This is a genomic window from Vibrio sp. PBL-C16, assembly GCF_034321865.1.
Taxonomy (GTDB): domain Bacteria; phylum Pseudomonadota; class Gammaproteobacteria; order Enterobacterales; family Vibrionaceae; genus Vibrio; species Vibrio alginolyticus.
The window spans coordinates 2,306,513-2,364,183 of the sequence record NZ_JAXLNY010000002.1 but is presented as its reverse complement, the minus strand read 5'-3'; the positions used below and the strand labels follow the sequence as shown (position 1 = coordinate 2,364,183).

Below are 57,671 nucleotides of genomic sequence, written 5' to 3'. Positions count from 1 at the left end.
TACCGAAATCAGCCAATATCGTGATGTTGAAAGTACTAACATGTACGACATCATGGTCAACCGTGATGGTGTATCTCATGACTATATGATGGCGATCTTGGCACAGAAGTCGCGTGATAACTCACGTACACCAATGCAATGGAACAGTGCAAAACACGCGGGCTTTACTGAGGGCACGCCTTGGCTTGAAGTGGCGAAGAATTACACTGAAATCAATGCTGAAGCTGCGGTTGCCGATTTAAACTCGGTGTTCTACTTTTACAAGCGTCTGATTGAACTGCGTAAACAGGTTCCAGTGATCACCGATGGTCGTTACGAGGACCTGCTGCCAGAGCACAAACGTATTTTCGCTTACGCTCGTCAGAACGATAAGCAAACGCTGCTGTGTATCAATAACTACTATGCTGAAGAGGTGGAATGCGTTCTGCCAGAACGTTTTGATATGAGTAAAGCGAAAAACTTGCTATCTAACTATCAAAACTCAGCGAGCGCAGTCGCGTCAAACCATCAAGTGTTACGACCTTACGAAACTCGTATTTTATTGATAGAAGAATAAACTCGGGTGTCATCACCCCTAAGATTGATGTTCGAGATGAAGGCTTTGGTGTGCTCCCCAAAGCCTTCTTTTATTGAGGTATCTATAAAAAATGCAAGCTTATTTTGTTTCAATCGCTGTTAGCTGCACTTTCTCTTCGTTGATTTGTACTTGTTGTACTTTCAGCAGTTCAATTTGTTCTATCAGACCTAAGCTCGGATTAAACCAACGTTCTGCCGAAGTGGCGAACTCCATTGAGTCCATATCATCACAGTTTAGGTTGTAGATGTTCTCTTCCATCAGGTATGCCGCTTCAATTTTCTTGCCTGAGATCGAGAACGCTTTACGCACGCCAGTTTCTCGGATTTGCTGTTGCCAAACCACTTGGCAAGATGCTGTCATAGGAAGGTTTTGTACCCACTCATGCTCTTCAAAACGGTCTAGTAGGTTGTGAACTGAGTAGCCTGTAAGAGTGGTTTGCAGAGACATAGTTTCTTCACCGATGTCAATATTCGGGCTTTTCTCTTTTACGTCGTCACCGTTTAGGCGGAAAATCGGACCGCTGTGCATAAGCATGGCAATAAACTGATGACCAATGAAATAAGCGTCAGTGATTTCATGGAGTGCACCATCTGATCCTGCAAAGTAAAGCGTATTGCTCTCTTCGTCGTCGTTGTACTGCTCGTCTGAATAGTAGAACTGTTCGGCGCCGTAGTTCATCAAGTCATTAACCAACTGGACCATTGCCTCGCTGTTTGGGATTTGTGCCAATGCTGCCAATATTTGCTCGCGATCCATCGCTTGAAAGCTCAGCTTCATGTCACCTTCAGATTGGCCATCCAAGCTAAACGAGTAGCTAAGTTGTGTGTTTGTCTCGGGAGCGAAAATGGAGTTTTGAATCGCGATGTCGAAACTTTCTTGAGGCACTTTGTTTGGATTAGCACTGCCAGAAGACGAACCTCCGCCACAGCCGTAAAGAGCCAGAGTTGCTGCTGCGATAAGCGTCATTTTGTTTAGCATGGTTTACATTCCTGATTGATAAGGCCGCTTCATGTTGGGCCGTTGCTTGAATGCGAGCATGCTAAGTTCAGTGAGATAAAAAGGGCAAAAAACAAAAGCTAATCGCGCTTAACGAAAGCTTAATTTTATATTTAGGTCTTTGTTTTATTAGGGCTTATTTCGTTAGCTACGTTGGTGCAATACTCGTTGATGAGCGCTTTCCATCGGCTGATAATTTCTTGATCGGTCAAACTGACATGCAACGTTTTCCACGGTTGGAGGCAAGTCTCTTTTGATTCAGATTGAGAAAGACGCTCAAACAAGGTTTCGGAAGGTAAAACGCGCAGCAGCGCCACCAGTGATTCCATGTAGTTGAGACGGAACTGTTCAAGTTTGTTCTGCTTATAAGCAATGTGAGACACAAAGGTATAAATCAGTGCGTTTTGGATACGTGAGTCGCCATCTGGTGTCGTTAACAGAGCTTTTGCCCTGTCTAAGTTACCTAATTTGAAATGCAATAGACCTAACCAGAGGCTCAGCTCATCTGGCAAAACATCAAACGACGATTGTACTTGAGTTAAATACGCTTCCAGCTTTTGATGTTCGTGCTCGTATAAGGCGAGATGTCTTGCCGTTGTTATAGCCGCAAACTCATCAGATTGTCGGAGAGGTTGGCTAGAAAAGGCATTCTCGAATAACATTTTTTTGTGAATATCCGAAAGCTGCCACGTACTTGCCGAAGGTGCAGGCAGATTGAAGTATTGCGCGACATCCGAGTGCATTTGGAAAATATCCGATTGTAAGTCAGATAAACGCAGTGTGTACTCATTGCGAAACGCTAGCTTGCCCGTCGCAGGATAAATAAGGTTCATCTGCGCTTTCAAGATGCCCTGTTTTGTGCCGTCTTTTAACTCGATATTGAGCTCGTAGTCGCTGGTCTGCATGTTTCGTGCGCCAGGGAAATATGGCGCATGACCGATAGGATCAAGAAAGTAACTGGGAGCATCTTGGTTGGCGATGTCGGTGTATGGATATTCGACCTGTTGTTGCAGCAAGATGGCTTTGACCAGTATGCGGTATTTTCGCGCCTGAGAGCCGATTGAATCGACACGGTTGAGTAGTAGCTCGACTTTGGGAATCAGTAGTTGATGACGTGTTTGTTGTGTTGAGATTTCTTGGCGTTGCCATAACAAGCTTGCGAGCGTCACGCTACAAACTGCAAGTATGGCACACAAGCTATAAGCAAAAATCAGCTTGAAGTTCTTATTCCTCGCAACCTGAGTTGGGATAACGCGTCGATGGCTTTTCGCTGGTGGCACCAAACGAATATTGGCAGGGTTAAGAAAGTAGCCTTTGCGGGGGTAAGTGACTAAAAGCTTAGCGGCATCGTATTCGGGTAAGTACTGCTGTAGCAGGGCACGTAAGGTGCTAATGCGGTTCGTGAGCACATTCTTAGAGATGAACTTGCTCTGCCAAATGGTTTCAATAATGGTGTCAGCAGAGAGTGGGTGGCCAACGCTTGTTAACAGCAGTTCTAATAATTCAATGGTGCGAGGTTCAAGATCAATCGCGATAACATCTTGATGAAGGGTCTGTGTCTTCGGGTTATAGATCAGCTCTCCAATCGCAATATAACTGTGAGTCTGTTTAGCTTGTTGCAGAAAGTCGCGCATACCGTACCGATCTATTTGGAAATCGCGAAGTATTATATAGCGATTGGAGCGCGAAATCTTATAAATCGCGCTTCAATCATTATCAAAAATTTATGAACCGTAGGTCACGGAATAGCGGTGCGGTTTGTGGTTCATCGCTAACACGAGATTGAGTGCAAACGCCCCCAAAATTGAAAGGCCAATCACTTCTGGTGTGACAAAGAAGAATGAAGCAAACAGGATACATGCATCGATTGCCATTTGGCTTTTGCCAACTGAAATGCCAAATTTGTCTTGGATAAACAAACACAGCACGTTAAAGCCACCCAAGCTGGAGCGATGTCGGAATAGGATCAGCATACCGAGCCCCATTAAAAGCCCGCCTGCGACGGCGCAATAAACTTCATTTACCGATTCGAGCGAGATTAGCAAATAAAGATGATCGGCAAAGATAGAAACCAACGCGCCAGAAATGGCACTATTAATGGCGAAATGACGGCCGAAGCGTTTCCATGCTAGTAAGTAAAAAGGACTGTTTGCTAAAAAGTACAGCACACCAAAGGTAAAAGGTGTAAATTGGCTAATAAGCAGAGCCAATCCAGTCGTGCCTCCCGTTAGAAGGCTCGCGGATTGGAGAAAGAAAACGCCTTGAGCTACTAAAAAGGTACCCGTGAGAATCGCTATCCAGTCTTCTTTTAATGAGTGTTTTTCCATCAATATTGCAGTCATTAGTGATAAATAAGGCGTGCATAGTAGTAAAAAGATGATCTTTTCGGTAGCTAGAGGGTAAAATTTACGGTAAACCTATGTAATTGCTGTTTTACAGGGTGTAAAGCACAAATTTGACAGGCAATAGATTGTCGTTATGCGATTGCAATGCTGGCATGATAAACATTGCTTGTCATCATGAAAAAACTGCATGAGAAAAATTGTAAATTTCTCTTTATGACCTAAATCAAATTATGTAGAATGCGCGCCATTAGGGTGACGAAAACGTTTGCGTCGGGTCATTCAACAGTTTTTTTGCAACTTTCAGTACTAATCTGAGTCAGGAGATACAGATGCTTAAGCGTGATATGAACATCGCAGATTACGATGCGGAACTGTTCGCAGCTATCCAGGAAGAAACTCTTCGCCAGGAAGAACACATTGAACTTATCGCTTCTGAAAACTACACAAGCCCACGTGTAATGGAAGCGCAAGGTTCTCAGCTAACGAACAAATACGCTGAAGGCTACCCAGGTAAGCGTTACTACGGCGGTTGTGAGTACGTAGATAAAGCTGAAGCACTAGCAATTGAGCGTGCATGCCAACTATTTGGTTGTGAGTACGCTAACGTACAGCCTCACTCAGGTTCTCAAGCAAACAGCGCAGTTTACATGGCGCTTCTTAACCCTGGCGATACAGTTTTAGGCATGAGCCTAGCACACGGTGGTCACCTAACTCACGGTTCACCAGTAAACTTCTCGGGTAAGCACTACAACGTTATCCCTTACGGTATCGATGAAGCTGGTCAAATCAACTACGACGAGATGGAACAGCTAGCACTTGAACACAAACCTAAGATGATCATCGGTGGTTTCTCTGCTTACTCGCAAATCGTTGATTGGAAACGCATGCGTGAAATCGCTGACAAAGCAGGTGCTTACTTATTTGTTGATATGGCGCACGTAGCTGGTCTTATCGCCGCCGGTGAATACCCAACACCAGTACCGCATGCTCACGTGGTAACAACAACGACGCACAAAACACTAGCAGGTCCTCGCGGTGGTCTTATCTTGTCAAATGCTGGCGAAGATATGTACAAGAAATTGAACTCAGCAGTGTTCCCTGGTGGTCAAGGTGGCCCTCTAATGCACGTTATCGCTGGTAAAGCAGTAGCGTTCAAAGAAGCGATGGAGCCAGAGTTCAAAGCTTATCAAGCTCGCGTAGTGAAAAACGCAAAAGCAATGGTTGGTCAGTTCCAAGAGCGTGGCTACAAAATCGTATCTAACGGTACAGAAAACCACTTGTTCCTTGTTGACCTAATCGACAAAGATATCACTGGTAAAGACGCAGACGCGGCACTAGGTGTAGCAAACATCACTGTAAACAAGAACTCAGTACCAAATGACCCACGCAGCCCATTCGTAACGTCTGGTATTCGTGTAGGTACGCCAGCGATCACTCGCCGTGGCTTCACTGAAGAAGATGCAAAAGAGCTAGCAAACTGGATGTGTGACGTTCTAGATAACATCGGCAACGAAGAAGTTATCGAAGCGACTAAACAGAAAGTGCTAGAAATTTGTAAGCGTCTACCAGTTTACGCCTAACTGCTTTTCATCGAGTGAGTCGATTTCGGTGTCGAACATACTCATTTGCTCGCGCAAACTCCGTGTGTTCTTCTAGAACTCGACTCATCTATTTTGAACATTGATATACTAAAGGCCCTCATTTGAGGGCCTTTTTGTTTGTCTGGCGTTTGGAATGAGATATAGCGAGAGTGTGTGATAAGGGGATGGCTACCAACACTGTCCCTTTTCAATATATCCAAACCACGTCATTCCGACGAGCCTAGGCGAGATCAGGAATCTTGTTGAGGCACACTCTTTTACTCAGAGTTTCCCTAAAAATCATCAGTATTCTGAAAACAGATTCTGAATCACGCTCGTTCCTCGCTGTTCAGAATGACGGTGGTAGAATGGCTTTTTATCATCATTTGCCAGATACAAAAAAGGTTGGCACTGAGCCAACCTCTTCTCTTCAAAACAAGCTTTTCAAAACAAGCGAGAGCTTATTTAATCTCGATACCTTGAGCTTGCATATCGGCATGGTAAGAAGAGCGCACAAATGGACCACACGCTGCATGCGTGAAGCCAAGTTCTAGTGCAACTTCTTTTAGCTCGTCAAACTCTGATGGCGGAACGTAACGTTCTACTGGCAAGTGGTGACGGCTTGGCGCTAGGTACTGGCCTAGAGTCAGCATCGTTACGCCGTGTGCGCGTAGATCTTTCAGTACTTCGATGATTTCTTCTTTGGTTTCACCAAGGCCCATCATCAAACCAGACTTGGTCGGTACATCGGGATGCTGCTCTTTGAACTTCTTAAGAAGCTCAAGTGACCATTTATAGTTCGCACCTGGGCGAGCTTTACGGTAAAGACGTGGCGCTGTTTCTAAGTTGTGGTTGAAGACATCTGGCGGATTGTCTTTCATTAGATCAAGCGCTACATCCATGCGACCACGGAAGTCAGGAACCAGTGTTTCAATCTTAATATGCGGGTTTAACGCACGGATCTCGCGGTTACAATCGGCAAAGTGTTGTGCACCGCCGTCACGCAGATCGTCACGGTCAACAGAAGTGATTACTACGTATTTCAGCTTCATATCGGCAATGGTTTTCGCCAGTTTTTGAGGCTCTTCTGCTTCCGGTGGTAATGGGCGGCCATGAGCAACGTCACAGAAAGGACAACGACGAGTACAAATAGCACCTAAGATCATGAAGGTTGCTGTACCGTGGTTAAAACATTCCGCTAGGTTCGGGCAAGATGCTTCTTCACATACGGAGTGAAGTTTATTCTTACGCATCGCCGCTTTGATGTCTTGAATTCGTTGGCTGTCGGCTGGTAGCTTGATCTTCATCCAATCAGGCTTACGTAGCACTTCTTTCTGCTCTGTAGGCATGTTCTTTACGGGAATCAATGCCATTTTATCGGCGTCACGATATTTAACGCCTTTTTCCATCTGGATTGGTTTGCTCATGCTTTATTACCTTGAGAAGGTGCTTCTGTGCTGAATTCTACTTGCTCATAGTCGAGCAAAGTAACGAGTTCTTCTATTAATTGTTTTTCTACGGCTTCTACATTGTCTGGGCCGCCAAATTGGCTGACCTGAACCATTTCCATACCTTCATAACCACAAGGGTTAATACGCAGAAACGGTGTTAAATCCATATTTACGTTCAAGGCTAAGCCATGAAACGAGCATCCTTTACGAATGCGTAAACCGAGAGAGCATATTTTTTTACCGTCAACGTAAACGCCTGGTGCGTCAGGTCGCGCGGCCGAATCGATATTGTATGCTTTTAGCGTGTTGATCACGAGGTTCTCGATAGTGGTAACGAGATCTCGTACACCTAATTTTTTGCGGCGTAGGTTGATCAAGAAATAGGTGACCAACTGACCTGGGCCATGATACGTAACCTGGCCTCCGCGATCACTTTGTACAACAGGAATGTCACCAGTGTTAATAAGGTGCTCAGCTTTACCTGCCTGACCTTGCGTAAATACTGGGTTATGTTCTACCAACCAGACTTCATCACGGGTTTCTTCTGTGCGTTGGTCGGTGAACTCATGCATCGCCTTCCATACAGGCTCATAGTCTTGGCGGCCAAGTCGTTTTACAACAAGTTGGTGTTGCATGGGAATTCCTGTTGCTAATATATAAAGTTTTTGGATTATAAACCGGATAACCCTGATGCTCTACCGCTGAGTAACAGATTTTTAACTGAAAGCGATGTAAAGTTTTGTTATCTGGTTGATAAATAAAAAGAAAGCAGCCGAAGCTGCTTTCAAAAAAAATTTAATATATCAAAAAATTATAGAACCATGCGTACGATGTCAATTTCACCTAACTCTTTGTATAGCGTCTCAACTTGCTCGATAGAGGTTGCAGTGATGTTGATTGATACCGAGTGGTAGTTGCCCTTAGCACTTGGTTTAACGGTCGGGCTGTAGTCACCTGGAGCATGGCGCTGAATAACTTCAAGAACAAGCTCTGGAAGTTCAGGTTTTGCATGACCCATTACCTTGTAAGTAAATGAACAAGGGAACTCAAGCAGGTCTTTTAATTTTGCATCAGAGTTGATGGTTAGCATATCGATAACTCCAGTAGATATTCGTTGCGGTGCGAAATAGTACAGTCAAATTAGGGGGAACTCAAGACGAGGATCTCAAACTTAAAAAGCCGCCCTTTCAGGCGGCTTTGCGAATAAGTTTGCTACTCTAACTTCCTTCTTAGAAGAAGCTCTTGAATAACAATACGATGTAATCCCACATGCGGCTAAATAGACTACCTTGCTCTACGGTTTCTAGTGCCATTAGTGGGTATTCGGCAATATCTTCACCATCGATCTGATAGTATAGCTTACCAACTACATCACCTTTATTAATTGGGGCTTCTAGCTCTTTTTCAAGGACGAAGCTGGCTTTTAGGTTTTTCGCTTCACCACGCGGTAGTGTTACGTAAGTATCTTGGTCAAGACCCAGTGCTACGGTGTCTTTGTTACCCATCCACACTTTTTCTTCTACGAACGTTTCACCTGCTTTGTGCGGTGCCACTGTTTCGAAGAAACGGAAGCCGTAGCTTAGCAGCTTTTTGCTTTCTGACTTACGAGCATTGGCATCTTTAGTACCCATAACGACCGCAACCAAGCGCATTTGACCTTCAGTTGCTGAACTTACTAGGCTGTAACCCGCATTACTTGTGTGACCCGTTTTGATGCCGTCAACGTTCATGCTCTTATCCCAAAGTAGACCGTTACGGTTGTATTGGGTGATGCCGTTGTAAGTAAATTTCTTCTCTGAGTACACTCGGTACTCATTTGGTACGTCACGGATAAGTGCTTTACCTAGCAGTGCCATGTCGTATGGTGTTGAGTACAATTCTGCGTTATCTAAGCCATGAACGTTGGCAAAGTGCGAGTTAGTCATACCCAATGTGTTGGCCCAAGCGTTCATTAGGTCAACAAATGCATCTTCTGAACCTGCAATATGTTCTGCCATCGCAACACAGGCATCGTTACCTGACTGGACGATGATACCTCGGTTCAGGTCACGTACTTTAACTGTTGTGCCTACTTCAATGAACATCTTTGATGAATCAGGGAAGTTTTTCGCCCACGCATTTTTACTGATGGTGACATCATCATCTTCTGAGATATTACCACGCGCTAGCTCTTGGCCGATTACATAGCTGGTCATCATCTTAGTCAGACTAGCTGGAGACAATTTTGTGTTCATCTCTTTCTCTGCCAGTACTTTACCTGAATGGTAATCCATCAGCACGTAGCCCTTCGCCGCGATTTGAGGGGCATCTGGAACAACGATAGGTGATGCAAGAGCAGATTGAGCGAAAGTTGCAGAAAGGGCAACCGAAGAAACGAGAATAGATTTCACAAACTTATTTTTATTCATGGTAATTCAAATTTTTGGGTTAACTGCAGACATCTTATCAGAATCCCTAGTTATGTAAGAGGGGGATCAAAGAGAAATTCATGACACGAGGTCATTTGGCAGTGTTGTGTTTTTTAATAAATGCAGACGAATAGCCGAGCAACTTTACTTTATCTAATGTGGCTTGCGTCAGGGAATAGTCAGTAAATGGCCCTAACAACAAGCGATAAGACTCTTTCGCACTCTCTAGGAAAGTTTCTGTATCCAATTTTTGACCAAGCTCGGTACCTAAAGTTCGCGCGCGTTCTTCATTTTTTGATGATGCCACTTGAATAACGTACCTAGGGTGCGCTTCTAATGACTTTTTGTCCGTGGGCTGATTGATACTGATCACTTCAATTTCCACGTTCGCGGTGCCTGTTTTTATGACATCTAACTTGTGCGCGGCGGCATAGCTTAAATCAATGATACGGCCATCGTGAAAAGGACCTCGGTCATTAACTCGTACTATGGTGGTTTTGCCGTTGTCAGTATTGGTAACTTTTACGTAACTTGGTAACGGTAGCGTTTTATGCGCTGCCGTCATTGAGTACATGTCATAGATTTCGCCATTAGAAGTCAAATGACCTTGGAATTTTTTCCCATACCAAGATGCGCGGCCTTTTTCTTTAAAGCCTTTCGCATTGCGAACTATTTTGTAGTCTTTGCCTCGCAAGTGGTAATCTTTGTTCCCACCTAGGCTGTACGGTTCATATTTAGGATGCGCATCCTCGATGTGTTCGACTGAAAGCGGTGTATCCGGTGCAACATCGGATTCGAGTTCGTAACGGCCTTCTTGTTCTTTTTGGCTAGTTGATGAACAGCCTGCCAAAATAAGAGCAGAGAAAACCAAGGAATATAAAGCGCGTTTTTGCATGTCTAGGTCGCCTTAGAGAATGCTTTTCGGTGCGTATGAATCGACATCAGAATACCAAAACCAGCCATCAAGGTTACCATTGATGTGCCGCCATAACTGATGAGTGGCAACGGTACACCTACTACAGGTAGGATGCCACTTACCATGCCAATATTTACAAAAATATACACGAAGAAGCTGAGTACAATACTGCCTGCCATCATTCGTCCAAATGCGGTTTGCGCTTGGCTGGCGAGATATAAACCTCGTCCAATAATAAATAGATAGATGGCTAAAAGGCAAAGGAAGCCAATCATACCCCATTCTTCAGCAATTACTGCAAAGATAAAGTCAGTGTGTCGTTCTGGAAGAAATTCTAGTTGTGACTGCGTACCTTGCAACCAACCTTTGCCGGAAATACCACCGGAGCCAATCGCAATTTTACTCTGAATAATGTGGTAGCCCGCTCCTAGCGGATCAGATTCCGGGTTAAATAGAGTACGAACTCGCACTTTTTGATACTCTCGCATCAAGAAAAACCACAGAATTGGAATGAAACCACCTAATGCAATCGCAGCACCAGCGATGATTTTCCAGCTAATGCCGGCGAGGAAGATAACAAAAATACCGGAAGCGGCGATCAGGATCGAGGTACCTAAGTCAGGCTGCTTTGCAATGAGAATGGTTGGTAAGCAGACCATAATCAGTGCAACAATGAGTGTTTTTAGCGTTGGTGGAAGGGGCTGTCTACCGACATAGCGAGCCACCATTAATGGCACTGCGAGCTTCAATAGCTCTGACGGTTGAAAGCGCACAAAACCGAGGTTAAGCCAACGCTGCGCGCCTTTCGATGCTTCACCGAAAAACAGCACGCCGAAAAGCAGTATAACGCCACCAACGAACATCAAAGGTGCCAAGCTTTCGTAAGTTCGTGGAGAAAGCTGTGCAAGGACGAGCATCACAACGAGTGAAAGCACCATTCGCATGGCTTGGCGATCCATCATCAGTAAACTTTGGCCACTGGCGCTGTACATGATCACCAGGCCAAACCCCATCAGGGCCAATATGCCAAGTAGGAGTGGTAAGTCGATATGGAAGCGTTCAAACAGGGCGCGATTTTTACCTGTAGAGGGATCCATCTTCATTACTGTTTTACCTCTTTCTTCGCATTGTTTTCAGGCTCAATTTCTTCTGGACCAAGAACGACTCGGTCAAAAATTTTCCTTACTACTGGGGCACCGTTACTAGAACCACCACCGGCATTTTCTAGTACTACAGTGACGACCACTTTAGGATCATCAAATGGTGCAAAGCCAGTAAATAACGCATGGTCACGTAAGTGCTCGGCGATCTCATCGGCGTTGTATTCTTCGTTTTCACCCAGACCGAAGACCTGTGCTGTACCTGATTTACCCGCTGTTTCATAATTCATTTTGTAGAATGAGCGGCGAGCTGTTCCGCGCGTGCCATGGTTTACCCGACGCATGCCTTCTTTCGCCATATCCCAGTACTTTTTAGGCACATTCTTGATTGGTGGGTAAGTCACGTATTCTGTCGTTTGCTGCTCTTCGAAGTCGTTACCATTTTCTATCGTCGCTTTGAGCAAGTGAGGTGCGATCACTTCTCCCTCGTTTACTAATACCGAGGTTGCTTTGGCGATTTGCATTGGTGTTGCTGTCCAATATCCTTGGCCGATACCCACAGGGATCGTATCACCTTTATACCATGGGGTTTTATGGCGAGACATTTTCCAGTCACGAGTCGGCATGTTTGCCTTACTTTCTTCGTAGATATCAATGCCAGTGTAATCACCAAAACCGAACATCATCATCCAATTCGAAATACGGTCAATACCCATGTCATAAGCGATTTGATAGTAGAAGGTATCAACAGACTCTTCGATCGACTTAATGATATCGACGCGTCCGTGTCCCCAACGCAACCAGTCCCGAAACGGACGTGTGTTAGAGTTTGGTATGCGCCAATAACCAGGATCATTTCGCGTGGTGTTAGGTGTGACGACACCTTCTTGCAGCGCGGCTACCGCCATAAATGGTTTGATGGTAGACGCAGGTGGGTAAATGCCAAGTGTGGTACGGTTGACCAAAGGACGGTTTTTATCGTTCAAAAGGGCGCGATAGTCTTTACCCGAGATTCCGTGCACGAACGAGTTAGGGTCGTAGCTAGGGCTTGAAACCATAGCCAGTACGCCGTTGTCTCTAGGATCGATCACTACAGCACTGCCTCGGCGGCCGTCCAATAATTGGTGTACGTACAACTGCAAGTTGATATCAAGGTTTAAAACGATGTCTTTTCCGGGTACAGGTGGAACGTACTTTAAGGTACGAATTACTCGGCCGCGGCTGTTTACCTCGACTTCTTGATATCCGGCTGTACCGTGTAAGAGGTCTTCGTAGTATTTTTCAATACCCAGCTTACCAATGTCGCGAGTGGCTTGATAGTTTGCGTCTTTTTCTTCTCGGATCAGGCGCTGCATGTCGCGATCATTGATTCGAGAAACGTAACCAATCACGTGGGTTAAGACTTCGCTGAAAGGGTAGTAGCGCTTTAAGGTCGCACTTATTTCCACACCCGGAAAGCGGTACTGATTGACGGAGAATACCGCTACTTGTTTTTCGTTCAGTTGGGTCAGCAGTGGGACCGATTTAAATCGACGAGTCCGTTTACGCTCGTGGTGGAAACGTTCAATCTGGTCTGGTGTAATTTCCAGAATAGTTTGTAATTCTTGGATGGTTGCATCAATGTCTTTAATTTTTTCTGGGGTCAGTTCTAAGTTAAAGACGGGACGGTTCTCTGCCAGTAAAACGCCATTTCGGTCATAAATTAGACCTCGGTTAGGCGCGATAGGCACTACTTTGATGCGGTTATCGTTCGAGCGGGTTTGATAGTCTTGAAACTGGTTCACCTGAATGTTGTACATGTTGGCAACCAGAGCTCCCATCAAGACAACAATGCCGATAAAAGCAACAATAGCGCGGCTGGCAAACAGACGCGCTTCGGCTTGATAATCTCGGATTTGACTGCGGCGTTTACGAATCATTAACGCTTGGCTCTAAAGTTAAACAACGATTATTCGCGATGATAAGGGTGGTTAGCGGTGATGCTCCACGCTCGGTATAAGCTTTCTGCCATTACGATACGCACTAGAGGGTGGGGTAGCGTTAAGGCAGATAATGACCAGCTTTGGTCTGCTGCAGCTTTGCATGCAGGAGCGAGTCCTTCGGGACCGCCGATTAATATTGATACATCACGGCCATCTAATTTCCAAGCTTCTAACTGCTCAGCGAGTTGAGGAGTGTCCCATTTTTTACCTGGGATATCTAACGTGACGATACGGTTGCCTTTTGGTACCGCCGCGAGCATCGCTTCTCCTTCTTTTTGCAGGATGCGAGCGATATCGGCATTTTTTCCGCGTTTGCCAGCAGAGATTTCAATCAACTCCAACGGCATATCATGCGGGAAACGGCGACGATATTCTTGAAAGCCTTCCTCAACCCATTTTGGCATTTTTGTACCAACAGCAATTAGTTGAATTTTCAAAAGATTAACCCCAGAGTTTTTCTAGCTGGTAGAGTTCGCGGTGCTCTTCTTGCATCACGTGAAGCATGGCGTCGCCCATATCAAGGACTACCCATTCACCTTCGTTTTCACCTTCCATTCCTAGTGGCTCAAGACCGGCTTTTTTCACCTCTGTTGCAACATGGTCAGCGATGGATGAAACGTGGCGTTTGGATGTACCAGTACAGATGATCATGTAATCTGTCACGCTTGATTTATCTTCCACATTTAGGACGATAATGTCTTCCGCTTTCATGTCGTCGGCTTTATCAGCTAAAAAGTCTTTCAGTTCTTCGCGAAGCACTCGGTTTTCCTCGGTTTGTCTCTTATCTCTACAGTGTTTTACATTCTTGCTTGCAAAACAGGTCGCGCACTATATCACGCTTTGATTTTTAAATTGCCAGCTTAATATCAGGAGAGCAGGTTTCTAAGCTCAACTGATGAATAGTTGGCCATACAGACTCGTCATACTGAGTTTTGGCTTTTATCTCGGCTTGAGCCAACAAGGAGAGCAATGCACAAATACGACTCGCTGATAAGCGGGTCAGTGCTGCGTTATAGAGTGGACGCTTGTTTTGCCAAACTCGATATTTCTCAAATACCTGGTTCATTCCCATTTGAGTTAAGTCTTGATGCATATTTAAAAGTTGGCTCAACTCTTTTTGTACACTTCGAATCAAGATCACGGTCTCAACCCCTTCCGCCTCAAGTTGGCGAAGAATACGTTGTGCACGGTTTGCTTTACCTGCCAGTAAGGCGTCGATCCAGTTAAAGGTAGTGAAGTGATTATGGCGACTTAGGGCTTCCTCTAAACGTATGATGGTCAGCTCACCATCCGGATAGAGTAGGGCCAATTTCTCTAAGCTTTGTGTCAATGCAAATAGGTTACCTTCATGCCATTGAGCCAACATTTGCAGTGATTGTTGATCGGGTTTTAGTCCCAACGTGCGGCAACGTGTCTGAATGAACATAGGTAGGCGTTGAAGGTCTGGCGACAAGCAGCTTACCCAATCGCCTTTTGAGCTTAATGCTTTGAACCATTTCGCATTTTCTTGGGCTTTGGTCAGTTTGCTACCAACAATGACGAGCATGATGTCATCATGAAGCATATCACACAGTGTTTGCAGCTCTTTGCTGACGGCGGTTGTCACGCCACTTTCAGGAATTTCAAGCTCAATCAATTGACGGTTTGAAAACAGGCTCATCGCTTGGAAACAGTCGTAAACTTGGTTCCAGTCGATGCTAGCATCCACCGCAAAACGGTGTTTTTCCTCAAAACCTTGCTGAAACGCTGCCTTTTGGATGGCTTGGCGGCTTTCTTGAATCAGTAACGGCTCATTACCAAAGATTAAGTAAACCTGTTTAACTTGTTTAGTTAAATGATCCGTTAGCTTATCGGCATAAATTCGCATAGTGACTAAGAGTTTTTGTTCGCTGGCTCAGAGATTTGTCCTGCTTCATATTCGGCACGAATACGGCCCAACTGGCGCATCATCTGTTTTGCAGCTTGCAAGCGCATCTCGTCTTCAATTACGTCACGCTCAACAGATTTTGCAAGTGCGGTCAACGGGTTGTCTAGGTAGTTGCGGTTTACTGTTGTCGTAAAGTTTTTAGAACCATAGCCAGGAATTGTCACACGGTATTTTACTACGTATGTCAGCTCTTTTTCTGCTGCACGGCTATTTTGATAAAGCGATAGTGTACGCTCATCGATTGTCGCTTCCGTCAAATGAAGGTTGGGTACCGTCGATGATGGTTGAACAAGTTCAACTTTGTTCAGTTCGAGTTGAGAGCGAACATAGCGAGTTAATTCACTGTATTCATCGTAGCTGGAGAAAGACATAGTGTGCAGCTCTTCCGGTACGGAATACTCGCCGCGAAGGTGAAAACCACAGGCAGAAAGAAGCCCCGCTAATACCAATACCACTGGTAGTTTAATCAAAGAGAAAAAGCGCATTGATTGTATTCATCCTAAATTGAAGGGGTTATTTACCTTAAACCACTCATGTGAATGGTTTGAGGTAAATAAACAGGGTAGAAAACTACCCTGTTTAATGACTCTTGGTTAACAAATAAGTTCGCTAAACAGAGACAAATTGACAGCTGCGATTAGTTTGCAACAATGTTCAGCAGTTTACCTGGAACGTAAATAACTTTACGAATAGTCAGGCCATCAGTGAACTTAACCACGTTTTCGTCGTTTAGACCAAGCTGTTCGATATCGTCTTTAGAGATATCCGCTGGGACTGTTAGCTTCGCACGTAGCTTACCGTTAACTTGAACAACGATAGTTTTTTCGTCTTCAACTAGCGCTTTTTCGTCAAACGTCGGCCATGCCGCGTTATCAATGTCTGTTTCACCTAGTGCTGCCCATAGCTCGTATGAGATATGCGGAGTGATAGGGTAAAGCATGACAACAATAGCTTTCAGTGCCTCGTCAAGGATTGCACGATCTTGCGCAGATTCTTGAGGCGCTTTCGCTAGTTTGTTCATCAGCTCCATGATCGCTGCGATCGCGGTGTTGAATGTTTGACGACGAGCGATATCGTCCGTCACTTTCGCGATAGTCTTGTGAACGTCGCGGCGAAGTGCTTTTTGATCACCAGAAAGCGCTGAGGTATCTACTGCTTCTGCTGCACCTTTCGCTGTGTGCTCTTTCACTAGTTTCCAAACACGTTTTAGGAAGCGGTTCGCACCTTCTACGCCAGACTCTTGCCATTCAAGTGTCATGTCCGCTGGAGACGCGAACATCATGAATAGACGTACTGTGTCAGCGCCGTACTTGTCTACCATTTCTTGAGGGTCGATACCGTTGTTCTTAGACTTAGACATCTTGATCATGCCTGAGTGCGTTACATCACGACCTTCAGTGTCTTTAGCAGAAGTAATGCGGCCTTTACCATCACGTTCAACGGCTACGTCTGTTGGAGCTACCCACTCTTTGCCGCCTTTCTCGTTCTCGAAGTAGAACGCATCAGCCAGTACCATGCCTTGACACAGTAGTTGCTTGAACGGTTCGTCAGAAGTTACGTAACCCGCATCGCGCAGTAGTTTGTGGAAGAAGCGTGAGTACAGTAGGTGCATACAAGCATGCTCGATACCACCGATGTACTGGTCTACTGGTAGCCAATAGTTTGCTTTTTCTGGGTCTAGGATGTCGTCCGCTTGTGGTGAACAGTAACGCGCGTAGTACCAAGAAGATTCCATGAACGTATCGAACGTATCTGTCTCACGTAGAGCAGGTTCGCCGTTAAAGGTTGTCTTCGCCCACTCTTTGTCTGCTTTGATTGGGCTCGTTACGCCGTCCATTACTACGTCTTCTGGAAGAATCACTGGTAGTTGGTCAGCAGGTACTGGGTGAACTTCACCGTCTTCAGTCGTTACCATTGGGATTGGCGCACCCCAATAACGTTGACGAGATACACCCCAGTCGCGTAGACGGAAGTTTACAGTCTTAGTGCCTTTGCCCTCTGCTTCTAGCTTCGCTGCAATTGCATCGAACGCCGCTTGGAATTCTAGGCCGTCGAATTCACCTGAATCGAACAGTACACCTTTCTCTGTATATGCCGCTTCAGAGATGTCTAGCTCGCTGCCATCAGCAGGCTTGATAACTGGCACGATGTCTAGACCGTACTTCGTTGCGAACTCGTAGTCACGTTGGTCGTGCGCAGGTACAGCCATTACCGCGCCTGTACCGTAGTCCATCAGAACGAAGTTTGCTACGTATACTGGTACTTCGCGGCCGTTCAATGGATGAATAGCAGTAAGGCCAGTTGCCATACCTTTCTTCTCCATTGTCGCTAGCTCAGCTTCTGCAACCTTGTTGTTCTTACATTCGTCGATAAACGCTGCAAGCTCTGGATTGTTCTCTGCTGCAAGAGCTGCAAGAGGGTGGCCGGCTGCGATACCCACGTAAGTCACACCCATTAGCGTATCTGGACGTGTTGTGTAAACTTCTAGGTCTTGTTGACCCTTAACTTCAAACTTCAGTTCAACACCTTCAGAACGACCAATCCAGTTGCGCTGCATGGTTTTCACCATTTCAGGCCAACCTTCAAGCTTGTCTAAGTCGTCTAGTAGCTCTTGAGCGTACTCAGTGATTTTGATGAACCATTGAGGGATTTCTTTTTGCTCTACAGGCGTATCACAACGCCAGCAACAACCGTCTTCAACCTGCTCGTTTGCAAGAACAGTTTGGTCGTTAGGACACCAGTTAACAGAAGAAGTCTTTTTGTAAACTAAACCTTTCTCGTAAAGTTTAGTGAAGAACTCTTGTTCCCAGCGGTAGTACTCCGGTGTACATGTTGCGAATTCACGGTTCCAATCGTAACCAAAGCCTAGAAGCTTAAGTTGGTTCTTCATGTATTCGATGTTTTCGTAAGTCCAAGGTGCTGGCGCAGTTTTGTTTTTTACTGCTGCGTTTTCTGCAGGTAGACCGAATGCGTCCCAACCGATTGGTTGCATCACGTTTTTGCCTTGTAGGCGTTGGAAACGAGATACTACATCACCGATAGTGTAGTTGCGCACGTGACCCATGTGCAGTCGACCACTTGGGTATGGGAACATGGACAGACAGTAGAATTTTTCTTTATTTGGGTCTTCACTTACAACAAAGGTTTTGTTGTCATCCCAGTGCTTTTGAACTTTTTGTTCAATATCTTGTGGGTTGTATTGTTCTTGCATCGATGGTATCCGTTATCTTGGAATTTGTGAGTTCGGTTAGAACAGACTTAAATAGATCGTCATAGAATACCTAAAGCTAGGGATCACAACAATAGCCAATCTGTACCCATGCGCCCTTAAGTGACGCAGGTAGGAGAAAGATGGAGGTCAGTTATGCCTAAACGTAAAACAGGTTATGAGGAAATGCTCGAGGATGTGATTGAAACCTTGAAGCACAGTCCGGAAGAAGTTAACAAAGCGATTGAGACGTCGGGCAAAGTGGTGGATGCTGCTAATGACTTGACCAAAGATGAGTTGGCTTTAATCAAAGCGTACCTTAAAGCAGACTTAAAAGAGTTTTCAGAGAGTTACGAGGATAGCAAAAGCGGCCCGTTTTACTTAACGATTGCGGATTCGATATGGCAAGGGCTGTTAGAGATTACAGACCGAACTAAAGTTGAGTGGGTTGAGTTGTTCGATGACTTAGAGCATCAAGGGCTATATGAAGCAGGAGAGGTGATAGGCTTAGGCACCTTGGTCTGTGATGAGTGTGGTCACAAGACAACGTATAACCACCCAACTGTAATCATTCCGTGTATTAAATGTGGTCACAAAGGCTTTACTCGCCAGTCATTAAAACCATAAATGGCGAGTAACGACTGTATAATGCAATGAATAAAAAAGAGGCTTAGTCGCCTCTTTTTTGTCTTTTCTACTTTCAAGCTGTTATCAGCTCTGTTTTCTTCTTAAACCGAAAGCCAGAGCTAAACTTAACCCTATCCAAATATACAATGGCCAAGTACCAACGATTCGATATGGCGTTTTCCCATCGGTTGGGGTGAGCTCTGCGCGCAGTACTGCAGTTTCAAACTGCGGTACTTGCTCAACGATTTTACCTTTGTGATCGGTTACCGCTGTTAATCCGTTGTTAGTCGAGCGGATGAGCGGTTTACCTAACTCTAAGGCACGCATACGGGCGATCTCCATATGCTGAAGAGGACCGATAGAGTGACCAAACCATGCATCGTTCGAAAGCGTTAGAATGAAGTCTGTTTCGTCAGTCACATTTTGACGCACTTGCTCATTAAAGATGATCTCATAGCAAAGCGCTGGTGCCATGTGCATGCCATTCGCAACGATGTTTGGTTGCACAAAAGTCCCACGGCTAAACGACGACATCGGTAGGTTAAAGAATGGCGCTAATGGGCGCAAAATATCTTCAAATGGTACAAACTCACCAAACGGTAGTAGGTGATGCTTATGGTAACGTTCGCTTAAATCGAAGCTGTAGTCACCGTATGGTGTGATGCCGAGGGACAGAATACTGTTGTAGAACTGTCGGTCTTCAGCTTGGTTGACGACACCGGTGATGATTGCGCTGTTATTCATTTTTGCAGCGCTGTCGATATTGCTCAAAAATGAAGGCACTTCAATTTCAAAAGCGGGAATTGCTGCTTCTGGCCAAACGATAATGTCAGCGTCCCAGTTTTCACGAGTTAAGTCAGCGTACTTCATGATGGTTGGCCAGCGTTGACTTGGTAGCCACTTTAGGTTTTGGTCTACGTTACCTTGAATTAGTGCGAGCTTAGTCGTGTCTTCTGGTCGGGGTGTTACCCAATCGTAGTTGCGAATCCCAAAGCCAGTACTGAGTAGCACCGCAGGGATAATCGCCACCAGCCACTGCTTATGAATCCATGCATAGGCTAACGCCCCTGCGCTGATAAGGATAAATAGAGTAAGCAGTTCTACGCCGCCAATTGGTGCAAAGCTTGCGAGTGGAGCATCTATCTGGCTATAGCCTAGCCATAACCAAGGGAAGCCGGTCATCACCCAACCACGCAACCAATCACTGATCAGCCATAAAGCAGGTGCAGCGAGAAGTGCTTTTGTGAGCGTAAATTGAGGAAACAGCTTGTTGTTGAGCCAAGCAAATAAGCCTGAATAAACAGCCAAGTAGGCAACAAGTAAGCCCATTAAAAATAAATTGGCAATGAGCGGCATACCGCCAAAACCGGAGATACTGACGTAAACCCAGCTAACGCCAGTTGCAAATTGACCTAACCCCCAAGCATAACCAATCCATAGTGCGCGTTTCGGAGTTTGGTTAGCAAGAAGAATCAGTAGAATTGCTGGGCTAAGAATGGCAATAGGCCACAGCTGGTAAGGAGCGAAAGCGAGTGTAGTAGAGGCGCCAACAAAAGCGGCCACTGAGGGCCGCTTAAGGCGATGAAAGAGTTCATTCATCATTGTAATTTTCTGAGATTCCCAATGGGTATCGCGTTACTCTTGAGTGGCTTCAACCAGGGTTTCTTCGTCTGGGATCGTCACTTGGAGTTGAATGACACGACGGTTATCGGCAGCGGTGACTTTGAAGTTGTAGCCTTCAATTTCAACCAGTTCACCACGAGAAGGTAAGTGACCAAAGGCAGTCATGACCATACCACCAACGGTATCAACTTCCTCATCGCTGAAGTTGGTTCCGAATGTCTCATTAAACTCTTCGATGGTTGTCAGCGCTCTGACAGCAAACGTATGCTTGCTTAGTTTACGAATGTCCGTCTCTTCACTTTCATCGAATTCATCTTCAATATCCCCGACGATTTCCTCAAGGATATCTTCAATGGTCACAAGACCAGAAACACCACCGAATTCATCGACAACAATGGCCATATGATAACGTTCTTCACGGAATTCTTTCAGCAGTCGATCAACGCGTTTACTTTCCGGTACTACAACCGCTGGTCGAATGACTTCTTCGATATCAAATGGATTACTGCCTGAGCCTAAGTATTTAAGTAAGTCCTTCGCTAGAAGTATGCCTTCCACATGGTCTTTATCTTCGCTGATCACAGGGTAGCGAGAGTGTTGAGCATCGGTAATCAAAGCAACCAAGGTATCAAGGTCGTGAGTACGCTCAACGGTAACCATTTGCGAACGCGGGATCATAATGTCACGCACACGCATTTCGGAGATTTCCATAACACCTTCAAGCATATCGCGAGTGTCATGGTCAATCAGGTCGTTAACTTCAGAGTCGCGGATAACATCCACAAGCTCTTGGCGATCTTTTGGTTCGCCCTGAAATAGTTGACCTAGACGTTCAAAGAAGGACTTTCTACTCGGACCTTCTGCCTTTTCTTTCTTATCTTCGTTAGAAGAGGGAGAATTATCTTCGTTCATTGTTTCTCAATTAAGTAACGCTATCAGAAGTGTGATAGCACACATAGAGAGGCGAACACGAGAGTCATTTAGGTGGTTCGCCTTTCCCTGTCGAGTGGCCAATAGCTACTCTTTTTCAGCAATGTAAGGATCTTCATAACCCATACCTTGCATGATCTCGGTTTCGAGGGACTCCATCTCTTCGGCTTCGTCATCCTCTATATGATCATAACCTAGCAGATGCAAGCTGCCATGTACAACCATATGCGCCCAATGTGCTAGCAGAGGCTTGCTCTGTTCAACCGCCTCTTTTTCAACAACTTGGCGACAAATAATCAAATCACCAAGTAAATCTATTTCCATACCAGGAGGTGCTTCAAATGGAAACGACAACACATTAGTTGGTTTATCTTTGCCGCGATACTCATGGTTGAGCGTATGACTTTCTTGTTCATCAACAATACGAATGGTGACTTCGGCTTGTGGCTGGAAGAGAGGGATTGTCTTATCTAGCCACAATTGGAAATCTTGCTGCGAAGGCAGACCTTCTTCATTTTCGACTGCCAGTTGCAGATCAAGTTCAATCGCCATGATTATTCCTTAGTTGAAGCAACTTGTGCATTCAGTTCGGCTTTTGCTGCTTCTAGTAACTTCGCATCGCGTTCTTCACGACGGCGTTTCTCGAACTCTTTACGCTCTTTCTGGTCTTGTGCTTCCCACTTCTCGTACGCGTTAACGATACGAGCAACCACAGGGTGACGTACAACGTCGTCGGCCAAGAAGAAGTTAAAGCTGATGTCGTCAACTTCGCTTAGTACTTCAATAGCATGACGAAGACCCGATTTCGCACCACGAGGTAAGTCAATCTGCGTGACATCACCAGTGATAACCGCGCGAGAGTTAAAACCAATACGCGTTAGGAACATCTTCATCTGCTCAACAGTGGTGTTCTGACTCTCATCAAGAATGATAAAGGCGTCGTTTAGAGTACGACCACGCATGTAAGCAAGAGGGGCGACCTCAATCACGTTACGTTCAATCAGCTTCTCTACGCGCTCAAAGCCCAGCATTTCAAATAGGGCGTCGTATAGCGGACGTAGGTATGGGTCGACTTTTTGGCTTAAATCACCAGGTAGGAAGCCCAATTTCTCACCAGCTTCAACCGCTGGACGAGTAAGAAGAATACGACGGATCTCTTGGCGCTCTAGTGCGTCAACAGCTGCTGCTACAGCAAGGTAGGTTTTACCTGTACCAGCCGGGCCAATACCAAAAGAAATATCATGCGTGACCATGTTAACCAAGTACTGCGCTTGGTTTGGCGTACGTGGTTTGATCACACCTTTCTTGGTTTTGACGAAGACTTCTTTACCATGCTCGATATTAGACTCAGTATTCTGCTCAAGAACACCAGACTCTTTGATCGCTAGGTGGATTTGCTCAGGCTCAATATCTGGGATCTCACCTCGTACAGGTGCGGTATCAACATATAGAGTTTTCAGGATATCCAGCGCGGCTGATGCGGTATGAGGTTTACCGACAATCGTAAAGTGGTCACTACGGTGGTTAATTTCAACGCCTAGACGACGTTCTAAATGCTTGATGTTGTCATCGAATGGACCGCACAGGCTAGCTAGTCGGCGGTTGTCTGAAGGTTCTAGGTTAATTTCTAGAGTTACGATTTTATTGCTCAATGTTGCCTCTCATTTTTTGCCACTTAGTGAGAGCCTGATAACGACCAGGCTCTCCATGGCTATTTATACGAGCTTACGGCGTAAAAGTAGCTACACCCAGCTCATCTTCGCGACGTGTTTTCGCCATCATCTGCGTTGGGGAAATCACACTACGAAGATCCATGTCTTTTTCAGTACGTACTAGCTCACCACGCAGTGAGTTTGCAAATACGTCTACGATCTTCACATCAACGAACTGACCAATTAGGTCTGCACTACCTTCAAAGTTTACTACACGGTTGTTTTCTGTACGAGCGCGTAGTTCCATTAGGTTTTTCTTCGAAGGACCTTCAACTAGAACACGTTGTTCTGTGCCAAGCATTAAGCGAGAGTAACGCATCGCTTGAGCATTGATAGTTTGCTGTAGTTCGTAAAGGCGCTCTTTCTTCACTTGTTCTGACACATCACAAGGGTAATCCGCTGCTGGCGTACCTGGACGTGGAGAGAAAATAAAGCTGAAGCTCATGTCAAAGTCTACATCTTTGATTAGCTTCATGGTGTCTTGGAAGTCTTTGTCTGTCTCACCAGGGAAACCAACAATAAAGTCTGAACTGATTTGAATATCAGGACGAGCTTTACGCAGTTTACGGATGATCGATTTGTATTCGATAGCGGTGTGAGGGCGTTTCATCATCGTTAGGATACGGTCACTACCACTTTGCACAGGTAAGTGCAGGAAGCTCACAAGTTCTGGCGTATCTTCGTATACTGCGATGATGTCGTCTGTGAATTCTAACGGGTGGCTCGTCGTGAAACGAATACGGTCGATACCATCGATAGACGCAACCAAACGAAGCAGTTCTGCAAATGAACAGATCTCACCATCGTGCATAGGACCACGGTACGCGTTTACGTTTTGCCCCAGAAGGTTTACTTCACGTACGCCTTGTTCAGCAAGTTGGGCGATTTCGAACAGTACGTCATCCATTGGACGGCTTACTTCTTCACCACGAGTGTACGGTACGACACAGTAAGTACAGTACTTAGAGCAGCCTTCCATAATAGAAACGAATGCTGTCGCACCTTCAGCGCGAGGTTCAGGTAGGCGGTCGAATTTTTCGATCTCTGGGAACGAAATGTCCATAACTGGTGCATCATCGGACTGAGATTGTTTGATCATCTCAGGTAGGCGGTGCAAAGTTTGTGGGCCAAAAATAACGTCAACGTATGGTGCACGTTCACGAATATGGTCACCTTCTTGCGTTGCTACACAACCACCTACACCGATAACTACGCCAGGTTTTTTATCTTTTAGTGTTTTCCAGCGGCCTAGCTGGTGGAAAACTTTCTCTTGCGCTTTTTCACGGATCGAACAGGTGTTAAGTAGAAGTACGTCTGCTTCCTCTGGCTCTTCCGTCAGCTCGTAGCCGTTTGCAGCATTAAGCAGGTCGGCCATTTTTGATGAATCGTATTCGTTCATCTGGCAGCCCCAGGTTTTAATTAGCAGTTTCTTACTCATCTCACTTTCGCTCGTTCAGTTGTACTTAAATCGGAGAGCTATTGCTCAAATTATAGCCGCCATCACGGCGGTAAGCGGCGTATTGTACTGCTTTAAAAAGCACCTGACTAGTGATCTAGCTAATTCTCTGCAAAGCCTGATGAAATCTAGTTTTTCGCCCTATGCTGAACAAGGTTTTTTGTTAAACAATTTTGTAAAAGTAGCCATGGAAAGTACAATAAAAAACGCCAATTAATCAGCACGATGAAGAGTGAAAAATGAACAAGTATGACATCGCCGTGATCGGTGGCGGTATGGTCGGGGCAGCCGTCGCTGTTGGATTTGCCAAGCAGGGCAGAAGCGTTGTCTTGGTTGAAGGTACAAAACCTAAAGTTTTTGATGCCGCTCAGGCGATGGATATTCGTGTATCTGCAATCTCGCACCAGTCGGTGGCGTTACTTGATTCACTCGGAGCATGGTCAGAGATCAAGAGCATGCGAGTTTGTCCTTATCGGCGGTTAGAAACTTGGGAGCACCCAGAGTGCCGTACTCGTTTTCACTCTGATGAATTGTCATTGGATCAGCTAGGTTACATCGTTGAAAATCGCCTAATCCAATTAGGTCTTTGGCAAGTCTTCTCTAAGTATGAAAATCTAACCGTGATGTGTCCTGAGCGATTAAAAGCCATTGAGTTTGCAGATGTAAATCTTGTGACACTAGAAAGTGGGGCGCAGTTTGAAGCTAACTGGGTGATTGGTGCTGATGGTGCAAACTCTAAAGTTCGTCAATTGGCTGGAATTGGTGTAACTGCGTGGGATTACCGACAACACTGCATGTTGATTAACGTGAAAACAGAATTGCCTCAGCAAGATATTACTTGGCAACAATTTACACCTTCAGGCCCACGTTCATTTTTACCTCTGTGCTCTTTGAGTAACGACGATGGTCAAATAGTAGGCCAAGGTTCTTTGGTTTGGTATGACTCGCCTAAACGTATTAAACAACTGTGTGCGATGGGTAAACCTCAACTAAGGGAAGAAATCTTACGTCATTTCCCTGCAGAATTAGGCGATATTGAAGTTTTACAGTTTGGCTCATTCCCACTCACTCGTCGTCATGCGCAAAGCTACTCAAGCAAAAATTGCGTATTAGTGGGTGACTCTGCCCATACGATCAACCCGCTTGCAGGGCAAGGGGTAAACTTAGGCTTCAAAGATGTAGACGTTCTCCTTTCGGTAACAGAACAACAAGAAAAGCTGGAAGATACCTTACTCGCGAAATACGAACGCGCACGTCGACCTGACAACTTACTCATGCAGACGGGCATGGACTTTTTCTATAAAGGTTTTAGCAACGATCTAGGGCCATTGAAGTTCGTACGTAATTCTGCATTGAAGCTTGCTGAAAACTCAGGGCCAATTAAGGCTCAAGTACTGAAATACGCGTTAGGTATGTAGTAAGCTACTCAAATCACAGATAGAAAAAAAGCGAGCCATGAGCTCGCTTTTTTAATTCGGCAAATCTAATGATTTCCCGAGTCCAGAACCAAAAAAAGAAAAAACCCAGCAAAGTCATGCTGGGTTTTCCGATAATGGTGCGGAAGGAGAGACTTGAACTCTCACACCTTGCGGCGCCAGAACCTAAATCTGGTGCGTCTACCAATTCCGCCACTTCCGCAACTTAATCTATAGATATCAAGATAATTGGTAAAATCTCAATATCGTTGTATATGGCAGGGCTACCTGGATTCGAACCAGGGAATGGCGGCATCAAAAGCCGCTGCCTTACCGCTTGGCGATAGCCCTACAGCGTAAATAGTCAAAGACTACTTAACATCTCTTATCGAGAGAAAGAATGGTGCGGAAGGAGAGACTTGAACTCTCACACCTTACGGCGCCAGAACCTAAATCTGGTGCGTCTACCAATTCCGCCACTTCCGCGTATTCTGATAGTGTAGATTAATTTAAGATGGTGCGGAAGGAGAGACTTGAACTCTCACACCTTGCGGCGCCAGAACCTAAATCTGGTGCGTCTACCAATTCCGCCACTTCCGCATCTTAAATCTACGTGACTGATAGCTTATGCTAGCAATCCAATCAATGGTGGCTACGACGGGATTCGAACCTGTGACCCCATCATTATGAGTGATGTGCTCTAACCAGCTGAGCTACGTAGCCATTTTAAACTTTTGATCAAGAATGGTGCGGAAGGAGAGACTTGAACTCTCACACCTTGCGGCGCCAGAACCTAAATCTGGTGCGTCTACCAATTCCGCCACTTCCGCAACTTGATCTGTAGACATCAAGATAATTGGTAAAATCTTAATATCATTGTATGTGGCAGGGCTACCTGGATTCGAACCAGGGAATGGCGGCATCAAAAGCCGCTGCCTTACCGCTTGGCGATAGCCCTACATTGCTCTAATAAAAGAGACTTTAATAATGGTGCGGAAGGAGAGACTTGAACTCTCACACCTTGCGGCGCCAGAACCTAAATCTGGTGCGTCTACCAATTCCGCCACTTCCGCAACTTATTCTGTAGTTATCAAGGTAATTGGTAAAAGCCTAAATAACGTTGTTTATGGTGGCTACGACGGGATTCGAACCTGTGACCCCATCATTATGAGTGATGTGCTCTAACCAGCTGAGCTACGTAGCCATTTTAAAACTTTGATCAAGAATGGTGCGGAAGGAGAGACTTGAACTCTCACACCTTGCGGCGCCAGAACCTAAATCTGGTGCGTCTACCAATTCCGCCACTTCCGCAACTTAATCTATAGATATCAAGATAATTGGTAAAATCTCAATATCGTTGTATATGGCAGGGCTACCTGGATTCGAACCAGGGAATGGCGGCATCAAAAGCCGCTGCCTTACCGCTTGGCGATAGCCCTACATTGCTCCAATAAAAGAGACTTTAATAATGGTGCGGAAGGAGAGACTTGAACTCTCACACCTTGCGGCGCCAGAACCTAAATCTGGTGCGTCTACCAATTCCGCCACTTCCGCAACTTAATCTATAGATATCAAGATAATTGGTAAAATCTCAATATCGTTGTATATGGCAGGGCTACCTGGATTCGAACCAGGGAATGGCGGCATCAAAAGCCGCTGCCTTACCGCTTGGCGATAGCCCTACATTGCTCTAATAAAAGAGGCTTTAATAATGGTGCGGAAGGAGAGACTTGAACTCTCACACCTTGCGGCGCCAGAACCTAAATCTGGTGCGTCTACCAATTCCGCCACTTCCGCAACTTATTCTGTAGACATCAAGATAATTGGTAAAATCTCAACATCATTGTATGTGGCAGGGCTACCTGGATTCGAACCAGGGAATGGCGGCATCAAAAGCCGCTGCCTTACCGCTTGGCGATAGCCCTACATTGCTCTAATAAAAGAGACTTAAATAATGGTGCGGAAGGAGAGACTTGAACTCTCACACCTTGCGGCGCCAGAACCTAAATCTGGTGCGTCTACCAATTCCGCCACTTCCGCAACTTATTCTGTAGTTATCAAGGTAATTGGTAAAAACCTAAATAACGTTGTTTATGGTGGCTACGACGGGATTCGAACCTGTGACCCCATCATTATGAGTGATGTGCTCTAACCAGCTGAGCTACGTAGCCATCTTTTGGAGCGAGACAATATAAACCTTCACGCTCTCAGTGACAACCCCTTTTATAAAGGAATCTCACTTGAATAATGGCAGGTCTACCTGGATTCGAACCAGGGAATGGCGGCATCAAAAGCCGCTGCCTTACCGCTTGGCGATAGACCTGCAGGCAATAGTCACAATGACTATTTAAAATATGGTGCGGAAGGAGAGACTTGAACTCTCACACCTTGCGGCGCCAGAACCTAAATCTGGTGCGTCTACCAATTCCGCCACTTCCGCATCTATTCCTAACTGCTCTGATAAAAAGAACATTTAGGAATGGTGGCTACGACGGGATTCGAACCTGTGACCCCATCATTATGAGTGATGTGCTCTAACCAGCTGAGCTACGTAGCCAAAACCATATTTTTTGTTCTCAACGCTTTGTTGCCTTGTCGTTGGGAACGGCGCGCATTATGCGAAGTTGAGTGAGATCCGTCAACAGTTTTTTTTAATAAATTTCGGAAAAAACCTCGTTCGCTTCCTTTTTAAACAAAGAGGCGTGTTTATGATCTAAAACTGGAAATAAATTAGCTTGCAGTTGCGTAATTTATTTTTGTTCATTTACTTAAGGTATTAAAAAAGCCAGCTTAACAGCTGGCTTTTAGTGTAAATGAAGTGTTTAGAATTCATTCATTTAATTAAACATTGAAGCGGAAGTGTACAACATCACCATCTTTTACGATGTAGTCTTTACCTTCTAGACGCCATTTACCTGCGTCTTTTGCGCCATTTTCACCATTGAATTGGATGAAATCGTCGTAACCGACTACTTCTGCACGAATAAAGCCTTTCTCGAAGTCAGTGTGGATCTTACCTGCCGCCTGAGGCGCAGTTGCACCAACAGGGATTGTCCAAGCACGTACTTCTTTAACACCTGCTGTGAAGTAGGTGTGTAGAGTCAGTAGTTCGTAACCAGAGCGAATTACACGGTTCAGACCCGGCTCTTCGATCCCCATATCTGCTAGGAATTCTTCGCGATCTTCATCTTCTAGTTCAGATAGTTCAGATTCGATAGCTGCACATACAGGTACAACGACATTGTTTTCTTTTTCTGCGAACTCACGAACCGCATCTAGATATGGATTATTTTCGAAGCCATCTTCGTTTACGTTTGCAATGTACATAGTTGGCTTCAGTGTTAGGAAGTTTAGATAGCCGATTGCTGCTAACTCTTCTTTAGATAGCTCAACTGTGCGTGCCATGCCGCCTTCAGTTAGTACTGGTAACAGTTTTTCTAGTACGGTTAGTTCAAATTTTGCGTCTTTATCGCCGCCTTTTGCCTTCTTCGCGTTACGTTGAATCGCTCGCTCACAAGAATCAAGGTCAGCCATTGCAAGTTCAAGGTTGATCACTTCGATATCTTCGATAGGTGAAACTTTACCTGAAACGTGAACAATGTTTTCGTTTTCAAAACAGCGTACAACGTGGCCAATCGCGTCTGTTTCACGGATGTTAGCTAGGAATTTGTTACCTAAACCTTCACCACGTGATGCACCAGCAACAAGACCAGCGATGTCCACGAACTCCATCGTCGTTGGAAGAACTCTCTGTGGGTTAACGATCTTAGCTAGTGCGTCTAGACGTAGATCTGGCACAGGAACCACACCAGTGTTTGGTTCAATGGTACAGAACGGGAAGTTTGCTGCTTCGATACCCGCTTTAGTTAGTGCGTTGAACAGAGTTGATTTACCTACGTTAGGTAGACCAACGATGCCACATTTAAAACCCATGATAGTAACCTTATTCAGCTTTGAACGTGTGGAGGCGATTTTGTGCTTTAGATAGGCCATCCTTAATCAGGATATCTAGACAACGAACAGCCTCATCAGCTGCTGCATCTAAAAGCTCTTGCTCTTTAGCTGGCGCTTTACCTAATACAAAACCCGCCACTTTATCTTTGTGTCCCGGATGACCAATGCCAATACGAAGACGATAAAAATCTTTGTTATTGCCCAGTTTGCTAATGGTGTCACGCAGACCGTTGTGTCCACCGTGACCCCCACCTTTTTTAAACTTAGCGACACCTGGCGGTAAGTCTAGCTCGTCATGAGCAACCATGATCTCTTCAGGTTTAATTTGATAAAATTTCGCAAGCGCAGCGATCGATTTACCTGATAGATTCATGAAGGTGGTTGGGATAAGCAAACGGAGATCCTGGCCATTGACCATAATGCGTCCTGTTAGACCAAAAAACTTTGGTTCGTTCTTCAGTGTAACGTTGTGAACGCGTGCTAATTCTTCTACAACCCAAGCGCCCGCATTGTGACGAGTTCTGGCGTATTCTGGTCCCGGATTAGCAAGACCAACAAGAAGTTTGATTGGTTGAGTCAAGGTTAGGATCTCTCTGGAATCTCAAAAAGCGCAGTATGATAGCACAGAATTCTCGCAGTGGGCGACCAAGGGATTTTCTGCCTATCGATACAAATAAAAAAACACCCCAAAGAGGGGTGCTTTTGAAATCAGTTTAACTGAAATGTTCGTATTAGTTGAACATTGCAGAGATTGACTCTTCGTTGCTGATACGACGAATCGCTTCAGCTAGCATGCGAGATAGGCTTAGTGTTGTCACTTTACCTGTTGCAGCCATCTCTTTAGACAGAGAGATAGAGTCAGTCACGATAACTTGGTCAAGAACTGAGTTCTTGATGTTATCCGCAGCGTTGCCTGAGAATACTGCGTGAGTAGCGTAAGCGAATACACGCTTAGCACCGCGCTCTTTTAGTGCTTCAGCTGCTTTACATAGTGTGCCACCTGTGTCGATCATGTCATCAACGATCACACAGTCACGACCTTCAACATCACCGATTAGGTTCATTACTTCAGAAACGTTTGCACGTGGACGACGCTTATCTACGATTGCGATGTCGATGTCGCCTAGTGCTTTTGCTGTTGCACGAGCACGAACAACGCCACCTAGGTCAGGAGATACCACTACAGGGTTATCTAGACCGCGAGCCTGCATATCTTCAAGTAGCACTGGCGTGCCGAAGATGTTGTCTACAGGTACATCGAAGAAGCCTTGAATTTGCTCTGCGTGTAGGTCGATAGTTAGAACGCGGTCAACACCAACGTTAGATAGGAAATCAGCAACAACTTTTGCAGTAATTGGCACACGCGCAGAACGTACACGACGGTCTTGGCGAGCGTAGCCGAAGTAAGGGATAACTGCAGTGATACGGCCTGCTGAAGCACGGCGCATTGCATCAATCATAACAACCAATTCCATTAGGTTGTCGTTAGTCGGTGCACAAGTGGATTGAATGATGAAAACATCGCTACCACGAACATTCTCATTGATTTGAACTGCAACTTCGCCATCAGAAAAGCGAGAAACAGATGCATCACCAAGAGAGATGTAAAGACGATCAGCAATACGTTGGGCTAGTTCAGGTGTTGCGTTACCAGCAAATAGCTTCATATCAGGCACGGTGGAAACCTCGGGTTTGCGTCCAGTTTAAATAGGTCGGTGTGAGGCTGATTGGTATTCAGCCAAAGTCTCTTTTAGTGGCGAAATATTGCGCCCTTGAGCGACAAATGCCGAGACTTTATCAGAGAGTTGTGCAAGGATAGTTTCTGCTTCAGATTTGCTCGAAAATTCAGCAAAAACGCAAGATCCTGTCCCCGTCAATCTTGACGGCGCGTATTGTAGCAGCCAAGAAAGTTGCTTATCAACCTCTGGGTAGAGCATTCGTACAATTTTTTCGCAATCGTTTACGCTTGGCGTATTTAAAAGTGTTTCTAGATCTCGTTTTGGGGTGTTTCGCGTCAGATCTGGATGACAAAAAACGTCGACGGTTGCGATAGATACATTCGGTCTGACGACTAAATACCACTTTTCTTCGGGATAAGCAGGAGAGAGTTTTTCACCAACACCTTCAGCAAAAGCTCCAAATCCGCGCACAAATACGGGCACATCTGCGCCCAGTTTTAAACCAATTTCAGCCAGTTCGTCGTCAGTTAGATTCAGTTGCCATAAGTAATTCAGTGCCACTAATGCTGTAGCTGCGTTCGATGAGCCTCCGCCAATGCCTCCACCCATAGGCAGCACTTTCTGTAGCTCAATGTGCGCGCCAAAAGGGCAGTTTGAGTAAGCTTGAAGCGCGGTTGCTGCTTTCCAAATTAAATTGTCTTGAAGAGGCACACCTTCTATCTCTGGAGAAATCGTAATATCACCAGAATGGTTCGCTTGAATGGTGAGCTCATCGCCGTGATCGACGAATTGGAATAAGGTTTGTAACTCGTGGTAGCCATTCTCTGTACGGCCGTTGATATATAGAAAGAGATTCAATTTCGCTGGTGATGGCCAGCGTGTTGAAAGTTCAATCATTGGGTGATGTTCCATTTTGTGATCACTAGATTTATTTTGACATCAGCTGTGGTGAGTTTCAGCTTATTTGGCAGAGGGAGAGACTGTTCATGCCATTGAACGTCGCCATATCGTTGATAAGCGATACTCCAATCATTTAAACCAATTTGTTTGTTTAACGCTTGCAGTGTATTGGTTGGAGACAGTTGGAATTTGTCGGCATCGGTAGGTAGACCTAATAGCCAGTCAGGCATGTGATCGACGGGCATCATTAACCCTGTAAGACGGTAAATCAGCTGGTTAGCACTGCGAGAAGAAAGGACCTGATCGTCGTAAGTTTCTACTGTGGCGCCTTGTGGGGTGATGGTGAGCTTTAATGCCGTTTGTCCGAGAATCGTAGTTAAACGCAACTGGCTTAGTGCTGAAGAATGTTTCCAGTAGAAATTTAAATTTTGTCTTTGGTCTGGGCCGATATAACCAAGTTTTCCCGTTGCTTGAAAATCTTGGATGGTCTCGAGTCGTTGCTCATGAGCTTGCCATTCAACGCTGGTAACACTTTCAGGAACGGACGAACAACCAGCGAGCAGTAAGCTCGACAAGAAAAAAAGAATAAAGGAGCGTAACGTCATGTTTGATGGCTTATTAATCAGTTTCATCGGGAATCGCTCACAACTATAGCATTGAAAAGTCGCACTTAGGAAAACAAATCCGGCTTACCCTTTCAATAAATGCGTGCTTACAGTAAAATTCTGGACCTATTTTATAACCTATCCCAGAGATACCACGTTAGATGTCCTTGCTTGCTATTGGAATTAATCACAATACAGCGTCTGTCGACTTGCGAGAGAAGGTGGCGTTTGGTCCGGATAAACTCGGCCCTGCACTCGAGCAACTTAGAGAGCACGAAGCGGTTAACGGCAGTGTGATTGTTTCAACCTGTAACCGAACCGAGTTGTACTGCGATGTTAAGCAAGGAGCGCGAAACAAGTTGATCGATTGGCTTGCTCAATTTCATCAAGTGAGCCGCGAAGATTTAATGCCGAGTTTGTATGTTCATGAAGAACAAGCTGCAATAAAGCATTTGATGCGCGTATCGTGCGGTCTTGACTCTCTGGTGTTGGGTGAGCCTCAAATTTTGGGGCAGGTAAAGCAAGCATTTTCTGACTCGCGAGATCATCAAGCTGTCGATGCCTCGATTGATAAACTGTTTCAAAAGACGTTCTCAGTCGCCAAACGGGTAAGAACAGAGACAGATATTGGTGGTAATGCCGTGTCCGTGGCTTATGCGGCATGTACACTGGCAAAACATATTTTTGAGTCGTTATCAGATTCAACCGTGCTTTTAGTTGGTGCGGGTGAGACGATTGAATTGGTCGCGAAGCATTTAGCGTCCAACGGTTGCACAAAAATGATTGTCGCGAACCGCACTAAAGAGCGCGCGCAAGGCTTAGCGGAGCAATTTGGCGCAGAAGTGATCAGTTTGAACGAAATTCCTGAACATTTGGCGAAAGCGGACATTGTGATTAGCTCAACGGCGAGCCCATTGCCTATTATTGGCAAAGGTATGGTCGAAACGGCTCTAAAGCAGCGCCGACATCAACCTATCTTGTTAGTCGATATTGCGGTGCCGCGAGATGTAGAGTCGGAAGTCGGTGAACTGAACGACGCATATCTGTATTCTGTTGATGACTTGCAATCTATCATCGACAGCAACATTGAGCAGCGTAAAGTCGAAGCGATTCAAGCTGAAGCGATTGTTAGTGAAGAAAGCGCTGCATTTATGACATGGTTGCGTTCACTGCAAGCCGTCGATAGTATTCGCGACTATCGCAAATCAGCCAACGAAATTCGTGAAGAGTTACTGAGCAAAAGTTTGCAATCTTTAGCGGCAGGCGCAGATCCGGAGAAAGTGCTGCGCGAGCTGAGTAATAAACTCACCAACAAACTGATTCACGCTCCAACTCGCGCATTGCAAAGTGCAGCAGAGCAAGGCGAACCAGCAAAATTAACGATTATCCGCCAAACACTTGGCTTGGATGATCTATAACTCACGCTTTTTATTAAGAAAACGACACTATGAAAGCCTCTATTCTGACTAAGCTAGAAACGCTAGTAGAACGTTACGAAGAAGTTCAACATCTTCTTGGTGATCCTGATGTAATTGGAAATCAGGACAAATTCCGTGCTCTATCAAGAGAGTACTCTCAGCTAGAAGAAGTAACCAAGTGCTTCCAAGCTTATCAACAAGCACAAGAAGATCTTGTCGCCGCTGAAGAGATGGCAAACGAAGACGACGAAGAAATGCGTGAAATGGCGCAAGAAGAAATCAAAGAAGCGAAAGCGACGATTGAGCGTCTTACTGATGAGTTACAGATTCTTCTTCTGCCAAAAGATCCGAACGATGATCGTAACTGTTTCCTAGAAATTCGTGCAGGTGCGGGTGGCGACGAAGCGGGTATCTTCGCGGGTGATCTATTCCGTATGTACAGCAAGTACGCAGAAAAGCGTGGCTGGCGCATCGAAGTCATGTCTTCAAACGAGGCAGAGCACGGTGGTTACAAAGAGATGATCGCGAAAGTAAGCGGCGACGGTGCATACGGCGTGTTGAAATTTGAGTCAGGCGGTCACCGTGTACAGCGTGTTCCTGCAACTGAATCTCAAGGCCGTGTGCATACTTCTGCTTGTACAGTAGCAGTAATGGCGGAAATCCCTGAAGCGGATCTGCCTGAAATCAAAGCAGCAGACCTGAAAATCGATACGTTCCGTGCATCTGGCGCGGGTGGTCAGCACGTTAACACCACGGATTCTGCAATTCGTATTACCCACTTACCAACGGGTACGGTAGTAGAGTGTCAGGATGAGCGTTCACAGCACAAGAACAAAGCGAAAGCAATGGCGGTTCTTGCTGCTCGTATCGTTCAAGCGGAAGAAGAGCGTCGTGCCGCAGAAGTGTCTGATACACGTCGTAACCTTCTAGGTTCTGGTGACCGTAGTGACCGTATTCGTACATACAACTACCCACAAGGTCGTGTGTCTGATCACCGTATCAACCTGACCATCTATCGTTTGAACGAAGTGATGGAAGGTGACCTGCAGAGCTTGATTGATCCTGTGATTCAAGAGCACCAAGCAGACCAACTTGCGGCGCTCGCAGAGAACGGCTAATCGATGAGCCAAGTTCAATCGATTGAGCAAGCACTGAAAAGTGCGACGGCGAAACTGGCAGAAGGCGGCAAAGAGTCGCCTTCTCTCGATGCAGCTGTACTCCTTTGCCATGTCCTTGGCAAACCACGAACTTACCTGCTGACCTGGCCAGAAAAAGCATTAGAAGCAGAGCAAAAATCTCAGTTTGACGCTCTACTTGAACGACGTTTAACTGGTGAACCCGTCGCTTATATTATTGGTGAGCGAGAGTTTTGGTCTTTACCATTCAAAGTTTCTCCCTCTACCTTGATCCCAAGACCGGATACAGAACGTTTGGTCGAAGTTGCACTCGATAAGACCTACGAGCAGACTGGGCCTATTTTAGATCTTGGAACGGGGACGGGAGCTATCGCCATCGCGCTTGCATCTGAAATGCCAAAGCGTCAAGTGATGGGCGTAGACCTTAAGCAAGAAGCGAAAGCACTTGCAGAGTACAATGCTGAGCAGCTAAACATCAAAAATGTGACCTTTGCTCAAGGCAGTTGGTTTGAGCCTATTACAGAAGGTACGAAGTTTGCTTTAATTGTCTCCAACCCGCCATATATTGATGAAAAAGATCCACATTTATCCCAAGGCGATGTGCGCTTTGAGCCAAAATCTGCATTAGTTGCTAAAGAGAATGGCTTAGCTGATATTCGTCATATCTCGGATCTTGCTCGTCAGTATCTTGAAGTGGGCGGTTGGCTGGCATTTGAACATGGTTATGATCAAGGTGAGGCGGTGCGTGAGATAATGCGTGGCTTTGGTTACCAACAGGTCGCTACGGAAAAAGATTATGGCGGTAACGATCGAGTAACACTTGGTTGTCTGGCCAGTTAATCATGGAAGTCAGCAAACACTAACTAAAAAGAGAAGAAAAATGTACGTAGCTCTAAAACACATACACTTAGTGACGATCGCTCTCAGCGCGACGCTACTATCGATCCGATTCGTGTTAATGATGATGAACTCACCGAAGCGAAATAATCGCTTTTTGAAAGTGTTTCCCCACATCGTTGATACTGCATTGCTAGTGTCAGGTATCGCGCTTATTTTCATTACGGGTTTCATCCCGTTTACCGATGCCGCACCGTGGTTAACAAACAAAATCACCTGCGTACTGGCGTACATTGCGCTTGGATTCTTCTCATTGAAACTTGCGAAAAACAACCTACTGAAGATATTTGGCTTTTTCGGCGCATTAGGTTGGTTGGTCATGGCTGCAAACATTGCTGTGTCTAAGAGCCCTACGTTATTTGGATAGACGTCATGTTAGAGTTTTTTGACGAAGATTTTGACAATATACCGTTGGTGGAAGGTGCGCTTGAGCTAAACAAAGCGATTAACCCAGAAACCAAAGTACATTGGGCGAAACAAGAGTTAGAGCGTCTTTACAAAGATGCAGAAGCCACGCTTGTTCATGAAACCGATGAAGAGCAACGATTTGATGCATTCCTACGACTGTTTTTCCACGAGTGGGGGTTCAAAGGCGACGAGCAGGAATACTTTATTTCGGACAACAGCTTCATCGATAAAGTGTTGGAGCGCAGAAAAGGTATTCCTGTGAGCTTAGGTTCGATTTTGTTATACCTAGGCAAAAAGTTGGGGTTCCCGTTGAAGGGAGTTACTTTCCCTACTCAGTTCCTGTTAAAAGTCGATTGGATGCATAAGAAGCCAGACTACATCAACCCATTTAATGGTGAGTATGTAGGTGAAAGGATTCTTCAAGCTTGGCTTATTGGCCAGGAAGGACCGTTAGCTCAGCTAAAGCCTGAACATTTTGAGGAAGCTGACAACCCAACAATTATTGGTCGCTGGTTGGCATTGATTAAAAGTGCGATGTTGCGTGAAGAGCATTATACGCTGGCATTACGTTGTACAAATCTTGCTCTAACATTTGTGCCAGATGACCCATACGAAATTCGTGACCGTGGTTTTATTTTCCAACAGCTAGAGTGCCCTCAAGTAGCGGTATCAGATTTTCAGTACTTTATTGACCAATGCCCTGACGATCCGGCTTCCGAGCTACTAAAATCACAAGTTAATGTGATGAGTGAAACGCACGTCACACTTCACTAATTTTATCGATGTGCCGAACGGTGGCGTATCGTGGACAGAAAAAGAGAATCAAAATGGAACAGAAAATCGTTAATATCGGCGACATTCAGGTTGCTAACGACAAGCCATTCACCCTATTTGCAGGTATGAACGTTCTTGAGTCTCGTGATCTTGCGATGCAGATCTGTGAGCACTACGTAAAAGTAACGGAAAAACTTGGTATTCCTTACGTATTTAAGGCGTCGTTTGACAAAGCAAACCGCAGTTCTGTTCATTCATACCGTGGTCCAGGTCTGGAAGAAGGTATGAAAATCTTTCAGGAGCTGAAAGACACTTTTGGTGTAAAGATCATCACGGACGTTCACACTGAAGCGCAAGCTCAACCTGTCGCTGACGTGGTAGACGTTATTCAGCTTCCTGCATTCCTAGCTCGTCAAACTGACCTTGTTGAAGCTATGGCCAAAACAGGTGCGGTTATCAACGTGAAGAAACCTCAATTTATGAGCCCTGGTCAAGTGGGTAACATCGTTGAGAAGTTCGCAGAATGCGGTAACGACAAGATCATCCTATGTGAGCGCGGTTCTTGCCACGGTTACGATAACCTAGTTGTAGATATGCTTGGTTTTGGTGTGATGAAAAATGCTTCAAAAGGTAGCCCAATCATCTTTGACGTAACGCACTCGCTACAAATGCGTGACCCATCAGGCGCAGCATCTGGCGGCCGTCGTGAGCAGACAGTTGAGCTTGCAAAAGCGGGTCTAGCGACAGGCATCGCAGGTCTATTTATCGAAGCGCACCCAAACCCAGACCAAGCGCGTTGTGATGGCCCATCTGCACTGCCTCTAGACAAGTTAGAGCCATTCTTAGCACAAATGAAATCGCTTGATGATCTAATCAAGAGCTTTGCAGATATCGATATCAAGTAAACGCCAGATGACTGGTGGTAACAAATACTATAGCCAACCGAGTGTTGGCTATTTTTTTATCTGAAAAACTGTAAATTCTCAAACTTGTTACTGATGAATTTGTTATTGCTAAACAATGCATCATAATTATTAAATCAATGTGTTAGGGTGCACGTGGTTTTCAAATAGATCGAATTCCTAAAATGTGCGTCAGTAATCCCAATAAGAAAAAGGTAAATAAATGAATCAGCGTCTGATGATCAAAACTGTTTTGAGTGCCGCTATCTTGGCCTCGTTAGCTGGGTGTGCTACGCAACCTGCACCAGAATGGAATGCCGATACAACCTATAAATTGACCGTGTTGCACACTAACGATCATCATGGTCGCTTTTGGCAAAATCGATACGGTGAATATGGCATGGCGGCGCGTAAAACGTTAATCGATGATTTGCGCGAAGAAATACAGGCTGAGGGGGGGAGCGTGTTATTGCTTTCTGGTGGTGACATCAACACAGGAGTACCTGAGTCTGATTTACAAGATGCCGAGCCGGATTTTAAAGGCATGAGCAAAATTGGTTACGATGCGATGGCTCTAGGTAATCATGAGTTTGATAATCCATTGGACGTGCTATTCAAGCAGCAAGAGTGGGCAAACTTTCCGATGTTGTCTGCCAATATTTACGATAAAAATACTGGCAAGCGTTTATTCCAACCATACGCGATGTTTAACAAGCAGGGCATTAAAATTGCGGTCATTGGTCTTACAACCGAAGACACAGCGAAACTTGGCAACCCTGAATTCATTGAACAAATTGACTTCCGTGACCCAAAAGAAGAAGCCAAGAAGTTGATTGCAGAACTGAAAGAGACAGAGTATCCAGATCTGATTTTTGCTGTCACGCATATGGGACACTATGAAAATGGTAATAGAGGCATCAATGCTCCTGGCGATGTGGCGTTAGCTCGTTATTTGAATGACGGCGATCTCGACATGATCGTTGGAGGACACTCACAAGAACCTGTGTGCATGGAAGGTCCAAACGTTATCAAAAAGAACTTTAAACCAGGTGATGAATGTCAGCCCGATAAACAAAATGGTACCTTTATTGTTCAGGCACATGAGTGGGGGAAATATGTGGGACGCGCCGATTACGAGTTTCGTAATGGCGAACTCTCGATGGTGAGCTACGATCTAATCCCTGTAAACTTGAAAAAGAAAATTAAAGTTGATGGTCAGTCGCAACGAGTCTTGATCCAAGATGAGATTGAACAAGACGAAATGATGCTTGAGTTTCTTCGTCCTTATCAAGAGAAAGGTCAGGGCAAGCTAAACGTGAAGATTGCAGAATCTAACGGTAAGCTTGAGGGTGACCGCAATGTGGTTCGTTACCAGCAAACAAACTTAGGCCGATTAATTGCAACGGCTCACATGGAACGTGCGAAAGCAGATTTTGCTGTAATGAATTCTGGTGGTGTTCGAGATTCGATTGCTGCGGGTGATATTACTTATAAAGACGTGCTCACTGTTCAGCCATTTGGCAATATGGTTTCTTACGTTGATATGACGGGTAAAGAGGTATTAGATTATCTAAATGTCGTTGCAACTAAGCCTGTTGACTCTGGTGCTTATGCACAGTTTGCCGGCATTGCGATGAGTATCAATAATGGTGAGGTAACCAATGTGTTTATTGGTAATAAGCAACTTCGCTTAGATGGTAATTACCGCTTTACAGTACCAAGCTATAATGCTGCTGGTGGAGATGGTTACCCTAAAATCGACGATCATCCAGGGTATGTAAATACAGGTTTTACCGATGCTGAGGTTCTGAAGGATTATTTAGAAACACACAGCCCTATTGATGTTAATGAGTATGCCCCTTCAGGTGAAATCACGTATTTAGTTGATACGGCGATTGATCAGTAACCCAACAGAGAAAAAGCGATTGACTCAAACTCGCTGATATCATTAACTAAAAGCGCAGATCCAATTCAGTCTGCGCTTTTTGTTTTTATGAGGAGAATCTTGATGACTCCGGCCATTAATCTTGCGAAAAAGAAAAAAATTCCACACACCATCCATCAATATGAGCACGATCCTAGAGCCGATAGTTATGGTTTAGAAGCTGCTGAAGTGCTAGGACAGGATCCGAAAACAGTATTTAAAACCTTGTTGTTCTGCTTGAACGGGGAGCCAAAGAACCTTGCGGTTGCGATTATCCCTGTTGATCAAAAGCTGAACCTAAAACTGGCGGCGAAAGCAGCGAAGGGCAAAAAGGCCGATATGGCTGATCCGGAAATCGCGCAAAAGACCACAGGTTATGTCGTTGGTGGAATTAGCCCACTAGGGCAGAAGAAAGCCTTACCTACTTTTTTGCACGAAAGCGCAGTAGAGCAAGACACAATCTGTGTGAGTGCTGGTAAACGTGGTTTAGAAATTGAGTTAGCCCCGAGAGATTTGCTGAGCTTAACTCGCGGTCAGTTTGCACCTCTTTGTTTGTAAACTCATGACAAATAAAAAGGACGCTCATGAGCGTCCTTTTTTGATCTTGCCTGTCAGTGAAGCGTTACTTCTTCAGACTCAATGTACCACCAGTGCGTTTAGCTGGTTTACTTGGTTTCGCGGCATTTGGGTTCATGTAATGCTGCTTGGGCTTACTCGGTGATTGAGGCTTGTTTGCTGAATGCGTATTGCTCGATGCATCTGGTTTACGGTGTGATTTACCATGCTCGCCTTGCGGTCTACTGCGTTCACCTTGTGGTTTCGCTTTGTAATGTTCTTTAGCTGGACGTCCGCCTTCATCATCACGCTGACGACGCTTTTGTTGACCTTTTTTCGAGTTTGGTGCATGACGGAATTCATCAGCATTGTTACCGCGGAAAGTTCGTGTCTTCTGGTTACGACGAGCAGTAGAATCTTGGTTTTCTTCTCGGCTATCAAACAGCTTCGCGTCGGTCGCTTTACGAATGTTGCGACCTCTAGAGTCTGTTTTTGATGCTTCTTCTGTACCTACCGAGCCTTCACACATTGCTAGGATCTCTGCCACTTCTTCGTCACTTAGATAACGCCATTTCCCATTCGGAATACCATCAAGAGAGATATTCATGATGCGTACGCGACGCAGCTTGAATACTTCATAGCCCAGCGCTTCACACATACGACGGATCTGACGGTTAAGTCCTTGAGTGAGCACAATACGGAAAGAGAATTTAGTCTCTTTTGTTACCTTGCAAGGTAGGGTGACTGTGTCGAGAATCTTAACGCCACTCGACATCTGTTTGAGAAACTCGCCTGTAATTGGCTTGTCCACGCGTACGACGTACTCTTTTTCGTGGCTGTTGCCTGCGCGAAGGATTTTGTTCACGATGTCGCCATCGTTGGTCAAAAAGATCAGACCATCAGAGGGTTTGTCTAAGCGGCCGATCGGAAAGATACGTTTTTGGTGGCCGATGAAATCAACGATGTTTCCAGGGACGTCTCTCTCAGTTGTACAGGTGATGCCTGTTGGTTTATTGAGAGCGATATAAATCGGCTTCTCTTTTGCTGCCACTGGCTTACCATCCACACAAACATCATCACCAGGTAGCACTTTTGTCCCCATTTCAGGTTTGTTGCCATTAATGGTGACACGGCCTTGCTCAATCAGTCTGTCTGCTTCACGGCGTGAGCAAAACCCCGTTTCACTGATGAATTTATTTAATCGTTTAGCGTTGTCTTGTGACATTTTTGTCTCCTAACGTTTCACAACGGCGAATGAAGCTCCCTTCCTCTAAGGGGAAGGAAGAATAAGGGCGGGCATTCTAGCATTAGGGTGAAATTTAGCCTAACCGTTTTTGGTGACGTTCGCGGGTTTCTAATTTCTTTTCCGCACTTTTTCTAAGTAGGACGTAAACGGCTCCAGTTCCACCGTGAAAGCGTTGCGCACTATGGATGCATTGGACTTCCTTTATTTGTCGTAGCCAACTGCTAACAAAGCTTTTCATCATTGCAGGTGGATTTGAGCGTTCTCCTCGACCATGGACGATAACGACCGTTCGTATGTCCATTGATAGGCACTGTTTTAAAAACTTTACGACTTCATTACGTGCTTCTTTCAATGTTTTACGGTGCAAATCCAAGCGAGCTTGGATTGGATACTTACCAAGGCGAAGTTTGCGGTAAACCCCGTCCTGTACACCATCACGTTTGAACTCAACAAAGTCCTCTGGCTTGAGCATTTCAGCGTGATCAAGTGATAGGTATTCTGGGTCATCTTCCGTTAACCAGATTGCTGCTTCGCGTTTTGCGAGCTGTGCTTCTGTTACTTGGTGTACTTTTTTGTGTTCGGTGGTGTCTTGAGTGATTGGCTTTACATCGCCCATCATCTGTTGAAATAGATCAAAATCGTCGTCGTGAGACATAGCAGTAATCTCATTAAGAACAGGGAAGAATAATAGGATTATATCAATGAGTGGTGCATTGAGATCAAATAAAAAACCGGAGTAGGCAAGTAACCGACTCCGGTGCAAAGCGTTTCTAGAGCTAAGCGAGATCTAGTGAGGAGATTTGTCGTTCATGATCTTGTATATGAAGAAACCGCCGTAAAATAACATCAGACCAATTGCCCCAAAAATTACTATCATTGACGATAGACCCACTGCATTACCAAATAGGAGATCAAGCCAAAAGTCCATACGTTTCCTCCAAGATGTTCCCGACAGGAATAAACTAAATGGCGGTGTCTTGTTGCACACTGATCTGGATCAATTATGTTGCTAAGGTTAATAAACTGTATTTTGTTGTGAGTTATCAGTCACATTTTACGTGCTAGTGTTCAGTTATTCATCAAACGAATTAAGACCTAAGGTTTTTTTGTAAAAAGCACTTGCGCCACAGTTCAGAATCCGTAATATACGCACTCGTTGACGGGGACAATTCCTCAGTTAAACATATCGGTGAATAGCGCAGCTTGGTAGCGCATCTGGTTTGGGACCAGAGGGTCGGGGGTTCGAATCCCTCTTCACCGACCATATTGAGAAAAAGGCTCTACAGAAATGTAGAGCCTTTTTCGTATTTGGTGATATTTATTTGGAACCAGAGGATCGGGGTCTGGAATGCCAGGCCTCTGGAAGCTCGGTCGCGTCGAATCCCTACTTCACCGACCACTTTTAGAAAGCCTGCTCAATGAGCAGGCTTTCGTCGTTTTTAGCGCTAGTAATTTTAGACTTCAATAGTATCGAATCAAATTGGGGTTCGCCTGATGTTCGAATATGGCACTTCACCGACACGTATTGAGAGGAAGGCTCTACAGAAATGTAGGGCCTTTTCATTTTTTAGAGTGAGTAAATTTATTACTTGATGTCACACGAGATAGTATTGATAGGAGTTTCAGAAGTAGTGAAGCAGACATAAGCGGTCTTTGGGTGATTTGGACCAATCTTGACGTAACCCGCTTTTAAATCGTCTTCATCAAACGTTACTGAGTGAGATTTGCTTGTATTTCCATCATAGTAAACCGCTTCAAAGCCTTGGTTCATCATATGTGCAACGCGATTTCGAGTGTGGGCTGTTGAAAACGTGATGTTCGCGCAACGCATCATTGGTTTTTCGGTAATAAGAAATTGACCACTCTCTTTATCTAAAACACCGCCTTTTACTTCCGGAGTTATATCAATAGCTTGAAAAGCTTCTACGTTGCATGGCGGTTTAGCATAAGACAGCGAAGAAGTGAGCATAATTCCAATCGTGTATAGGAATAAATATTTAAATTTCATATGAGTTGTTTTGTATCCACTTAGCTTAACGGCGATTTATAAGAAAGTTTGAATGAATTTTAAATGGTTGTATTTAAATAATTGTATTTAAATGGCATTTTTCAAACAATCACTAGATATCACAATTTGCTTGGCGCGTCTTACCCAGTGGTTTGATGTTAAAACCCCGATTTTTAAGCAGTTCAATCAGGTTATCTTTACCTACTAAATGCAAGCCACCAACAACAACGGTGTAACGACCCGCTTGCTGAGGTAGAACACTGCCAGTGTCGAGTTTTTTAGCCCAATCTCGATTACGCTCGTATAAAAAGGCTTGGTTAAACTCTTCTGTTGTATGATCGGTCAAAGAGGCTTCGACCAACATGCTACCATCACCGCTCTTCCAACTCTCTATCAAGCATTGAACCAACTCTTCTCCGCCATCATATTCTTCAATTGACGAGAGAAGTATCTCTTTACCGCCTTCTGATTGACCTGCGATTAAATCGATTTGGAATTGCACGGACTCCAGTGGAATGACCGGGATTTGCTTTTTATCAGCGAGTCCTATTAAGTGCATGTCGACCCCTTTATCAGAGACATACCCCAGTTTGTTGACTAAAGCGAGTTGGATGGTGAATGCAGCCATCCAAGGTGGGGAATTTAGGAGTTGAGTTTCTGGCAAACCTAAATCTTGGGCAATTTCAATTAAGTGGCGACGTTGAGCTCTGTCTAAAACATCTTTAGAAAGAATGGTTGTTTGTGGGTAAACCAAGCCTTCAGAATTCCTGACGTCTGCTTCAATAATCAACCCTGCGCTTTGGCTTAAGTGCTGGATGACCGTTCTAGGGAGTGGGTACATCGTTTTATCCCCCACATGTACCGAGCCAATAATCATAAGTTCGGTTTCCCCTTTTTTCGCTAACCAATGCTGTGGCTCTGCATAAGAGGAAAAAGGAGTCAAAGTAACAAGTAGAGATGATATGAGCGTCAAGAGACGAAACATAGAGTGGCCCTCAGATAAGATACCTTTAAACTTTATACGCAAAATAGCGTGAGGTTAAGTGCAATTTCTCCAGTGGTGTATTCGACAAAATCGTCATTTCTAAAAATATTGACGAGTTTTGACGACGAATAAATGAGAGTCACTTCACGAAAGGTAAATAGGTAATTCGCTTACTAATGGTTCACAAAATAATTAGGCGTGATCCAAATCTTACAAAATCAGTCGTAACTCATGAATATAAGTGACCTAGATCGCAGCAAACTCGTCAAAACAAGTTGTTCGATTTTGACGTGTATTGTAACTCCATGAAAATTAGGTTTTTATTGTTTTTGCTGAGTGTCATTTTTTGAACTGGATCACTTCCTATTTCTATTTATTTTACGCTTAGAAATAACAGGTTGTATGTTGAATGTAACGGTTAGGTACCTCGCATTTGAGGGGCCGAGATTTTTATCATTGTCGTTTTGAACCACTGACTTTTTTGGGGAAGTAAGATGTTTAAACCTAGTCTGATTGCTGTTTCTGTTATCACTACATTAGCAGGTTGCTCTGCGCTGAAAAGCTCTGAACAACAAGTTGTAAATTCGTTGGCTAATAATCTTGATATTCAATACCAAGTGTTGACTAACCACGGTGCAAACGAAGGTCTTGCTTGTCAGGACTTAGGGGCTGAGTGGGCGTCTTGTAACAAGGTAAACATGACGCTGGTTAACCAAGGTGAAGCGGTTGACTCAAAAGATTGGGCTATTTACTTCCACAGCATTCGTCTGATTCTGGATGTTGAAAACGAACAGTTCAAAATCTCTCGCGTAACGGGTGATCTACACAAACTAGAACCAACAGATAAGTTTGATGGGTTTGCTGCGGGTGAAGAGGTTGTGCTTCCTCTTGTTGCTGAATACTGGCAGCTATTTGAAACTGACTTCATGCCAGGCGCTTTCGTTGCTGCACCAAATGCAGAGCCTAAGATGATCGCTTCTCTTAACACAGAAGACGTTGCATCTTTCGTGACTGGCCTTGAGGGTAACAACCTAAAACGTACGCCAGATGACAACAACGTATTTGCAAACGCTGTGTCTCGTTTCGAGAAGAACGAAGACCTAGCAAAACAAGACGTATCAACCACGTTACTACCAACGCCACTGTCTGTTGAAGCAGGTAACGGTACGGTAGATATCGCGGCCGGTATTGCGCTGCCTAAAGACGCATTCGATGCGACTCAATTCGCAGCAATTCAAGATCGTGCAGAAGTGGTAGGTGTGGATGTTCGTGGTGATCTTCCTGTAAGCATCACTGTTGTTCCTGCAGACTTCACCGGTGAATTGGCAAAATCTGGTGCTTACGAAATGAGCATCAAAGGCGACGGTATTGCGATTAAAGCGTTTGACCAAGCAGGTGCTTTCTACGCAGTACAATCTATCTTTGGCCTGGTAGATAGCCAAAATGCTGATTCTCTACCACAACTGTCTATTAAAGATGCGCCGCGTTTTGATTACCGTGGTGTGATGGTGGACGTGGCTCGTAACTTCCACTCTAAAGACGCAATCCTTGCAACGCTTGACCAAATGGCAGCGTACAAGATGAACAAACTACACCTTCACCTAACGGATGATGAAGGCTGGCGTTTAGAAATCCCGGGTCTGCCTGAGCTGACTGAAGTGGGTGCTAACCGTTGTTTCGATTTGGAAGAGAAAAGCTGTTTACTGCCTCAGCTTGGCTCAGGTGCAACGACAGACAACTTTGGTTCTGGCTTCTTCAGCAAAGCAGACTACGTGGACATCTTGAAGTACGCGAAAGCGCGTAACATCGAAGTGATTCCTGAAATCGATATGCCAGCGCACTCTCGTGCAGCAGTGGTATCAATGGAAGCACGTTACGACCGCCTAATGGAAGAAGGTAAAGAAGCAGAAGCGAACGAGTTCCGCCTGATGGATCCTCAAGATACATCGAACGTAACGACGGTTCAGTTCTACAACAAGCAAAGCTTCATCAATCCATGTATGGAATCTTCAACTCGCTTTGTTGATAAAGTGATTTCAGAAGTAGCAGCAATGCACCAAGAAGCGGGCACGCCGCTAACAACATGGCACTTCGGTGGTGATGAAGCGAAGAACATCAAGCTAGGCGCTGGTCTGCAAGACATCAACGCAGAAGACAAAGTAAGCTGGAAGGGTAACATTGATTTGTCTAAGCAAGACAAGCCATTCGCACAGTCACCACAATGTCAGACGCTAATTGCAGACGGTACGGTAAGCGATTTTGCTCATCTACCAAGCCACTTTGCAGAAGAAGTGTCGAAGATGGTGGCAGAGAAAGGCATTCCAAACTTCCAAGCTTGGCAAGATGGCCTTAAGTACAGTGAAGGTGAGAAAGCGTTCGCAACAGAAAACACGCGTGTTAACTTCTGGGACGTTCTTTACTGGGGTGGCACATCATCAGTGTACGAATGGTCTAAGAAAGGTTACGACGTTATCGTTTCTAACCCAGACTACGTATACATGGACATGCCGTACGAAGTTGACCCGAAAGAGCGTGGTTACTACTGGGCGACGCGTGCAACAGATACTCGTAAGATGTTTGGTTTTGCACCAGAGAACATGCCTCAGAACGCAGAAACCTCTGTAGACCGCGATGGTAACGGCTTCACTGGTAAAGGTGAAATCGAAGCGAAACCTTTCTATGGTCTATCAGCACAGCTGTGGTCTGAGACAGTACGTAACGACGAGCAATACGAGTACATGGTATTCCCTCGCGTACTAGCAGCCGCTGAGCGTGCATGGCACCGTGCTGATTGGGAAAACGACTACAAAGTGGGTGTTGAATACTCGCAAAACTCTAACCTAGTAGACAAAGCCGCGCTAAACCAAGACTACAACCGCTTTGCGAACGTACTTGGCCAACGTGAACTGGCTAAGCTAGAAAAATCAGGTATCGACTACCGCCTGCCTGTACCAGGTGCGAAAGTAGAAGATGGCAAGCTAGCAATGAACGTTCAGTTCCCAGGGGTGAAGCTTCAATACTCTCTAGACGGCAAGAACTGGCTAACTTACGCAGATAATGCTCGTCCAAATGTGAAAGGTGAAGTGTTTATCCGTTCCGTGTCAGCAACCGGTGAGAAAGCAAGTCGAGTGACCAGCGTGAAATAACTCAATTCTTGTAAGTTAATTTTTTGGCAAAGCCTCAACATCATGTTGGGGCTTTCTTTATTTTTTGAGGAAATTAAGCGTGATCGATGTCTAATTATTTTTCATTGATAAATAAGTTTTGGGTTGTAATGGTCAAGGTTATTGTGAACTGGATCGACTTAATCTGCTAAATGTCAATAAATTATCTGTTTACGATCACACTTCTATTTTTTGAATAATTTTATAAAAATACGATAAGTGCCTGTATTTTCCATGTTTTTATCAGGGTTGTTGAGCTTCGGTTTGAACAAGATCACTTTTTAAAATGTTTTATTTTCCATCGCGAATTAATTGAAACAATATTGCGAACGCCAAGGAGGCACATTCCAAAGTTTGCGATAAAAGGGAAGAGATGCCCTCTAAAACTATCGCATAACGTGAATAAATAAAGGCAGTAATTATGAAAAATATTTTTGCACTGAGTGCTCTTTCTCTCGCTTTCGCTTCTAATGCTTTTGCTGGTTCTTCTTACGTAACAGGTAATGTTCAATTCCACGATGATGGTCGAATTCATGGTTCGGACGTTACGTCTACACTGGAAGCTGGTCATACTTTTGATAACCAATTCGGCGGCTTTACGGTTTATACCGAATTTGATGGTATTCAGTTGGGTAAACTGGAAACAGAAAACGGTGGCGCAGGTAACACAACACCAGCAATCACTGTGGGTGGTGAGCAGTCATTTAATATTACCGATCATTTATGGGTTGCCGCTGGTTACCAACACCTGTTCTCTGCTGGCGAGAATGTACAGTACCGTCCACTGGTTAAGATCGGTTACAACTTCGATAACGGCATCTCCTTAAGTAACCGTACTCGTGCGCACATTGATGCGACAGACGCAGATGCGGATACAGATTACCGCATGGACAACCGCATCGGTTACGTGATGAATGAGGATGTGACGCTAAGCTACAACAACGTCTACATGATTGAAGCGGAAACCATGGACCACGAGCTTCGTGCAACGTGGACTCGTAAAGGTGTTCAACCTTACTTTGAGTTCCGTAGTCAAGCACACGGTGCAGAAAACGCGAGTGGTGACAGCCTAGTGAATAACGCTTTTGTATTTGGTGCCTCTTACGGCTTCTAATTTTATATTTGTCTTAACTGTCCATTTAGAAAAAGCCCAGCGGTTTATCTCGCTGGGCTTTGTTTTTATTGGTCGTTGCCTTCGTGGTGGCTATATTCGAACACTTGGCCTTTTTCGTTAAAGGCGTAAACGGTGTAGCTGTCTTTTTTGTCGCCATATTCCATACCAGGGGAGCCCATTGGCATGCCCGGTACTGATAGGCCTTTTGCGTTACGTGGTGGATTTTTCAAAAACGCTTTAATGTCTTCGGCTGGAATGTGACCTTCAAACAGATAGCCGTTGATCTCTGCCGTGTGGCAAGAGTAAAGCTGTTCATTCTTGATGCCTAGATCGCGTTTGATGGCGTTCATGTCATCGTGCAATTTTTCTTCGACCGTAAAGCCGTTCTCTTCCATGTGTTTTGTCCATTCTCCACAACAGCCACAGTATGGTGATTTATGGTTAATGACATCGGCTGCCAATACGTTGGCGGACACGGTCGCAAGCATTGCAAAGGTCAATAGTTTCAACTTCATAATACCCTCAAAAAGAAGTGGTTATTTTACTGAAAACAGTCGTAGTCGATTTGCATTACTAACGACAGTAATTGAAGACAGTGCCATTGCCGCTCCTGCGACAACAGGACTGAGCAAAAATCCAAACGCTGGGTAAAGCACGCCAGCGGCAACTGGAATACCCAACGAGTTGTAAACAAAGGCACCAAATAGGTTTTGCTTCATGTTTTTAAGTGTAGCGCGAGAGAGTTCAATCGCATGTACTACCGCCATTGGTGACGTGTTCAGGATGGTCATTTGCGAACTTTCAATGGCGACATCACTGCCGCTACCCATGGCAATACCTAGGTTGGATAACGCGAGAGCAGGGGCGTCGTTAATGCCATCCCCCACCATTGCCACGACATGTCCTTGAGATTGAAGTTGCTCAATGTGCTGAGCTTTCTCATCTGGCATTACTTGGGCAATCACTTCATCAATACCAAGTTCTTGGCCGATAGCATTGGCAACGTGTTGGTTATCGCCCGTCAGCATTACCGTTTTGATGCCTTGCGATTTTAATGCAGAGAGCGCTTGTTTCGCATCTGATTTGATCGGGTCGGCAATGGCGATCAGACCGATCAGTTCGCCGTTCAATGCCACAGCTACCGGAGTCCACGCATTTTTTGCGCATTCATCGATGGCAGATTTTAGTGCGCTAGTCTCGAGGTTCTCTGCTTGCATAAATTGAAGCGAACCAATGAGCAGCGGTTTATCTTGATACGTCGCCAAAATGCCGCGTCCGCGAACGTTCTCAAACTTGTCTAATGAGACGTCTTTTGCGTCGTGTCGTTTGGCGTAATCACATACCGCTTTTGCCAGTGGGTGCTCAGACTGACGCTCTGCCGCATACGCTAAAGCCAATAGATCTTCTTGGCTGGTGGCGTGAGTAAACACTTTCTGAACGCTAGGTTTACCTTGGGTAAGCGTGCCAGTTTTGTCGAACACAACCGTGTCGACTTTGCTTGCCAATTGCAGGGCGTCGGCGTCTTTGATCAGAATGCCGAGTTCTGCGGCTTTACCCACTCCCACCGTGACAGAAAGCGGGGTTGCTAAGCCTAGAGCGCAAGGGCAGGCGATGATCAGGACGGTTGTGGTGACCACCAGCATATAACTCGCTTTTGGCTCTGGGCCAACGGCAAACCAAACGAGTGCGGCCAGTATTGCTATGCCAACAACGACAGGGACAAACACCGATGAAATCTGGTCTGCCAGTTTCGCGATGGCTGGCTTACTGCTTTGCGCTGTGCGCACCATGCGGATGATACGAGCCAGCATGGTATTTGCGCCAATGCCCGTTGCCTCAATGACTAATCCACCATCGGTATTTAATGTCCCGGCAGACACTTGAGCCTCTTGCGCTTTTAATACTGGTACTGGTTCACCAGTGAGCATCGACTCATCAATGTATGATTCACCTTGAATCACAACACCATCAACAGGCACTTTCTCGCCTGGTTTGATACGCAGTTTCATGCCTAACGTGATTTGCTCAACCGCGATTTGTTGATCGCCTTGTTTCGTGATTACCGTAGCTTGCTGAGGTTGCAGGTTAATCAGAGCTTGCAATGAGCGTGTTGTGTTTGCTTTGGCTTTTGCTTCTATATAGTGACCAAGAGAAATTAAGCCGATGATCATTGCACTCGCTTCAAAGTACACGTGGCGTGAAGCAAGAGGGAACCAGTCTGGGAAAATCACCACAAGCATCGAATAGAACCACGCTGCGCCAGTACCGAGTGCGACTAACGTGTCCATGGTGGCTCGCTTGTGAGTAGCCGCTAACCAAGCGTTACTGAAGAAGTGTTTCCCTGCTGTGGCAAGAAGGAGTAAACATACGATACCGATCGCGCCCCAAGCTAATTGGTCGTTGGTGTTGCGAATCATCATATTGCCGCCAGCAACGCCCCAAATCATTAAGGGGGCACCGACGACAAGGCCAGCAATAGCATCCAGTTTAAAGCGTTTTTGTTGCTGACGTTGTTGCTGCGCTTGCTTTTCTTGCTGGGTTGCGGCGTCTTGTAGGATCTCTGCTTGGTAACCGGCTTGTTTTACCGATTCAACAATTGCGTTAAGGAGGTCATCAGAGTCTTGGCTTGCGAATACTAGTGCGCTTTGTTCTGCGAGGTTGACCTGTGCTTTCTCAACGCCTTCTACGTTAGTAAGTGCTTTCTCTACTGAAGAGACGCAACTCGCACACGTCATGCCTTGAATCAGCATTTGCAATTGAATACTCGCTGGTGGCACCTGCGTATCTTTAATATTGCTTTGCTTTTCTACCTGTTCGGTCTCTGGTGAGCTTTCGTTCTCTACTTCGACAGAATCAAGGTTGGCGGTATAGCCGAGTGTTGCTATTAAGTCGATCACTTGTTGCTCGGAGAGGAGGGTACGAATCTCTAAGTGCGTTGTTGAAGCCTCAAAAGAAATAACGTCTTGATTAGATTCTAATAAAGATGAAAGTTTTTTGACGCAGCCGCCACAGCTTAAGCCTGAAAGGTTTAGTTCGTAGTGATTTCCTGCTTGGTAACCAAGAGATTCAATCGACGAGACGAGCTCTTTAAGAGAAGACTCGGTTTTGACCTCTATTTGCGTCGGGGACAAATTGAGGATCTCCACATCGTGATTCGCATGTAAAGCATTCTCAACTTTTCTCGCACAGCCCATGCAGTTGAGCCCTGATAAAGGTATAACTAACTGATACATAATCTGCACCTCAATAGTAGTGATGCTATGAGCTTAAACCTTCCTGCAAGGGTAAGGTCAATACCCATTTGCTACTCACAACAATTTCGTCAAAATCTCTCGAATCCCACAAGTGCACGGTCATTTTACTTGCGAGTGATCTCAAGGTTTTTTCTCTTTGAATATAAAGTTCCGTTAAAACACCTAAAAGATGAATGAAGTCGCTCACGTTTTTTAGATGCTCTCAATGTCAGTTCAGTGTCAAAACGTACTTTTAACGTTTTTTATTTTTTATTTTTGATGATAAGTGATTGTTTTTTGTTGATTTATTTTATTTTTGATCTTCTCATTTTGAAGTCGCTCAGATTGCTGTAGGGAAAGTTTTTTAGTGCGAAAAAAGTTTGTCATATTTGCCCCGTCCAAACACTGTTTCAAGTTCCTGCCATGTCCTAGTTAGTGAATTTGAAAATGGAAAAAACTAAAAATATAGGGGTTTATAATGTCTTACCTAAAGAAAAGCCTACTTGCCACGGCAATTACCGGCATGATGTTCAGTGGTGTTGCATTTGCTGATGGTGCAAACAGTGACGCAGCAAAAGAGTTTCTAACCAAAGATTCATTTTCTTATGAAGTTTACGGGATCATCGCGATGCAGGCCGCGTACCGCGATTACGATTCTGGCAGCAAAGCAACGGACGATGACTTGGGTGGCATGCAGCTAAACAACGAATCTCGTATCGGTTTCCGTGGTAAGAAACAATTTGCTAACTTCGACCCTACTTTTATTTGGCAAATCGAAGGCGGTTATGTAGACCCTAGCTTTGGTGGCGAGGGCGCAGGTCTTGGTGAACGTGACACATTCGTCGGTTTTGAAAGTGCATCTTGGGGGCAAATTCGCCTGGGTCGCGTTTTGACACCTATGTACGAATTGGTTGACTGGCCAGCATCTAACCCTGGCCTGGGCGATGTATACGACTGGGGTGGTGCTATTGGTGGCGCCAAGTACCAAGACCGTCAATCAAACACTATCCGCTGGGACTCTCCAATGTTTGCTGACAAATTCTCCCTAGATATCGCAGCTGGTGCAGGTGATAAAGCAGGTCTAGGTGAAGGGGATGACTACTGGGGTGGTATCGCAGCACACTACAAAATTGGTCCTATCCAGTTAGATGCGGCATATGAAGGTAACCGTAATATCAAGATGGAAAGCCAAACGTGGGAAAACAACACGTACTTGGTAGGGGCACAAGGCTGGTTTGATAACGGGATCTCTTTCTTCGCGCAATACAAATACATGGAGGCGGACGCAAGCAATGGTGTGAGTGAAAAGCAAGATGCAATGTCTGCCGCTATCATGTACACCACGGGTGATTGGCAATACAAACTGGCTTACGCCGCTAACTTTGATCTCGAGCGTGATGGTAAGAAAATTAACGATACAGCGGACGATGTGTTATCAGCACAAGTTATGTATTTCGTAGACCCATCGGCAGTGCTGTACGTACGTGCTCGTACTCTAGACTTTGGCGACGGTGCGTCTCAATTAGATAAACCAACAGAAGCACGTTGGAAGTCTGCTGACTACGACGAGTTCTCTGTAGGTGTTGAATACTACTTCTAACTAAAGAAGCAGTTAAAAGGGCGGAAACGCCCTTTTTATCTTGATACTTATTCAAATAAGCCTTTGAAATGACTGGCCTGTAAGTTTTAGAGGCTTATCTAAATTGGTATAAAGTGAGAAACCATGATGAAAAAAACAACGACACTTCTCGGACTTTGCGCAATGCTTTCGGCGCCAGCTTTTGCTGCTCAACTCACTCTGCAATCTGAATTAGTCCCTCGCGTTCTCAACGGCGAGTTCGTCTACCCTGAGTGGATATCCAAGAATAACAGCATCGAGTTAAAAGATGGGGAAAACCAATTGGCGGTAACGGTTGGACAAATTGTATTTGAAGATGGAAAGCGCCGTAAATTCGATTCGCAGCCACTAGTATTAGAGTTTGATGCAGAAAAAGACACCGAGCTTTCTCTGACTTATCAAACATTCCGTACTATTGAAGAGGCGAGAGCCTTCGAACTCGATCCTAAAGTGGTATTGAAAGACAAAAACGGAAAAGAAGTGGCATTCTCTATGGTTCAACTTCGTAAAGGTGGTTTGCAAGGTTTTCGTGATTACGAACGAGAAGTTGCCGACTATAATAACGCAATGAATAAAGAATCGACTAAGGCAAGCATTGCGTCTTCTCCAGCGGAAACCAAAACAATCAAAGCATCGTTTAATGAATTGAGCCGTGAAGAGCAGCAAGAATTTATGCAATGGGCAATGCGTAACCTGAAGTAATTTCGCCTTGTGCTTTAACAGTAAATAGCAGGGCTGTGCCTTTTTGGTTCTGCCCTGTTTTTATTTCTGTTGTCAAACCGATTGTAGAATTGACTTACGGTGGTAAAATGTCGCCACTTTTATCCTTGACATTACAACGAGAGATCTCTCGTTGCTCATTACCCCTAAGGAACTCAAATGACGGTTAAAACTCGTTTTGCTCCTAGCCCAACTGGCTATCTACACGTTGGTGGTGCGCGTACTGCACTTTACTCTTGGCTATACGCTAAAAACCAAGGTGGTGAATTCGTTCTACGTATCGAAGATACAGACCTTGAGCGTAACTCTCAGGAAGCGGTTGATGCAATTCTTGAAGGCATGGAATGGCTAGGCTTGGAGTGGGATGAAGGTCCTTACTACCAAACTCAACGTTTTGACCGTTACAACGAAATGGTTGATAAGCTTCTTGCTGAAGACAAAGCTTACAAATGTTACGCCTCTAAAGAGCTGCTAGATGAAATCCGTGCAGAGCAAGAAGCAAATAAAGAAATGCCTCGCTACGATGCTAACCATCCAAAAATCAAAGCAGCAAACGAAGCGGCAAAAGATGGCGATCCATGTGTTATCCGTTTCCGTAACCCGAAAGAAGGCAGCGTAGTATTTGATGATAAAATCCGTGGTCGCATTGAAATCCGCAACGATCAAATGGATGACCTAATCATTCGTCGTACTGACGGTTCACCTACTTACAACTTCTGTGTAGTAGTGGATGACTGGGACATGGGTATCACTCACGTTGTTCGTGGCGAAGACCACATCAACAACACGCCTCGTCAAATCAACATCTACGAAGCACTAGGTGCGCCAGTACCTACATTTGCACACTGTGCAATGATCCTGGGTGATGACGGCGCGAAACTGTCTAAACGTCACGGCGCTGTATCAGTCATGCAATACCGCGATATGGGCTACCTGCCTGCGGCACTAAACAACTACCTAGTGCGCCTTGGTTGGTCTCATGGTGACCAAGAAATCTTCTCTCAAGAAGAGATGATCAATCTATTTAGCCTAAACGCAGTATCTAAGTCAGCGTCTGCTTTTAACACTGACAAACTGCAATGGTTGAACAACCACTACATCAAGAACTCAGATCCTGCGTACGTTGCTGAGCATCTACAATGGCATCTAGATCAACAAAAACTAGACGTAACGAATGGTCCTGCTATCACTGACGTGATCAAGCTAGTGGGTGAGCGTTGCAACACACTAGTTGAGCTAGCTGAGCAAATCCGTTACTTCTATGAAGATTTCTCTGAGTTTGAAGCGGGCGCAGCGAAGAAACACCTACGTGGCGTGGCTAAAGAGCCTCTAGAACTTGCATTAGCGAAAGTGGAAGCACTAACTGAGTGGACGACAGCGAACATCAAAGATGGCGTTATCGCAGCAGTATGTGAAGAGTTGGAAATCGGCATGGGCAAAATCGGTATGCCATTACGTGTTGCTGTAACAGGAGGCGGTCAGTCTCCTTCTGTCGATGCAGTAATGGAGCTGGTTGGAAAAGAGCGTTGTATTGCTCGCATTAAGATGGCGCTTGAGTTCATTGCTGAGCGTGAAGCAAACGCATAATTGCTTTGAACTGAACGTTCTTTTGAATAAATAGTCACAAAGCCGCGGTGAGCAACCGCGGCTTTTTTGTATCTTCAATTTAGATAACGAGAAACTTTCTCTCATATTGGTGAATGAAGAGATGGTTTCACCTGTAATTTACCTCAATATGGATAAGATTTTTTAATCCAAATATCGTTGGCATGAATAAAAAACGAGCGATTATATATCAAACATCTGATTGATTTTTATCCATGTTCCTTAAAGTTCCATTTTGTTTGTCTCATTTTTAAGAAAAACCTTTGCTTTAGCTATGTTGTTTCAAAAAATAAAGCAAACGTTTGCGTCGTGATTGCGTGGGGATTTTTTTGCTTAAGATCACATGTTGTCGAGATTTTTGATGACAATAAATTGACAGAATTGGGATTTTTCTCGCGATTTCTTAGCGTTATAGTTCATCCCGTCAGCGATACCGAGATGGCGATATGTATCACTGAACAGGAAATGTACGTAAGTTGCTTCCATAAAAAAAATGCATGTGCATAAAAAGAAGCTGACTAAGTATCTCACTCAAGGAATGAATAAAAAGAATTGAAATACAACGTCAGTCAG

At 45.0% G+C, this 57,671-nt stretch carries 49 protein-coding genes and 21 tRNA genes (1 of these 70 cut by a window edge); 18 read left to right on the top strand and 52 right to left on the bottom strand.

Annotated elements, in window-relative coordinates:
• Positions 1-556 carry the final stretch of an alpha,alpha-phosphotrehalase gene (gene treC, locus UQW94_RS19130; RefSeq protein ID WP_322142488.1) on the top strand. It extends 1,130 nt beyond the left edge of the window, so the window shows 556 of its 1,686 coding nt (coding positions 1,131-1,686); its start codon lies off the left edge, out of view; it ends in the stop codon at positions 554-556.
• Positions 557-655: 99 nt separating this feature from the next.
• Here treC and UQW94_RS19125 read toward each other — a convergent pair whose 3' ends face one another.
• The 3 genes from UQW94_RS19125 to UQW94_RS19115 all read right to left on the bottom strand — a co-directional run bounded on the left by UQW94_RS19125 (position 656) and on the right by UQW94_RS19115 (position 3,900).
• Positions 656-1,555 carry a hypothetical protein gene (locus tag UQW94_RS19125; RefSeq protein ID WP_213911237.1) on the bottom strand — a complete coding sequence of 300 codons (900 nt, stop codon included), beginning with the start codon at positions 1,553-1,555 and terminating at the stop codon, positions 656-658.
• Between the two features lie 131 nt (positions 1,556-1,686).
• Positions 1,687-3,207: a winged helix-turn-helix domain-containing protein gene (locus UQW94_RS19120; RefSeq protein WP_213911236.1), complete on the bottom strand. Its 1,521-nt coding sequence runs from the start codon at positions 3,205-3,207 to the stop codon at positions 1,687-1,689.
• Positions 3,208-3,297: 90 nt separating this feature from the next.
• The gene (locus tag UQW94_RS19115; protein WP_025768905.1) at positions 3,298-3,900 is read right to left on the bottom strand and encodes a YitT family protein; all 603 of its coding nucleotides are present in this window, start codon (positions 3,898-3,900) and stop codon (positions 3,298-3,300) included.
• Positions 3,901-4,247: 347 nt separating this feature from the next.
• Between UQW94_RS19115 and glyA the strand changes: the two genes are divergently transcribed.
• Positions 4,248-5,498 (top strand): serine hydroxymethyltransferase, encoded by a 1,251-nt coding sequence (glyA, locus tag UQW94_RS19110; protein ID WP_322142487.1) that lies wholly within the window; start codon positions 4,248-4,250, stop codon positions 5,496-5,498.
• A 461-nt stretch (positions 5,499-5,959) separates the two neighbouring features.
• Here glyA and lipA read toward each other — a convergent pair whose 3' ends face one another.
• The 12 genes from lipA to leuS all read right to left on the bottom strand — a co-directional run bounded on the left by lipA (position 5,960) and on the right by leuS (position 18,493).
• Positions 5,960-6,925 (bottom strand): lipoyl synthase, encoded by a 966-nt coding sequence (lipA, locus tag UQW94_RS19105; protein WP_005391329.1) that lies wholly within the window; start codon positions 6,923-6,925, stop codon positions 5,960-5,962.
• Entirely contained in the window at positions 6,922-7,584 is a 663-nt protein-coding gene (lipB, locus tag UQW94_RS19100) for a lipoyl(octanoyl) transferase LipB (protein ID WP_213874893.1), read from the bottom strand. Before lipB ends, lipA begins: the two co-directional genes overlap by 4 nt.
• Before the next feature lie 176 nt (positions 7,585-7,760).
• On the bottom strand, positions 7,761-8,039 hold the full coding sequence (ybeD, locus tag UQW94_RS19095) for a DUF493 family protein YbeD (RefSeq protein WP_005384135.1): 279 nt from the start codon (positions 8,037-8,039) through the stop codon (positions 7,761-7,763).
• Between the two features lie 139 nt (positions 8,040-8,178).
• Complete coding sequence (locus tag UQW94_RS19090; RefSeq protein WP_005384132.1) at positions 8,179-9,357, bottom strand: serine hydrolase; 1,179 nt, start codon at positions 9,355-9,357, stop codon at positions 8,179-8,181.
• A gap of 91 nt (positions 9,358-9,448) precedes the next feature.
• Positions 9,449-10,252, bottom strand: a complete 804-nt coding sequence (locus UQW94_RS19085; RefSeq protein ID WP_017635670.1) for a septal ring lytic transglycosylase RlpA family protein — start codon at positions 10,250-10,252, stop codon at positions 9,449-9,451.
• 2 nt (positions 10,253-10,254) lie between these two features.
• A complete protein-coding gene (gene rodA, locus UQW94_RS19080) occupies positions 10,255-11,376 on the bottom strand; it encodes a rod shape-determining protein RodA (RefSeq protein ID WP_005373004.1) in 1,122 nt (373 codons plus the stop codon).
• Positions 11,376-13,292 carry a penicillin-binding protein 2 gene (gene mrdA, locus UQW94_RS19075; RefSeq protein ID WP_005384126.1) on the bottom strand — a complete coding sequence of 639 codons (1,917 nt, stop codon included), beginning with the start codon at positions 13,290-13,292 and terminating at the stop codon, positions 11,376-11,378. The genes rodA and mrdA overlap by 1 nt, the downstream gene beginning before the upstream one ends.
• A 29-nt stretch (positions 13,293-13,321) precedes the next feature.
• Positions 13,322-13,792 (bottom strand): 23S rRNA (pseudouridine(1915)-N(3))-methyltransferase RlmH, encoded by a 471-nt coding sequence (gene rlmH / locus UQW94_RS19070; protein ID WP_017821762.1) that lies wholly within the window; start codon positions 13,790-13,792, stop codon positions 13,322-13,324.
• Positions 13,793-13,796: 4 nt separating this feature from the next.
• Positions 13,797-14,114 (bottom strand): ribosome silencing factor, encoded by a 318-nt coding sequence (gene rsfS / locus UQW94_RS19065; RefSeq protein ID WP_005373015.1) that lies wholly within the window; start codon positions 14,112-14,114, stop codon positions 13,797-13,799.
• An 88-nt stretch (positions 14,115-14,202) separates the two neighbouring features.
• Complete coding sequence (gene holA / locus UQW94_RS19060; protein ID WP_005384123.1) at positions 14,203-15,222, bottom strand: DNA polymerase III subunit delta; 1,020 nt, start codon at positions 15,220-15,222, stop codon at positions 14,203-14,205.
• Between the two features lie 5 nt (positions 15,223-15,227).
• Complete coding sequence (gene lptE, locus UQW94_RS19055; RefSeq protein WP_005384122.1) at positions 15,228-15,767, bottom strand: LPS assembly lipoprotein LptE; 540 nt, start codon at positions 15,765-15,767, stop codon at positions 15,228-15,230.
• Positions 15,768-15,919: 152 nt separating this feature from the next.
• On the bottom strand, positions 15,920-18,493 hold the full coding sequence (gene leuS, locus UQW94_RS19050) for a leucine--tRNA ligase (RefSeq protein ID WP_005384121.1): 2,574 nt from the start codon (positions 18,491-18,493) through the stop codon (positions 15,920-15,922).
• A gap of 153 nt (positions 18,494-18,646) precedes the next feature.
• Between leuS and UQW94_RS19045 the strand changes: the two genes are divergently transcribed.
• On the top strand, positions 18,647-19,117 hold the full coding sequence (locus UQW94_RS19045) for a zinc ribbon-containing protein (protein ID WP_005373024.1): 471 nt from the start codon (positions 18,647-18,649) through the stop codon (positions 19,115-19,117).
• Positions 19,118-19,201: 84 nt separating this feature from the next.
• Here the strand turns inward: UQW94_RS19045 and lnt are convergent, their stop codons facing one another.
• From lnt to miaB, 5 genes are all read right to left on the bottom strand, one after another.
• Positions 19,202-20,719, bottom strand: a complete 1,518-nt coding sequence (gene lnt / locus UQW94_RS19040; protein WP_213911234.1) for an apolipoprotein N-acyltransferase — start codon at positions 20,717-20,719, stop codon at positions 19,202-19,204.
• A 33-nt stretch (positions 20,720-20,752) separates the two neighbouring features.
• On the bottom strand, positions 20,753-21,652 hold the full coding sequence (corC, locus tag UQW94_RS19035; RefSeq protein ID WP_005384118.1) for a CNNM family magnesium/cobalt transport protein CorC: 900 nt from the start codon (positions 21,650-21,652) through the stop codon (positions 20,753-20,755).
• A gap of 105 nt (positions 21,653-21,757) precedes the next feature.
• A complete protein-coding gene (ybeY, locus tag UQW94_RS19030; RefSeq protein ID WP_005373030.1) occupies positions 21,758-22,222 on the bottom strand; it encodes an rRNA maturation RNase YbeY in 465 nt (154 codons plus the stop codon).
• A gap of 2 nt (positions 22,223-22,224) precedes the next feature.
• On the bottom strand, positions 22,225-23,322 hold the full coding sequence (locus UQW94_RS19025) for a PhoH family protein (protein ID WP_005373033.1): 1,098 nt from the start codon (positions 23,320-23,322) through the stop codon (positions 22,225-22,227).
• Between the two features lie 73 nt (positions 23,323-23,395).
• Positions 23,396-24,820 (bottom strand): tRNA (N6-isopentenyl adenosine(37)-C2)-methylthiotransferase MiaB, encoded by a 1,425-nt coding sequence (miaB, locus tag UQW94_RS19020; protein ID WP_005373038.1) that lies wholly within the window; start codon positions 24,818-24,820, stop codon positions 23,396-23,398.
• A gap of 257 nt (positions 24,821-25,077) precedes the next feature.
• Between miaB and UQW94_RS19015 the strand changes: the two genes are divergently transcribed.
• On the top strand, positions 25,078-26,256 hold the full coding sequence (locus tag UQW94_RS19015) for a 2-octaprenyl-3-methyl-6-methoxy-1,4-benzoquinol hydroxylase (RefSeq protein ID WP_213911233.1): 1,179 nt from the start codon (positions 25,078-25,080) through the stop codon (positions 26,254-26,256).
• 135 nt (positions 26,257-26,391) lie between these two features.
• Here UQW94_RS19015 and UQW94_RS19010 read toward each other — a convergent pair.
• The 25 genes from UQW94_RS19010 to lolB form a co-directional block, all read right to left on the bottom strand.
• Positions 26,392-26,476, bottom strand: a tRNA-Leu gene (locus UQW94_RS19010).
• Between the two features lie 53 nt (positions 26,477-26,529).
• Positions 26,530-26,604: transfer RNA gene (locus UQW94_RS19005), tRNA-Gln, on the bottom strand.
• 50 nt (positions 26,605-26,654) lie between these two features.
• A tRNA-Leu gene (locus UQW94_RS19000) sits at positions 26,655-26,739 on the bottom strand.
• 29 nt (positions 26,740-26,768) lie between these two features.
• A tRNA-Leu gene (locus UQW94_RS18995) sits at positions 26,769-26,853 on the bottom strand.
• A 46-nt stretch (positions 26,854-26,899) separates the two neighbouring features.
• Positions 26,900-26,976 (bottom strand) — tRNA-Met (locus UQW94_RS18990).
• 22 nt (positions 26,977-26,998) lie between these two features.
• Positions 26,999-27,083: transfer RNA gene (locus tag UQW94_RS18985), tRNA-Leu, on the bottom strand.
• A 53-nt stretch (positions 27,084-27,136) separates the two neighbouring features.
• Positions 27,137-27,211 (bottom strand) — tRNA-Gln (locus UQW94_RS18980).
• A gap of 30 nt (positions 27,212-27,241) precedes the next feature.
• Positions 27,242-27,326 (bottom strand) — tRNA-Leu (locus UQW94_RS18975).
• A gap of 54 nt (positions 27,327-27,380) precedes the next feature.
• Positions 27,381-27,457: transfer RNA gene (locus tag UQW94_RS18970), tRNA-Met, on the bottom strand.
• Between the two features lie 22 nt (positions 27,458-27,479).
• Positions 27,480-27,564 (bottom strand) — tRNA-Leu (locus tag UQW94_RS18965).
• 53 nt (positions 27,565-27,617) lie between these two features.
• Positions 27,618-27,692, bottom strand: a tRNA-Gln gene (locus tag UQW94_RS18960).
• Positions 27,693-27,722: 30 nt separating this feature from the next.
• Positions 27,723-27,807 (bottom strand) — tRNA-Leu (locus UQW94_RS18955).
• 53 nt (positions 27,808-27,860) lie between these two features.
• A tRNA-Gln gene (locus tag UQW94_RS18950) sits at positions 27,861-27,935 on the bottom strand.
• A 30-nt stretch (positions 27,936-27,965) separates the two neighbouring features.
• Positions 27,966-28,050, bottom strand: a tRNA-Leu gene (locus tag UQW94_RS18945).
• A gap of 53 nt (positions 28,051-28,103) precedes the next feature.
• A tRNA-Gln gene (locus tag UQW94_RS18940) sits at positions 28,104-28,178 on the bottom strand.
• Between the two features lie 30 nt (positions 28,179-28,208).
• Positions 28,209-28,293 (bottom strand) — tRNA-Leu (locus UQW94_RS18935).
• A gap of 54 nt (positions 28,294-28,347) precedes the next feature.
• Positions 28,348-28,424, bottom strand: a tRNA-Met gene (locus tag UQW94_RS18930).
• A gap of 77 nt (positions 28,425-28,501) precedes the next feature.
• Positions 28,502-28,576, bottom strand: a tRNA-Gln gene (locus UQW94_RS18925).
• Positions 28,577-28,608: 32 nt separating this feature from the next.
• Positions 28,609-28,693: transfer RNA gene (locus tag UQW94_RS18920), tRNA-Leu, on the bottom strand.
• Between the two features lie 40 nt (positions 28,694-28,733).
• Positions 28,734-28,810, bottom strand: a tRNA-Met gene (locus UQW94_RS18915).
• Positions 28,811-29,094: 284 nt separating this feature from the next.
• Positions 29,095-30,186, bottom strand: coding sequence for a redox-regulated ATPase YchF (ychF, locus tag UQW94_RS18910; RefSeq protein ID WP_005393178.1), 1,092 nt, complete (start codon positions 30,184-30,186; stop codon positions 29,095-29,097).
• A gap of 10 nt (positions 30,187-30,196) precedes the next feature.
• Entirely contained in the window at positions 30,197-30,787 is a 591-nt protein-coding gene (gene pth, locus UQW94_RS18905) for an aminoacyl-tRNA hydrolase (RefSeq protein ID WP_042524127.1), read from the bottom strand.
• A gap of 151 nt (positions 30,788-30,938) precedes the next feature.
• Entirely contained in the window at positions 30,939-31,883 is a 945-nt protein-coding gene (locus UQW94_RS18900) for a ribose-phosphate pyrophosphokinase (protein ID WP_005393176.1), read from the bottom strand.
• A gap of 27 nt (positions 31,884-31,910) precedes the next feature.
• On the bottom strand, positions 31,911-32,783 hold the full coding sequence (gene ispE / locus UQW94_RS18895; protein WP_322142486.1) for a 4-(cytidine 5'-diphospho)-2-C-methyl-D-erythritol kinase: 873 nt from the start codon (positions 32,781-32,783) through the stop codon (positions 31,911-31,913).
• Positions 32,780-33,418: a lipoprotein insertase outer membrane protein LolB gene (gene lolB / locus UQW94_RS18890; protein ID WP_017634843.1), complete on the bottom strand. Its 639-nt coding sequence runs from the start codon at positions 33,416-33,418 to the stop codon at positions 32,780-32,782. Before lolB ends, ispE begins: the two co-directional genes overlap by 4 nt.
• A gap of 134 nt (positions 33,419-33,552) precedes the next feature.
• On the opposite strand from lolB, the gene hemA reads away from it, so the two are divergent.
• From hemA to ybaK, 8 genes are all read left to right on the top strand, one after another.
• Positions 33,553-34,809, top strand: a complete 1,257-nt coding sequence (hemA, locus tag UQW94_RS18885) for a glutamyl-tRNA reductase (protein WP_213911232.1) — start codon at positions 33,553-33,555, stop codon at positions 34,807-34,809.
• Positions 34,810-34,838: 29 nt separating this feature from the next.
• Positions 34,839-35,927, top strand: coding sequence for a peptide chain release factor 1 (prfA, locus tag UQW94_RS18880; protein WP_005382222.1), 1,089 nt, complete (start codon positions 34,839-34,841; stop codon positions 35,925-35,927).
• A 3-nt stretch (positions 35,928-35,930) separates the two neighbouring features.
• The gene (prmC, locus tag UQW94_RS18875) at positions 35,931-36,785 is read left to right on the top strand and encodes a peptide chain release factor N(5)-glutamine methyltransferase (RefSeq protein ID WP_017634841.1); all 855 of its coding nucleotides are present in this window, start codon (positions 35,931-35,933) and stop codon (positions 36,783-36,785) included.
• A 40-nt stretch (positions 36,786-36,825) separates the two neighbouring features.
• Positions 36,826-37,209 carry a SirB2 family protein gene (locus UQW94_RS18870; protein WP_005382225.1) on the top strand — a complete coding sequence of 128 codons (384 nt, stop codon included), beginning with the start codon at positions 36,826-36,828 and terminating at the stop codon, positions 37,207-37,209.
• Between the two features lie 5 nt (positions 37,210-37,214).
• Positions 37,215-38,024 carry a SirB1 family protein gene (locus UQW94_RS18865; protein WP_005384098.1) on the top strand — a complete coding sequence of 270 codons (810 nt, stop codon included), beginning with the start codon at positions 37,215-37,217 and terminating at the stop codon, positions 38,022-38,024.
• Positions 38,025-38,077: 53 nt separating this feature from the next.
• Positions 38,078-38,929, top strand: a complete 852-nt coding sequence (gene kdsA, locus UQW94_RS18860; protein WP_005384095.1) for a 3-deoxy-8-phosphooctulonate synthase — start codon at positions 38,078-38,080, stop codon at positions 38,927-38,929.
• A 220-nt stretch (positions 38,930-39,149) separates the two neighbouring features.
• The gene (gene ushA, locus UQW94_RS18855) at positions 39,150-40,832 is read left to right on the top strand and encodes a bifunctional UDP-sugar hydrolase/5'-nucleotidase UshA (protein WP_322142485.1); all 1,683 of its coding nucleotides are present in this window, start codon (positions 39,150-39,152) and stop codon (positions 40,830-40,832) included.
• A 102-nt stretch (positions 40,833-40,934) separates the two neighbouring features.
• On the top strand, positions 40,935-41,408 hold the full coding sequence (ybaK, locus tag UQW94_RS18850) for a Cys-tRNA(Pro) deacylase (RefSeq protein ID WP_154204786.1): 474 nt from the start codon (positions 40,935-40,937) through the stop codon (positions 41,406-41,408).
• Between the two features lie 64 nt (positions 41,409-41,472).
• Here ybaK and rluF read toward each other — a convergent pair whose 3' ends face one another.
• The 3 genes from rluF to UQW94_RS18835 form a co-directional block, all read right to left on the bottom strand.
• Complete coding sequence (gene rluF, locus UQW94_RS18845; protein ID WP_064377052.1) at positions 41,473-42,630, bottom strand: 23S rRNA pseudouridine(2604) synthase RluF; 1,158 nt, start codon at positions 42,628-42,630, stop codon at positions 41,473-41,475.
• A gap of 94 nt (positions 42,631-42,724) precedes the next feature.
• The gene (smrA, locus tag UQW94_RS18840) at positions 42,725-43,306 is read right to left on the bottom strand and encodes a DNA endonuclease SmrA (RefSeq protein ID WP_322142484.1); all 582 of its coding nucleotides are present in this window, start codon (positions 43,304-43,306) and stop codon (positions 42,725-42,727) included.
• A gap of 132 nt (positions 43,307-43,438) precedes the next feature.
• A complete protein-coding gene (locus UQW94_RS18835; RefSeq protein ID WP_005382236.1) occupies positions 43,439-43,579 on the bottom strand; it encodes a DUF3149 domain-containing protein in 141 nt (46 codons plus the stop codon).
• Positions 43,580-43,838: 259 nt separating this feature from the next.
• Between UQW94_RS18835 and UQW94_RS18830 the strand changes: the two genes are divergently transcribed.
• Positions 43,839-43,915: transfer RNA gene (locus UQW94_RS18830), tRNA-Pro, on the top strand.
• 321 nt (positions 43,916-44,236) lie between these two features.
• On the opposite strand, the gene UQW94_RS18825 is transcribed toward UQW94_RS18830, so the two are convergent.
• Positions 44,237-44,620 carry a hypothetical protein gene (locus UQW94_RS18825; RefSeq protein ID WP_005384085.1) on the bottom strand — a complete coding sequence of 128 codons (384 nt, stop codon included), beginning with the start codon at positions 44,618-44,620 and terminating at the stop codon, positions 44,237-44,239.
• 151 nt (positions 44,621-44,771) lie between these two features.
• The gene (locus tag UQW94_RS18820) at positions 44,772-45,644 is read right to left on the bottom strand and encodes a TraB/GumN family protein (protein ID WP_213901877.1); all 873 of its coding nucleotides are present in this window, start codon (positions 45,642-45,644) and stop codon (positions 44,772-44,774) included.
• A 494-nt stretch (positions 45,645-46,138) separates the two neighbouring features.
• On the opposite strand from UQW94_RS18820, the gene UQW94_RS18815 reads away from it, so the two are divergent.
• Both UQW94_RS18815 and UQW94_RS18810 read left to right on the top strand, forming a co-directional pair.
• Complete coding sequence (locus UQW94_RS18815; protein WP_322142483.1) at positions 46,139-48,790, top strand: beta-N-acetylhexosaminidase; 2,652 nt, start codon at positions 46,139-46,141, stop codon at positions 48,788-48,790.
• A 439-nt stretch (positions 48,791-49,229) separates the two neighbouring features.
• Positions 49,230-49,922, top strand: a complete 693-nt coding sequence (locus tag UQW94_RS18810) for an oligogalacturonate-specific porin KdgM family protein (RefSeq protein ID WP_017819981.1) — start codon at positions 49,230-49,232, stop codon at positions 49,920-49,922.
• 65 nt (positions 49,923-49,987) lie between these two features.
• Here the strand turns inward: UQW94_RS18810 and UQW94_RS18805 are convergent, their stop codons facing one another.
• Both UQW94_RS18805 and UQW94_RS18800 read right to left on the bottom strand, forming a co-directional pair.
• Positions 49,988-50,437, bottom strand: a complete 450-nt coding sequence (locus UQW94_RS18805; RefSeq protein ID WP_005382005.1) for a DUF411 domain-containing protein — start codon at positions 50,435-50,437, stop codon at positions 49,988-49,990.
• 21 nt (positions 50,438-50,458) lie between these two features.
• On the bottom strand, positions 50,459-53,155 hold the full coding sequence (locus UQW94_RS18800) for a copper-translocating P-type ATPase (RefSeq protein ID WP_322142482.1): 2,697 nt from the start codon (positions 53,153-53,155) through the stop codon (positions 50,459-50,461).
• A 478-nt stretch (positions 53,156-53,633) separates the two neighbouring features.
• Between UQW94_RS18800 and chiP the strand changes: the two genes are divergently transcribed.
• The 3 genes from chiP (at position 53,634) to gltX (ending at position 57,080) form a co-directional block, all read left to right on the top strand.
• Positions 53,634-54,755, top strand: coding sequence for a chitoporin (gene chiP / locus UQW94_RS18795; protein WP_017819978.1), 1,122 nt, complete (start codon positions 53,634-53,636; stop codon positions 54,753-54,755).
• A gap of 123 nt (positions 54,756-54,878) precedes the next feature.
• Positions 54,879-55,475: a DUF2057 domain-containing protein gene (locus tag UQW94_RS18790; RefSeq protein WP_005382008.1), complete on the top strand. Its 597-nt coding sequence runs from the start codon at positions 54,879-54,881 to the stop codon at positions 55,473-55,475.
• A 177-nt stretch (positions 55,476-55,652) separates the two neighbouring features.
• Positions 55,653-57,080 carry a glutamate--tRNA ligase gene (gene gltX, locus UQW94_RS18785; RefSeq protein ID WP_322142481.1) on the top strand — a complete coding sequence of 476 codons (1,428 nt, stop codon included), beginning with the start codon at positions 55,653-55,655 and terminating at the stop codon, positions 57,078-57,080.
• Positions 57,081-57,671: the final 591 nt, after the last annotated feature.

Excerpts from the sequence above, each read along its gene's own strand:
- UQW94_RS19125 (WP_213911237.1), bottom strand. The coding sequence starts at position 1,555 with ATGCTAAACAAAATGACGCTTATCGCAGCAGCAACTCTGGCTCTTTAC.
- UQW94_RS19120 (WP_213911236.1), bottom strand. The coding sequence starts at position 3,207 with ATGCGCGACTTTCTGCAACAAGCTAAACAGACTCACAGTTATATTGCG.
- UQW94_RS19115 (WP_025768905.1), bottom strand. The coding sequence starts at position 3,900 with ATGGAAAAACACTCATTAAAAGAAGACTGGATAGCGATTCTCACGGGT.
- glyA (WP_322142487.1), top strand. The coding sequence starts at position 4,248 with ATGCTTAAGCGTGATATGAACATCGCAGATTACGATGCGGAACTGTTC.
- lipA (WP_005391329.1), bottom strand. The coding sequence starts at position 6,925 with ATGAGCAAACCAATCCAGATGGAAAAAGGCGTTAAATATCGTGACGCC.
- lipB (WP_213874893.1), bottom strand. The coding sequence starts at position 7,584 with ATGCAACACCAACTTGTTGTAAAACGACTTGGCCGCCAAGACTATGAG.
- ybeD (WP_005384135.1), bottom strand. The coding sequence starts at position 8,039 with ATGCTAACCATCAACTCTGATGCAAAATTAAAAGACCTGCTTGAGTTC.
- UQW94_RS19090 (WP_005384132.1), bottom strand. The coding sequence starts at position 9,357 with ATGAATAAAAATAAGTTTGTGAAATCTATTCTCGTTTCTTCGGTTGCC.
- UQW94_RS19085 (WP_017635670.1), bottom strand. The coding sequence starts at position 10,252 with ATGCAAAAACGCGCTTTATATTCCTTGGTTTTCTCTGCTCTTATTTTG.
- rodA (WP_005373004.1), bottom strand. The coding sequence starts at position 11,376 with ATGAAGATGGATCCCTCTACAGGTAAAAATCGCGCCCTGTTTGAACGC.
- mrdA (WP_005384126.1), bottom strand. The coding sequence starts at position 13,292 with ATGATTCGTAAACGCCGCAGTCAAATCCGAGATTATCAAGCCGAAGCG.
- holA (WP_005384123.1), bottom strand. The coding sequence starts at position 15,222 with ATGCGAATTTATGCCGATAAGCTAACGGATCATTTAACTAAACAAGTT.
- lptE (WP_005384122.1), bottom strand. The coding sequence starts at position 15,767 with ATGCGCTTTTTCTCTTTGATTAAACTACCAGTGGTATTGGTATTAGCG.
- leuS (WP_005384121.1), bottom strand. The coding sequence starts at position 18,493 with ATGCAAGAACAATACAACCCACAAGATATTGAACAAAAAGTTCAAAAG.
- UQW94_RS19045 (WP_005373024.1), top strand. The coding sequence starts at position 18,647 with ATGCCTAAACGTAAAACAGGTTATGAGGAAATGCTCGAGGATGTGATT.
- lnt (WP_213911234.1), bottom strand. The coding sequence starts at position 20,719 with ATGATGAATGAACTCTTTCATCGCCTTAAGCGGCCCTCAGTGGCCGCT.
- corC (WP_005384118.1), bottom strand. The coding sequence starts at position 21,652 with ATGAACGAAGATAATTCTCCCTCTTCTAACGAAGATAAGAAAGAAAAG.
- ybeY (WP_005373030.1), bottom strand. The coding sequence starts at position 22,222 with ATGGCGATTGAACTTGATCTGCAACTGGCAGTCGAAAATGAAGAAGGT.
- miaB (WP_005373038.1), bottom strand. The coding sequence starts at position 24,820 with ATGAGTAAGAAACTGCTAATTAAAACCTGGGGCTGCCAGATGAACGAA.
- UQW94_RS19015 (WP_213911233.1), top strand. The coding sequence starts at position 25,078 with ATGAACAAGTATGACATCGCCGTGATCGGTGGCGGTATGGTCGGGGCA.
- ychF (WP_005393178.1), bottom strand. The coding sequence starts at position 30,186 with ATGGGTTTTAAATGTGGCATCGTTGGTCTACCTAACGTAGGTAAATCA.
- ispE (WP_322142486.1), bottom strand. The coding sequence starts at position 32,783 with ATGATTGAACTTTCAACACGCTGGCCATCACCAGCGAAATTGAATCTC.
- lolB (WP_017634843.1), bottom strand. The coding sequence starts at position 33,418 with ATGAAACTGATTAATAAGCCATCAAACATGACGTTACGCTCCTTTATT.
- hemA (WP_213911232.1), top strand. The coding sequence starts at position 33,553 with ATGTCCTTGCTTGCTATTGGAATTAATCACAATACAGCGTCTGTCGAC.
- prfA (WP_005382222.1), top strand. The coding sequence starts at position 34,839 with ATGAAAGCCTCTATTCTGACTAAGCTAGAAACGCTAGTAGAACGTTAC.
- prmC (WP_017634841.1), top strand. The coding sequence starts at position 35,931 with ATGAGCCAAGTTCAATCGATTGAGCAAGCACTGAAAAGTGCGACGGCG.
- UQW94_RS18870 (WP_005382225.1), top strand. The coding sequence starts at position 36,826 with ATGTACGTAGCTCTAAAACACATACACTTAGTGACGATCGCTCTCAGC.
- UQW94_RS18865 (WP_005384098.1), top strand. The coding sequence starts at position 37,215 with ATGTTAGAGTTTTTTGACGAAGATTTTGACAATATACCGTTGGTGGAA.
- kdsA (WP_005384095.1), top strand. The coding sequence starts at position 38,078 with ATGGAACAGAAAATCGTTAATATCGGCGACATTCAGGTTGCTAACGAC.
- ushA (WP_322142485.1), top strand. The coding sequence starts at position 39,150 with ATGAATCAGCGTCTGATGATCAAAACTGTTTTGAGTGCCGCTATCTTG.
- ybaK (WP_154204786.1), top strand. The coding sequence starts at position 40,935 with ATGACTCCGGCCATTAATCTTGCGAAAAAGAAAAAAATTCCACACACC.
- rluF (WP_064377052.1), bottom strand. The coding sequence starts at position 42,630 with ATGTCACAAGACAACGCTAAACGATTAAATAAATTCATCAGTGAAACG.
- smrA (WP_322142484.1), bottom strand. The coding sequence starts at position 43,306 with ATGTCTCACGACGACGATTTTGATCTATTTCAACAGATGATGGGCGAT.
- UQW94_RS18835 (WP_005382236.1), bottom strand. The coding sequence starts at position 43,579 with ATGGACTTTTGGCTTGATCTCCTATTTGGTAATGCAGTGGGTCTATCG.
- UQW94_RS18825 (WP_005384085.1), bottom strand. The coding sequence starts at position 44,620 with ATGCTCACTTCTTCGCTGTCTTATGCTAAACCGCCATGCAACGTAGAA.
- UQW94_RS18820 (WP_213901877.1), bottom strand. The coding sequence starts at position 45,644 with ATGTTTCGTCTCTTGACGCTCATATCATCTCTACTTGTTACTTTGACT.
- UQW94_RS18815 (WP_322142483.1), top strand. The coding sequence starts at position 46,139 with ATGTTTAAACCTAGTCTGATTGCTGTTTCTGTTATCACTACATTAGCA.
- UQW94_RS18810 (WP_017819981.1), top strand. The coding sequence starts at position 49,230 with ATGAAAAATATTTTTGCACTGAGTGCTCTTTCTCTCGCTTTCGCTTCT.
- UQW94_RS18805 (WP_005382005.1), bottom strand. The coding sequence starts at position 50,437 with ATGAAGTTGAAACTATTGACCTTTGCAATGCTTGCGACCGTGTCCGCC.
- UQW94_RS18800 (WP_322142482.1), bottom strand. The coding sequence starts at position 53,155 with ATGTATCAGTTAGTTATACCTTTATCAGGGCTCAACTGCATGGGCTGT.
- chiP (WP_017819978.1), top strand. The coding sequence starts at position 53,634 with ATGTCTTACCTAAAGAAAAGCCTACTTGCCACGGCAATTACCGGCATG.
- UQW94_RS18790 (WP_005382008.1), top strand. The coding sequence starts at position 54,879 with ATGATGAAAAAAACAACGACACTTCTCGGACTTTGCGCAATGCTTTCG.
- gltX (WP_322142481.1), top strand. The coding sequence starts at position 55,653 with ATGACGGTTAAAACTCGTTTTGCTCCTAGCCCAACTGGCTATCTACAC.